Origin of the sequence: Anaerostipes amylophilus (assembly GCF_025567365.1) — a bacterium.
Classification (GTDB): Bacteria; Bacillota; Clostridia; order Lachnospirales; family Lachnospiraceae; genus Anaerostipes; species Anaerostipes amylophilus.
In genome coordinates, this window is sequence record NZ_JAOQJG010000002.1 from 345,401 (window position 1) to 403,071 (window position 57,671).

Genomic DNA, 57,671 nt, shown 5'->3' on the forward strand with positions numbered 1-57,671 from the left:
CAGAAAATGTCTCCATTGGTGAGATTATTATTGTAAAGCCTGGTGAAAAAATTCCATTAGACGGTGTGGTATTGGATGGAGATTCTATGCTGGATACAAGGGCCTTAACAGGAGAATCAGTTCCGAGAAGTGTTCATAAAGGAGACGAAGCACTTTCCGGTTGTATGAATCAGACGGGTGTCTTAATGATTAAGACAACAAAAGCATTTGGTGAATCTACGGCTTCAAAGATTATTGATCTTGTGGAAAATGCGTCAAGCCGAAAAGCACCAACAGAAAATTTTATTACTACATTTGCACGTTATTATACACCTGTGGTTGTAATCTTAGCAGCTTTTCTGGCGATTCTGCCACCGATCATTCTTGGCGGAGGCTGGACAGAGTGGATTCGCAGAGGATTTGTTTTCCTTGTGGTATCTTGTCCATGTGCATTGGTTATTTCAATCCCGCTGACTTTCTTCGGCGGCATTGGTGCAGCATCTAAACGAGGTGTTCTTGTAAAAGGAAGCAATTATTTAGAGGCACTTAATAATGTCAGCGTTATTGTGTTCGATAAAACCGGAACACTTACAAAAGGTGTTTTCAATGTGACGGATATTTTGCCTGCAAATGGATTTTCAAAAGAACAGGTTCTGGAGTATGCGGCAGAGGCAGAGAGTTTTTCTAACCATCCTATTGCAAAATCCATTCTTGCTGCTTATGAAAAAGAAATTGATCAGTCAGTGATTTCTGATTATAAGGAAATTTCAGGATATGGAATCAGTGTAATGGCAGGGGAAAAGAAAGTTTTTGCTGGCAATACGAAACTTATGGATACAGAATGTATAGAGTACACAACCTGTGAAAAAGCAGGTACAAAAGTTTATTTGGCTGTAGATGGTCAATATGCAGGATGTATTTTGATAACAGATGAAGTGAAGCCGGATAGTAAAAAAGCAATTTCTGACCTGAAACATATCGGCGTGGAAAAAACAGTCATGCTTACCGGTGATGATGAAAAAATAGGGAAGTCTGTTGCAGAAGAATTGCAGTTGGATGAATATTATGCACAGCTGCTTCCTGACCAAAAAGTGGAAAAGGTTGAGCTTTTAGATAGTAAAAAGAGACCGGGAAGCAAATTGGCTTTTGTTGGTGATGGTATCAATGACGCTCCTGTCCTTGCCCGTGCAGATGTTGGTATTGCAATGGGTGGGCTTGGTTCGGATGCGGCCATTGAAGCAGCAGATGTAGTTCTGATGACAGATGAACCGTCTAAGCTGGTGGACGCGATTGAAGTAGCAAAAGCGACAAAACAGATTGTCATGCAGAATATAGTGATTGCTCTTGGGATTAAGAGTGTGTTCCTGATTCTTGGCGCTCTTGGTATTGCGGGAATGTGGGAAGCTGTATTTGGTGATGTAGGCGTTACCATAATTGCTGTTTTGAACGCAATGAGAATTTTGAAAAAATAGGAAATGAGGTGGAAATGTGAAACGAAAACTGATACTGTTAGTTGTTACGATTGTTTTTCTTGTAGGTTTTGGTGTCATTTTACATTCACCGCCTTCTATGATTGATGCAGTCACAGGAGCAACACCGAAGTCAAAAAAGGCGGCTCAAGCCTCCGCACAGTTGGAAGGCTCTTATGTTCTCGGTATTAATATGATGTCAGATGGTCTCGACAACGAGAACACCCGGAATAAATTAAAAGAATTGGCACTGGACGATTCGGAAACAAATGAAACAGATCTCATGAAAACGGACATTAGTTTTCGGTTATATGTATCTGAGACGGATTATCCGCTTGTCAGTTATGCTAAGAAACTCTGTGACAGGTTGAAACAGGCCGGTTTTTCCGTAGATCTGAAAGAGTACAGTAACACAATGATGCTATCAAGAGTGGTAAGTGGAAAGTATGATGTATTCCTGGCATCGGATGATTTTATTGACGTTACAACGCTAACACAGATGGACTATATGATCATGGACAGCGAAGAAATGAGGTGAGCGGGAATTTATGAGAAAATGGAATACGATTTTGTCTGTTTTAATGCTTCTCATTTTTATGATTCATGGAATCATGGGCAGCTTTATGCTGAACGGAGTTGGAAGTAGTGCAGGGAAACTTCTTGCATGGATTGGTGTTGGTATTCTTGTTGTGCATACGGTGATGGGTGTCATCCTGACAGTTCAGAGTTTACAGACAGCGAAGCAATCAGGAAAAATGTATCTGAAACAAAACGTCATATTTTGGGCGAGACGAGCCAGTGGGCTGGCAATACTGATCCTGCTGTTCTTCCATATTGGCTTGTTTGGAAAGGTGCAGAATGGGACATATATTTTGTTCCCTTTTACAACTGTAAAGATGGTAACTCAGCTTTTGTTCGTAGCGGCAATCTTTGTTCATATTTTTATCAATATACGCCCATTGCTCGTATCACTGGGAATCATTAGTTATAAAGAACGAAGGAGCGATATTTATTTGATCCTTTCGGTGCTTCTTCTTTTTATAGCGGGAGCGGTTATTTTATATTATATTGGGTGGCAATATCTATGAGTAAGACAATTATTATTATAGGTGCTGGACTGGCAGGACTTTCAGCGGCTTTGCAGGCAGCGGAAAATGGATGCAATGTAAAACTGGTTTCCTCCCTTCCGTCAGAGCGGGCACAGTCTGTTATGGCGGAGGGCGGTATCAACGCAGCTTTGAATACAAAAGATGAAAACGACAGTCCCGAAGAACATTTTACAGATACAATAAAGGCAGCATGTGGTCTGGCAGATCCAAATGCAGTTTGGGGAATGACACAGGCAGCACCGGAGCTGGTGCACTGGCTGCTAAAACTTGGAGTTAAATTTAACATGAGTGGCTATGATGATGTGGATCTGCGGAATTTTGGCGGGCAGAAAAAGAAACGGACTGCTTTTGCACAGAGCGATACCGGGAAGCAGATCATGACAGCTATGATAGACGCTGTTCGCAGGAAAGAAGCATCTGGTATGGTAGAACGGTTCAGCCATCATTCTTTCCTAACACTTCGTCTGTGTGGCAATATTTGTTGTGGCTGCGTAATCAGGGATGAATATAGTCAGGAGACTGCGGAATTACCGGGGGATGCGGTTATTGTTGCCACCGGTGGTATGCACGGATTGTTTGGAAATACAACGGGTTCGCTGAGCAATACAGGAGAAGTCACCGCAGAATTGTTCCGGCTTGGTGTTCCTCTGGCAAATGGCGAGATGATCCAGTATCATCCGACAACTGTGAAATGTGGTGGAAAACGCATGCTCATCAGCGAGGCGGCCAGAGGGGAAGGTGGCAGGTTGTTTGCCATGAAAGATGGAAAACAATGGTATTTCATGGAGGAAAAATACCCGGAGCTTGGAAATCTGATGCCACGAGATATTACCGCCAGAGAGATATGGAAGGTCAGCCATGAATCAGAGGTATTTCTTGACATGACGGAAATATCGGAGGAGATTATTTCAAATAAGCTATCTGGTCTGGCAGACGATTGTATGACCTATCTGCATAAAGATATACGAAAGGAACCGGTGTCTGTTTTACCGGGAATTCACTATTTTATGGGAGGCATTCTGGTGGATGAGCAGCACAGAACGCCGATTCAGAATCTTTGCGCTGCCGGAGAATGCTGTGCCCAATATCATGGTGCCAACCGTCTTGGTGGAAATTCTCTGTTAGGAGCGTTATACGGAGGACGTGTTGCGGCAAAATCAGCATGCGAACAGGCAGATGTAGTAGATCTATCTTGTGCGACACAGATAGATTTTCCACCAGCGTCTCAAATTTCAGAAATAAAGCAATTAAACAAAGTGATGCAGGAGACTATGGGCGTTGTCAGAAATGAGAATACGTTGTTAAATGGGATTCAAACGGTACAAGCGCTGACAGGAAATCTTCCATTGCTTGGCATGGCAGTTCTAAAGAGTGCTCTTGCAAGAAAAGAAAGCCGTGGTGCACACTGGCGGGAGGATTATCCGAAGAGCAATGACGATGATTACCTTAAAACAACGGTAGCCAGATTTGATGGAAAGCAGATACAGATTTCCTTTGTACCTGTTCCAGAAAGGCGGTGATTCACTTGGTATATAAAATAAGAATCAGGCGGCAGGAGAGTCAGAAATCAGACAGTTATTGGCAGGAATTTGAGTTTGACGGAAGCAAAAACAGCTCTGTTGCCAATGTTCTAAAGGAATTGAACAGTAGAACCCCTTTGAAAGATAATTCAGGGAATATAGTTACTCCCATTAGCTGGGAATGTAGTTGTATGGTGCGAAAATGTGGGGCTTGCGCCATGCTGATTAACGAACGTCCGAGGCTGGCATGCTCTACATTTCTACATACGTTAAAAGGTTCTACAATCACCTTGGAACCTTTAAGCAAATTTCCGCTTGTAAGAGATTTGATCGTTGACCGGTCAATTCTGTTTGAAAATTTGAAAAAACTGAACCTTTGGCTTGAAAGTGAAGCTTATATGAATCCGTGGACACATGAACCGAGATACCAGTCGGCACGCTGTCTGATGTGTGGCTGCTGCCTTGAAGTGTGTCCTAACTTCTCTGCAAATGGGACTTTCGCAGGCGCTGTTGCTGCAGTCAACGCATTTCGGATTCTGAATGAAGAACAGGAAAGCACTCATTTGAATGAGATTTCTGCTGAATATAAGAAGAAATATTTTGAGGGATGCGGGAAGTCGTTATCTTGTCATGATATTTGTCCGATTGGTCTGCCTGTGGAAGAACTGCTTGTAAGGTCGAATGCAGCGGCTGTTTGGGGCAAATAAAATGGAGGATAAAAGCTATAATGAATGTATGAAGAGAATCAAAAACTTGATTCTCTTCATACATTGACAAATATCTATGTTATATTATATTGAACATAGACAATGATCAATGTGAGGTGTCAATATGAATGCAATGGATGTGGCTTTGATATGCAAGGCTTTGGGCGATGCGAACCGGCTGGAAATTGTACAGATGCTGTCGGATGGAGAAAAGTGCGGGTGTAAACTTTTGGAAAGATTTGAAATTACCCAGCCAACTTTATCCCATCATATGAAGATACTGGTAGGATGCGGCCTTGTGAATGATCGTAAGGAAGGAAAATGGCAGCACTATTCTTTGAATTGTGAGACATTGATGAATTACAAACACTTTATAGAATCCCTTACTTGCCTTGGATGCGGTGACGGGGATTGTTGTAAATAATTTAAGGAGAAGTTCAAGTATGAATAAGAAAAAAGTTGCTTTTATATGCGTTCATAATTCATGCAGAAGCCAGATTGCAGAAGCTTTGGGAAAACATCTGGCTTCGGATGTATTTGAAAGTTATTCGGCAGGGACAGAAACGAAACTACAGATTAATCAGGATGCAGTCCGGATTATGAAAGAATTGTATGGAATTGATATGGAAGCAGAAGGACAATATAGTAAGCTGATTGATGAGATACCAGTACCGGATATTGCAATTTCAATGGGTTGTAATGTGGGATGTCCGTTTATCGAAAGACCGTTTGATGATAATTGGGGACTTGAAGATCCAACCGGAAAGAGTGACGAAGAGTTTAAGAAGGTTATTGATGAGATAAGGATGCAAATTTTTATATTGAAACAACGATTGGATGAATTTGAAGAAAACTAAAGAAGTTGAGAAATTGCAGTTGATATTCCACTTATTTTAGGAAATTTAATAACTATTATATTTGATTATCAAATTCTTCGCAAACCCTTGAAAACACTAAGTTTGTAGCAAGTGTACTTTCCCTTACTCTTTCCCTTGTGTTACATTCTCCCATTAGCTTTCATGAACCTTAATATGGGAAAAATTAAGGGAAAGAAAATTTCATAACACAGTATAACATATAACAATAACAACATGGTGAACTGATTGAAATGTTTTCGATATTTAACTCTATAACTGATTATTAAAAAAATGGAGATAAGATACGATGAGAACAATATTTGCAGAATACAATCCACACAGAAACAGCATTGATGTTTATACCAATGCCGGTTATATGCTCCGCATTGACTGTTGGGAAGCTGAGAAGAACTTAAAAACCACTCCTGGATCAGAATGCGCATTAAATACACTTGCTATTGATGAGCCACTTGAATATGCACGATTATATCTTGATGGTAATATGCAAATGTGGGTAGATGCAGAAGATTCTTTGGAATTGTAAACCACAAGTAGCCTGTATGCTTTATTTTACATACAGGCTACTTAATCAAAATCACCATAATTGATCAAGCAAGTTTTTTTAATATACCTCGGAGTCATTTTCGTTCGATCTTTCATCGCTAATAAAATTTCTCTGAAGTGATAGCAGATAACAGATTGGCAGGTTTTTCTAAAAAATAATCTGCTTTTATGTGCTTATTATGACTGCCCCATACTGCTAAAGCAAAATCAATTCCCGCATTTTCCGCACATTTACTGTCATATTTGCTATCTCCGATATAAAGTACTTTCCTATGGTCTGTTTTTGATAATTCCACATATTTCAAAATCGGTGCGGCATTGGGTTTATGTTCCTGTGTATCGTCTGCACATATGATTGTTTTGAAATAATGACTGATACCAAACGGACAAAAATCATGTGTAAATTCTTCCCTTGTCTTTGATGTGACAATCCCCATTTCATAATCCAGACTTAGAAGATTTTTCAATAATTCAACGATTCCGTCAAATACTTTAATGTTATTTGTATAGTTACGCATATTTTTATCCCATAATTCTATCGCATAGGAAGTGTCTTTTATCGCAAGTTTTTTCAAAGCGTCTGTTCCTGTAATCCCTAACGCAAATCTTAGTTCAGAACATGGTATCTCTCTCCCGGACAATCCCTTTATAGTTTCCTGTAAAGAATGTAATACAGCATATTCCGTATCAATCAGAGTGCCGTCAATGTCAAAAACGATATGCTTATACTTCATGCTGCCACCTTTCCCTGTCTGTATCAAAATAACGTATCACCCTGCATGGATTTCCTACTGCAACACAATTAGGCGGGATAGGGCGGGTAACTACACTTCCAGCCCCTATCACGCTGTTTTTTCCTATAGTGACTCCGGGCAGAAGAATACAGCCGCCGCCAATCCAGATATTACTTTCTATTTCTATCGGACGTGCATAGGTTCTAAAAAATGTTGTCTGACGTTCCCTCCAATCCGGCACAAACCTTTTCTGTGGTAAGACAGGGTGTGAAGATGTATAAATCTGCACATTTGACGCAATCAATACCCTGTCGCCAATTCGGATAGTTTTGTTATCCACAAAGGTACAATTCATATTGACGATCACATCATTTCCCCAAAAAATATTTTTTCCATAGTCGCAATGAAAAGGCGTGTCGATTGCCACATTTTCCCCTATTCCGCCCAACAGCTCCCGAAGAATGGAAGTGCGTTTTTCTGTATCTCCATAATCAGAAAAATAATATTTTCGTGTTAATTCCCTTGTGCGGGCAATCTGCTTTAACGTATCGCTGTCCGCTGTTTCCAAAAAATCACTGGATTCGTAATACACAATATCCCCCCCTTAACGAAAACTGTTTTCCATAACGCCCGGAAGCAGGGCATAGATAGAACAGCCAATCTGATCCTCAAACCGTTCTTTAATCTCTAAAATCTTTTTCCATCTGTCTATTGTCGCTGGGTGAACGCCGTATCGCATTGTCACGTCTACAAATCTCTTTTCCAAAAGACAGAACCCCGAAGGCATAGCCAATGCGTCACATAACTGTACAAGACGGTCATAATCATCATATACCGCATTTGCAACAAATTCTTTCATAAACAGGTAATCCTCATCACTGACATCAAACTCTCCGATAGATGTGGCAATATCCTGTATCATAAATGCGTGGGATATACATATTTGTGCGGCTTTTCCCCACCCACGCTCCATACAGTAACGATAGCCGTCTATCAGATGCCTTTCCGAACTCACTCCGGCATAACGTCCAATATCGTGTAACAGCCCGAAAATATACGCCTGTTCAGAAGATAAATCTTTACAGTGTGACGCAATGTTTTTACAGGCTTCGGCTACATACCGGGAATGTTCTGCCCATGCTCCCGGATTGGATTCTGCCGCTTCCCTTAATGCCAGTTCTGCGGTCTGAATGTTCAACTCCATTTTTAACTCCTTTCAAAAGGGCGAGGCTGGAAGATAAACTGTCCAGCCCCTTTATGATGAAATATTTACAGATAAATCAGCAATCCCCGGCATAGTACGAAACAATGTTCATATAGTCCGTTGGATTCGGAACTTCTAAAACAAGCCGCAAACAGTTTTTGTTTTGGGAGTATTGCCGCCACAAACTGCCCTGTATCTTTTCTTCCCCATTGATGTTTTGTTTTTTACCATCCGGGCAGAGCATATTTACTTTGCCGGAACAGCTATTGACCGTATCTAAAAAATTTTTCATGTTCAGAATGTTCAGTTTTACCACTTTGCACTCACCTCCTGTAAATGACGGATTTACTTTACAGGTATCATTATAATGCAAAAGGAATAGAAAAATATTTCTTTTCTGCCCTTATCTATCACTATTCTGCCATTTTCTCCGATATTCTGTGGGTGAACAATGTGTGTATTCTCGAAAAACCTTTCCAAAATAACTGCTACTCCCCAAACCGCACTCATGGCTGATAACGGTAACTGCTTCCTGCCCCTTTGCTAGCATCTGACAGGCAGCTTGCAGACGGTAAGCCTTTATATACTCTACGGGTGTCATGTGCAGACAGTCATGGAACACTCTATAACACTCCCTTTCGCTTAGGTATGCTGCTGCCGCAAGTTCCGGGATAGAGATTTTCTCTCTGTAATGTTCGTGAATATATATCATCATCAGCTTTATTTTATCGTTGCTTTTATTATGTTCCCCCTTTTTTTCACGCATAGGACGGGATAGTTCAAAAAGCATGAGCCATATTTCTGTTAGGGTTTCCCGCAGTTTTATTTCATATCCAAATTCATCACTGGATAAACGAAATGAAGCGGCAAGCAGTTTCAAAATCCTTTCTTCTTCTGCATTGCCTGGAAAAAGCGGAATTACCTCAATCTGTGGGGCTGTTATGATAGGCGCAATATATTTTTGTTCAATCCTGCTTCCCTGTTCCCCGGCAAGTAGGGAAACATCGAAAATATGAAGTAGCTGTATATTCTTTTCTTTCTGCGATATTGCTTTTGTCATATGGAGTACATTGGAATTTACTATGCCGCCGCTTCCAGCCGGAAACAACAGTTTTCCTCCCGGCGTATCATATTCAATGCTACCACTTTCCATATAAAAAAGTTCCACTGTCTTGTGCCAGTGCCACGGTACATAATGTCCGATATACTTGTCAAGTTCTGCCCTTGAAGCGATATAGGGAAAATCTTTTTCAAAACCGGGAAGCAGTTCTTCCTTGCTTCCAGTATAAAATTCAATGCTATGGATATTTTTCATGTCTGTTCACCTGCACATCTGCGATTTTGTATCTGCTTTATGGATTAAATATACTAGAATAGCTCGGTAATTGTCAATCAATCAAAACAGATTCATTTGGAAGATTATAAAAAATAGTGTTAAAAATCAAAGAACAGTTTTCACAGACTCTAAAAATCTGGATAACTAAAAATAAGTATATTTGTTTTGTGAAAAACAGGCAGTTTTACCTGCCCATTTTACTTTAAAAATATCCTCGTTTTTCTCGCCAGTTTTTCACATAACATCGGATTCCGATATAAACCGCATGTACCAGAAGTAGCAACATAATGAGGTTTATCGGAATAATTGATTTTATCCATTTTCCGAAATAGATTATGATAGCTGTACTCATTATCACCACCATGATGCTGATAATATCCCAGCAATATTTCCGGTAGATTTTCCCCACCTGATAGCCAGTCCCGATTATCAGCAATCCCGTTATGATAAATAAAATTCCCATAACAATACTTACAATCAGCCAGTACACAATCCCTGAAATGATACTATTTGAGATTCCACTGCTTAACTGTCCGAAAGAATCTGCACCTGCAACAAATTTTTGAAACAGGCTTAAGATTCCTTTAGCAAACATACTGAAAAAGCTAATACAGTCACTAAAGAAAACTGGAGAAAGGATAGCAGTGAATAGTGTAATGGCTATACTGTACCATGCCAGCAGAAACAGGATACTTTCATAACCAGCCGTCATATTTTTATATTTTTTCTCTAACTGAATTTTACGGTTATCGCATTTTTCTTTTGCTTTTTGGTAAGCAGTGCGGTCACAGTTATCGCATTTCTCATAGGGCACTTTTTTCTCAACAGCTACCTCTGTTGTCTTTTGGTGTGTCTGTGCATAGCGTTTTGCCTGTTCCGCTTTTTCATACCTAAATTTCCATGCCACGACTTCTGCGTCGGCTCTTTTCCTGCTGTCTGTCTCGTTGGCTAATTGTTCTTCTATTTTCCTTAATCTTGTCCGCAATGCTTCGATATTCTCGACTCTGTTTTCGCTGTTCAATTTCTCGTTCAAGGTCAGCGATCTGTTTAGCTGCCTGTTCAGTTCCATAATCATCTGGTCTTTCTGATCCAGTTCGTCCTGCATCTGTTCTGTCATCTGTAGAAGTTCTTCCACTTGACCGACGTTCTCTAAGTTTACGCATTCTCGCATCTATATCCCTCACTTTCTCTATCTGCTGTTTAAGGTCAGTAATTCTCTGCTCTGTTTCAGCAATAAGCTGTTCTCGTTGTTCAGCTTCTGCGTTAATTCCTGCCATTGCTGATTCTCGGTTTCCAACTGTTCGATTCTGTTTTTCTGCTGTTCGATCTGGGAAAGCAGTTCTTCTGTATCTGGCAAAAGATTCAGCAGTCCGGATAACTCGCTGTTTAATATCTGCAAACTCTGGTTCTGCTCCTGAAAGGACAGAAGCTGTCTGTCTTTTTCCTGTAATTCCTGTACCATCTCTGCCATAAGGTTCTGCTGTTCCTCGATCTGGTTTATCATTGATTCCATCATGGGAATGACTTCCCGGCTTTCTTCTAATGTCATTTAACAAAAGTTAGCAAGAATTCTCCTTCCTCTACAGGTGGGAGATGAATTGCAGAAAAAGAAAAACAGAACACTTGTTCTATGATACGAAGTGTGGTATACTATAATCAGTCGAAAGAATAGAAAGGACTGATTATATGGACAAAATGGATCATAATGCACACTCAGTATATTTGATGTATTATCATCTGATCATGGTTGTAAAATACCGAAGAAACGTAATAGATGATCCGATTTCGGAACGTGCAAAAGAGATCTGGGAACGTATTGCACCTGATTATGGAATCACACTGGAAGAATGGAATCATGATGTTGATCATGTGCATGTTATGTTTCGGGCACAGCCAAAATCAGAACTCAGCAAATTTATCAATGCGTATAAAAGTGCAAGCAGCCGGTTGTTAAAAAAGGAATATCCACAGATCAGGGAAAGACTTTGGAAGGAAGCATTCTGGAGCCAGAGTTTCTGCCTGTTGACAGCGGGTGGGGCACCGATTGATGTTATCCGTAATTATATCGAGACGCAGGGAGAGAAAAAAAGATGAATATAGCTTACCGTTTTCGGATATATCCAAACAGAGAACAGGAAGTTCTGCTCGCAAAAACATTTGGCTGCTGTCGTTTTTTATATAATCAGATGTTGAATGATAAAATACGGGAATATGATGCATCGAAAAAAATGCTGCGAAATACACCGGCGATGTATAAAAAAGCATATCCATTTTTGAAAGAAGTGGATTCCCTGGCACTTGCAAATGTGCAGATGCATCTGGAAAAGGCATATAAGAGTTTTTTCAGGGATCCGAAGATTGGCTTTCCAAAATTCAAATCAAAGCACAGAAGCAGAAAGAGCTATACGACAAATGTGGTCAATGGAAATATTCAGGAAGAAGATCATCGGATAAAACTTCCAAAATTGAAATGGATCCGTATGAAAAAACATCGGGACATTCCGGCAGAATATTGCCTGAAATCCGTAACAATAAGTATGGAACCGTCCGGAAAGTATTATGCAAGCCTTTTATATGAAAAAACTGACTGTGAAAACCAAGCAGAAGAATTTGATTATGAAAATGCAAAGATACTTGGGATTGACTATGCAATGCATGGGATGGCTGTGTTTTCTGAAGATATACAGAAGGAAAATGAAGGATACTTCAGAAAAAGTGAGGAGCGGCTGGCAAGGGAACAGAGAAAGTTATCCCATTGCGTGAAAGGAAGCAATAATTATTACCGACAGAAAACCCCACTTCAAAATCTGTGATTTAAGTGGTGGGAGCATGTCACTTGAAAATAGCAAGGTGTAAAATAGAAAAACATACACCTTATTTTACACCTTTTGCTGACGATATTATGCAAAAATAAACCAGGTTATGCCAGAAAGCAAAAATTTACAAAGGCTTAAAAAGCCCGAAAAACCAAGAAAAACTAAGAAATGCGAGGTTATGCAACAATGATTAAAGTACTTTTCATCTGCCACGGCAATATCTGCCGAAGCACTATGGCCCAATTCGTTTTCCAAGATATGGTAAATGATCAAGGTCTAAAAGACAAATTTTACATCGACTCTGCCGCAACGAGCAGAGAAGAAATTGGCAATCCGCCACATCATGGAACAGTCAATAAACTAAGACAGGAAGGAATCCCAGTCCTAAAACACCGAGCCATCCAGATGACAAAACAAGATTATGAAGAATATGATTATATCATTGGCATGGATGCATGGAATCTAAGAAATATGAATCGTATCACAGGCGGTGACCCAGATGGAAAAATTCATCTATTATTAGATTATTCCAAACATCCAAGAGACATCGCAGATCCGTGGTATACAGGGAATTTTGATGATACATACAGAGATGTAGTGGAAGGATGCAAAGCATTCTTGGAATATCTAAAACAAGAAGAACTATAAAAAGGAGAAACAAAAATATGAAGGTCGTAATATTAAATGGAAGCCCAAGAAAAGGCGGAAATACAGAAATCATGGCAGAAACATTTGCCAAAGCAGCAGATAAACATGAAGTAGAAATCTTAAATATCGCACCAATGAACATCAAAGGATGTCTAGGGTGTAAATATTGCTATGCACATCAGGGAGAATGTGTGCAGAAAGATGATATGTCAAAAGTCTTAGAAATATTAAAAGATGCAGATATGGTAGTCTTTGCATCTCCAATCTACTGGTTTGACATCACAGCCCAGCTAAAAACTGTTATTGACCGATTATATGCATGTGGAAGTACAGGATTCCATTTCAATAAAACAGCATTATTATTAAACGCAGGAGCAGATCATGTTTTTGATGCAGCGATCGCTCAGTATAAGGCGATGACATCTTACTTAAAATGGGAAGACAAAGGAATCATCACAGCTCCGAACATGGTAGAGAAAGGTACGATGAAAGAATGTCCAGAGCTTGAGAAAGTGAAAGAATTAGCGAAAAATTTATAAGAGAAATTTGAAAATCACTGAAATTCCGTCATATGTTTCCGATACCACAAAGGCATCAGATTCCTCTGACACTGAGAATTTTCTCTTTCTTTAATTCTGATCGTATTGAAAAAGTCTTTCCATAGATCAATAAACGGATCGTCTGTTTTTACTGACAGGCGGTCCATTTCTTCATTTGAAAGTGTTGTCAGATAATAATCCTGATCAGCAGGATGAACAACTGCAATAAAACGTTGATCATCAATGATCATCCAATTCTCCGAAGGAAGACGGTCAGAAAAGTGAGGGGCCACTAAGGTTAATACATTACTCTTTGGTTCAATATGACTCACTAGCACATTTCCAGGCATATTTGCAAAACGGATAAATTCAATATGTGAATGAGCTTCATTTCCAACCTTGCGTTTCAATTCAAACATCCGCATAACCACAGGTTCCTGAAGAAAATCCACAACATGAGCACCATAATGGAATCCAGCAACCATAAAACGATAAATCGTATCTAATTTATCCTCGGCATCAGACATTGCAGCTTCATAGATCATAATATAAGCCTGATAAGAAATCTTACTCTTGATAGAACGAACGACACTGCCAGTTTTCTCCGGATCAGCATCCACATGCCGATAATCACAGAATAATTCCAGATTCCCAATCGGTTCTGTCTTCAATTTAATATTGGAATGACCAAGTCTTGATGCCCAGGCCTCATAAACACAAGTCATCATCGCATCAAAATTATCTTCACAGGTAAAAACAGTCATAATAGCCTCCAGAATACAAAAAATAACGAAAATTACATCTGCCCAAACAAGGTTTTCGAAGAATCTTCTATAGTAACTTCTGACTGGAAATTAAAATCATCAAACAAAGAAAGCTGACGGTAAGTCTGTGGATGATCGATCGCCCAGTTTTGTTTTGCATCCTCACCGATCAGCTGTCTGGTAATAAAATCTTCCTCAATCGGTATCCGATACATCATCTTTCCACTACAAGTAATAAAATATTTCGCACGTTTTAACACAACGCCCATCTTTTTCAAATGTTCAAAATTAAGAGTACCATGTCTACGAGCCTTTACAATACGGAACGCAGACTTTGTACCAATCCCAGGAACACGAAGTAACACATCATAAGAAGCGCGGTTGATCTCAACCGGATAAATATCCAGATGGCGAAGCGCCCAGTCACACTTCGGATCAAGCATCGTATTAAAATTCGGCCGGTCCACAGAAAGCAATTCATCTGCTTTGAATCCATAGAAACGAAGCAGCCAGTCAGCCTGATACAGACGATGTTCACGAAGAAGCGGCGGTGCAGTTCCAAGAGCTGGCAGATTAGAGTCTTCATTTAACGGAACATAAGCCGAATAAAACACACGCTTTAAATCATACTGCTGATATAACTTCTGTGTTGTCGATAAAAGCTGCAGATCACTTTCCCCAGTCGCACCAATGATCATCTGTGTACTCTGACCAGCAGGAACAAAAGGAGTTGGTTTCCCATTGTTTTGTAGACGCAAAGTACTCTTAAGGGAAGGATCTGCAAGCGTCAATGGGGAAGAACCAGTCTGAATCCGCTGATAAGGATTTTCATGAAAGATCGTATGTTTCAAGTATTTGTTACTTCTAGAGCGTTCCATGGAAGCATCTTTCCCGATCATTAAACGATGATCTACAATCCCGTTTTGAATTTGACGGATTGGAGCAACGAGTTTCTTTGGATTCTTATGAGGTGCCAGTTTCTTAAGTCCATCAATCGTAGGAAGTTCTAAATTCACACTCATACGATCGACAAGATATCCCATGTTTGTGATCAACTCATCTGAAGCTCCAGGAATCGCTTTCACATGGATATATCCATTAAAATGATACTTTGTACGGAGCAGATAAATCGCCTGATACATCAATTCCATTGTATACGTTGGACTCTTCACAATCCCAGAGCTTAAAAATAGGCCCTCAATATAATTTCTTCGATAAAATTCCACAACAAGCGTACAGATCTCTTCTGGAGTAAATGTTGTACGAACCCTGTCATTACTTACTCGGTTTAGACAATACTTACAATCATAAATACATTCATTGCTAAGTAAGATCTTAAGCAAAGACACACAGCGCCCATCCGAAGAAAAACTATGACAGATTCCAGCAGCCTCTGTATTCCCGAGCATTCCTTTCTTTCCACGGCGGGAAGAACCACTGGAAGTACAGGCGACATCGTATTTTGCTGCATCAGCTAAAATCTTCAGTTTTTTATTTAAAGATAAACCTTTTGATGAGATTTCCATATCAAACAGCTCCTTTCGAATGTATGTTCTAGTTTAACATAAATAAACGTAATTTACAAATTGTATTTTGATCTGATCATCATATATATTTGAAAAAAACCACCACATTAGTGACCATTAAGATCATAAATGTGATGGTTTTTTTCTAGCCAAGAATCTTCTTATTCGATACAGCTGCATCCTGATAAGAATATGACTTGGTTGTCAGAGATTCTAAAATCTGCTCAGGATGAACAATGGCATCTTCTAAAGATGTGACATAAAGCTTTTTATTACCGAAGCGGGAAGCTTCGTCGATCGCAACATCAGCAGCGATCACAATATAATCAGCTTCATCGATCTGTTCAGGGGAAAACTGATTTTGAATTCCCATAGCTCCCTGTGTTTCCACAGAAAGGTCAACGCCAAGTTTCTTACCTGCCTGTTCTAGTTTCTCTGCCGCAACATAGGTTTGAACCATTCCAGTCGGGCATTTTGTTACACACAAAATTTTCATGAAATCCTCCAATCGTATGTTACTCCTTCTTGATAGTCAGTATAGCATGAGATAGTAGAAAAGGAAAAGTAGAATGATAGAAAAAATAGTTTTTGTTAAAAGTGCATAGAAATAAAGTGAAAATATTGTTAATATTGACCATAAACAACAACTTGTAAAGAGGACCGTACAAGTTTTAAAATGAGAACCATAAGGAAGGAGGATGTCAAACATGGGAAAGAACAAAGGAGAAATGAAATATCACACATTAAAGGAATCACTGAAGAATGATATTTTATCTGGTGTCTATCAACCGGGAGATAAGATGCCGTCAGAGAATCAACTAGTACAGGAATATGATCTTAGCCGCCATACCGTACGTAAGGCGCTGTCAATTCTGGAAGAAGAAGGTTATATCATTGCAGTTCATGGAAAGGGAACGTTTTGTACAGAACGGGCACTTCATAAAAAGGAATCAAAGAACATTGCAGTGGTTACAACCTATATTTCTGATTATATATTCCCTAGATTGATCCAGGGAATCAACAGTGTCCTTTCCAAAGATGGATACAGCATTATTTTTAAGACAACAGAAAATAGCAGACGAGGAGAGACAGCATGTCTTGAAGATATTCTTACAAAAGATATTGATGGCTTGATCATTGAGCCAAGTAAAAGTGAGATTGTATGCAGACATCCAAAACTTTATGAGAATCTTGATAAATATGAAATTCCCTACATTTTTATTCACGGAGTCTATGAGGAGATGAAAGACAAACCCCACATTCTTATGGACGACTGTAAAGGAGGTTATCTGCTTACAAAATATCTGATCGATATGGGACATCAACATATCGTAGGAGTTTTTAAAGCAGATGATCATCAAGGAAGAGAACGACATAAAGGTTATGTGATGGCACTTCAGGAAGCAGGATATCAATATGATCCAGATATGGTTGTCTGGTTTCATACAGAAGATCGTCAGTTGAAACCAGTAACATCGGTTGTTCAGATGATAAAGGATCAAAGAAAGATGGATGCAGTTGTCTGTTACAATGACCAGATCGCATTTTCAATCATTGGAGGATTGCATCAGATCGGTGTTTCAATTCCAGAAGACTTGTCGATCACAGGATATGATAATTCAATGCTTGCACATCAGCATCCACTTTCTTTAACGACTATTGCTCATCCACAGGAAAAACTTGGCGAGATGGCAGGACAGTTGTTGCTAGAAAAGATACAAGGTGGATCAGACAAAGACATGAAAACAGAGTATTTGATCGAACCGAAATTGGTGATCGGAAACTCATGTAAAAATAGGAATCAAGAATAGATATAAAACTGGGAGGCAAAAAATGGAACTTAAAAAAAATTACAAATTTTGGTTTGCAACAGGATCACAGGATTTATATGGAGATGAATGTTTAAGCCATGTGGCAAAACATGCACAGATCATTGTGCAGAATTTCAATGAAAGTGGTATCTTACCATTTGAAGTTGTATGGAAACCAACATTAATTGATAGTACTTCGATCAGAAGAACATTTGAAGAAGCAAATGCAGATGAAGAATGTGCCGGTGTCATCACATGGATGCACACATTCTCCCCAGCAAAATCATGGATCGCAGGATTACAGGCATTTAAGAAACCATTATTACATCTTCACACACAGTTTAATGAAGAAATCCCATATGACACGATTGATATGGATTTTATGAATGAAAACCAGTCAGCACATGGTGACAGGGAATTTGGACATATCGTAACAAGAATGGGAATCCCAAGAGAAGTTGTTGTTGGATATTATGAATCAAAAGAAGTGAAAGAAAAAATCGCATCTTGGATGAGAAGTGCAGTCGGAATGGTAGAAAGCAAGAATATCCGCGTGGTAAGAATCGCAGATAATATGAGAAATGTTGCAGTTACAGAGGGTGACAAAGTTGAAGCACAGATCAAATTCGGATGGGAAATTGATGCATATCCAGTCAACGAAGTTGTAGATTATGTAAATGCAGTCAGCAAAGGTGATATTGATGCACTGACACAGTTATATTATGAAAAATACAATCTTTTATTAGAGGGCAGAGATCCAATCGAATTTAAGAAACATGTAGAGGTACAGGCAGGAATCGAGATCGGACTGGAAAAATTCTTAAAAGACCATGATTATCAGGCAGTTGTTACACACTTTGGCGATCTTGGTGGATTAAAACAGCTTCCAGGACTTGCGATTCAGAGATTAATGGAAAAAGGTTATGGATTTGGTGCAGAAGGTGACTGGAAGACAGCAGCAATGGTACGACTGATGAAAGTTATGACAGCAGGAAAGAAAGATGCAAAAGGAACATCCTTTATGGAAGATTATACATACAACTTTGTTCCTGGAAAAGAAGGTATCTTAGAGGCTCATATGTTAGAAGTATGCCCAACGATCGCAGATGGTCCTGTTTCTATCAAAGTAAATCCATTATCTATGGGAGATCGTGAAGATCCTGCAAGACTTGTATTTACAGCAAAAGAAGGAGAAGGAATAGCCACTTCTTTGATCGATCTTGGACATCGTTTCCGTCTGATCATTAATAAAGTGGATTGTAAAAAGACAGAAAAACCAATGCCAGAGCTTCCAGTAGCGACGGCATTCTGGACACCAAAACCAGATCTTTATAAAGGAGCAGAGGCATGGATCTTAGCTGGTGGAGCACATCATACAGCATTTTCTTATGATCTTAGTGTAGATCAGATGGTTGCATGGGCAGAGGCTATGGGAATTGAGAGTGTTGTCATTGATGAGAATACAGATATCAGAATATTAAAGAATGAATTAAGATGGAATGAAGTAGTTTATCGTTAGAAAATGGAGGTAGTACCATGGAAACAAAGCAAATGATCGCAGATGGAAAAACAGCATTGGGAATCGAATTTGGATCAACAAGGATTAAAGTTGTACTGATCGACAAAGATCATCATCCGATCGCATCCGGAAGCCATGACTGGGAAAATCGTCTGGAGAATAATATATGGACTTATACATTAGAAGACATCTGGAGTGGACTACAAGACAGTTACCAAAACTTGGTAAATGACGTGAAAGAAAAATATGATATTACACTAACTAAGGTTGGAAGTATCGGATTTAGTGCGATGATGCATGGATATATGGCATTTAATAAAGATGGAGAATTGTTAGTGCCATTCCGAACATGGAGAAATACAATGACAGAAGAAGCTTCTGAGAAATTAACGGAAGCATTTTCTTATCACATTCCTCAAAGATGGAGTATCGCACATCTGTATCAGGCAATTTTAAAAGAAGAAGAACATGTAAAAGATATTGATTATCTGACAACACTGGCAGGATATGTCCATTGGAAATTAACAGGTGAAAAGGTGCTCGGTGTTGGAGAAGCGTCTGGAATGTTCCCAATCGATATCGAAACAAAAGATTATAACCAGACGATGATCAAGACATTTGACAACCTGATCAAAGATAAAAAATTTGGATGGAAATTAGAAAATATCTTACCAAAAGTTTTAATAGCTGGAGATAAAGCGGGTATCTTAAGTGAAGAAGGAGCAAAATTATTAGATCCATCTGGTAATCTGGAAGCTGGAATTCCTTTATGTCCTCCAGAAGGAGATGCAGGAACTGGAATGGTTGCGACAAACAGCGTGACAAGAAAAACAGGAAATGTATCTGCAGGAACAAGTGTTTTTGCAATGATCGTTTTAGAGAAAGAATTAAAGAAAGTTTATGATGAGATTGATCTTGTCACAACGCCATCAGGTGATCTTGTGGGTATGGTACATTGTAATAACTGTACATCAGATCTGAATGCATGGGTCAACTTATTTAAAGAATTTGCACAGAACTTTGGTGTGGAAGATGTAGATATGGATCAGCTTTATGGAACTCTTTACAATAAAGCATTAGAAGGTGACAAGGATTGTGGTGGATTACTTGCATACAACTATTTTTCAGGAGAACATATCACAGGATTTGAAGAAGGAAGGCCATTATTTGTAAGAAAACCAGATAGTAATTTTAATCTTGCAAACTTTATGAGAGTTCATCTATACACAGCACTTGGAGCTTTGAAGACGGGGCTTGATATCTTGATGAAAGAAGAAGATGTCAAAGTTGATAAAATGCTGGGACATGGTGGATTATTCAAAACAGAAGGTGTTGGACAAAAGATCATGGCAGCAGCTGTGAATGCACCAGTATCAGTTATGAAAACAGCTGGAGAAGGTGGTGCATGGGGAATGGCGATCCTTGCAGCCTATATGCTGGATAAAGCAGAAGATGAGACGCTTGATACCTATCTTTCTGACAAAGTATTTGCAGGGGAAGAAGGTACAACGATCGCTCCAGATGAAAAAGATGTGGAAGGCTTTGATGAATTTATCAAACAATATCAAAAAGGTCTTGTACTTGAACGAGTTGCAATTGATGTCATGTAAAAAGGAGACGAAAGATGTTAGAGCAATTAAAAAAAGAAGTCTATGAAGCAAATATGGAACTTCCTAAAAGAGGTCTGATCACATATACATGGGGAAATGTCAGTGGAATTGATAGAGAAAGTGGTTTATTTGTTATTAAACCAAGTGGTGTGGATTATGATAAACTTTCTCCGGAAGATATGGTTGTCATGGATCTTGATGGAAACAGAGTGGAAGGAGATTTAAATCCATCTTCTGATACACCAACGCATATTGAATTATATAAAGCATTCAAAGATTTAGGAGGAATTGTACATACACATTCCCCATGGGCAACATCATGGGCACAGGCAGGGAGAAGCATTCCATGCTATGGAACAACACATGCAGATTACTTCTATGGAGAAATTCCATGTGCAAGAAGCCTCACAAAAGAAGAAATTGAAGAAGCCTATGAGAAGAATACAGGATTGGTGATCATTGAGACATTTAAAGATAAGAATCCAGTTTATGTTCCAGGAGTGCTTTGTACAAATCATGGACCATTTACATGGGGAGCTGATGCAGCCGAGGCAGTTCATAATGCCGTTGTCTTAGAAGAAGTCGCAAAGATGGCATACCGTTGCGAGCATTTAAATCCAGAAGCAAAGCCAGCACCACAATATCTGCAGGATAAACATTTCTTCAGAAAACATGGGGCAAATGCTTACTATGGCCAAGGCAAATAATGAAAATGGATCAATAAAGATATCAGATAAAATTTAAAAGAAAGTGTTGTAAAATGATGAAAGTAAAAATGATCGAAAAAAGACAAAATGGAGTCTGCTTATTTGAATTACAAAATGATGAGATAAAAGTGATCACGAGTAACCTTGGTTGTCATATTTTATCTGTGTTCACAAAAGACAGAGATGGAAATTATGGAGATGTCGTTCTTGGATATCAAGATGTGGAAGATTGTCATAAAGATGATAAATTTTTAGGATGCATCATCGGACGTGTTGCAAACAGAATTGCAAATGGAGAGTTTCAGTTGAATGGAAAGACCTATAAACTTGCAGTAAATTCCGGACCGAATACGCTTCATGGTGGTATAAATGGATTTAATCAGAAGATTTTTAACTATGAGATTTTAGAAGATGGAATCCGTTTTATCTATCTTTCTCCAGATATGGAAGAAGGATTTCCAGGAAGTCTTTATTTAAAGATAGTATATCGTCTATCTGGAAATGAATTAAAGATGGAATATGAAGCAATGTCAGATCAAGACACACTGATCAATATAGCCAATCATTCCTATTTTAATCTTTCAGCAAAAGACAGTAAGATCTATGATCATCAATTGATGATCAAATCAGATCAGATTGCATGTGCAGATGAGAATGGCCTTCCAACAGGTGAGTTTTTGGATGTAGAGAATACACCATTTGATTTTAAAAGTTTTCATGAGATTGGAGAACGGATTCATGATGATGATGAACAGTTGAAATTTGTTGGAGGCTATGATCATTGTTTTATGTTAAAGGATGAGAAAGATCAGGCAGTCTTATATGATAAAGAAAGTGGACGAAAATTAACGATCACAACAACACTTCCATGCATGCAGTTATATGCAGGAAACTTTCTGGCAGGAGGAAGTGATGGTAAATTTGGAAAACCATATGAGAACAGAGATGGTGTTGCATTAGAACCACAATTCTTGCCTAATTCTATGAATATAGAGAAAAAGCCAAGAGTTATCTTAAGAAAAGACGAAGAGTATGAAGCAGTGACAACATACCGATTTGAAACAGAATAATATAGATTGAAATTAAAAAATAAGAATCATATCCATACAATATCCCCTTCCCCTTTTTATTTGTATGGATATATTCTTGTTTATTTCTGGAATATAATTCTATAAGAGAGTATAATAATATTTTAGAAAAGAGGAAGGTAATATGATCAAAGTATTTTTAGTAGAAGATGAAAAGATCATTCGTAAGAGTATAAAGAATAACGTAAAATGGGAAGAAAATGGTTTTGAATTTGCGGGAGAAGCACCAGATGGTGAGATGGCTCTTCCAATGATCGAAAAACTACATCCAGATATCGTGATCACAGATATCAAGATGCCATTTATGGATGGACTTGAATTAAGTGATATCTTAAAGAAAAAAATGCCCAAAATACAGATCATCATACTTTCTGGATATGGGGAGTTTGACTATGCAAAAGAAGCGATCAAGATCGGTGTAACAGATTATCTGACCAAACCAGTAACTGGTGAGCAGTTATTAGAAGCACTAAATAAAGTAAAACAAAAGCTTGATAAGAAAAAAAGACAGGAAGAAGATATAAAAAAAATACAAAAAAATATAAAAACACAAATGAAAAATATGAGATATCAATTTTTCGGGAATCTGATTCGTGGAAAGATATCTGTATCTAAATTAATGGAACAAGGGAATGAACTTGGAATAGATCTTATGGCACCGGCATACAATTTTATGTTATTTAAAATATTTTCAAAGAATGAGAATGATACAGAGGCAGTATATGATCTTCGTACCAAAGAAGATGCGATCGTAGAAGAAGTAAGTAGCCAGTTTGAAAATATGATTGTTTTTCACCGTGTAACAGAGGGCTATATTTTAATGATCAAGGCACAGAATAAAGAGGAAACCATACAAGTGGCAAAAGATTATGTTGCATCATTGACAAAGCGTATGAAAAAAGAGAAAGAACTACAATGGTTTGCAGGGATTGGACATGCAGTGGAACGATTACATAACCTTTCGGAATCTTACGACAGTGCAAGCAAGGCTTTTGCATACCAGTATCAGTCTTCTGGGAATGAAGCGGTGTTTTTTGATAAATTAGATAATGAAAAGATAGAAAGAGCAGAAGATCTGCAACAAGTAGATTTTACCAAAGTAAATTCAGAATCGCTGGAAGAGTTTTTGAAAAATGGAAAAGAAGAAGCTGTACATTTATTTGTAGAGGATTATACTAAGACATTAGGAAAATCTAATATGGATTCCTTTATGTTTTGTCAGTATATGCTGATCAATATACAGGTAGGTGTTATGAAATTCGTTGAGAAAATGGGAGTTGAGAAAGCAAATATCGATCGCACGTTTAAGGATTACAAACAACAGATCGCTGCAGTTTCAACAGGAGAGAAAGCAGCGGAGTATATCGAAGAACTTATCAGACAAGCGATCAGAATGCGAAATGAAAGATTAGGGAAGAAACATTCTTCATTGATAACGGAGGCAAAAGAATTTATTGTGAAAAATTATCAAGAAGAAACATTATCGTTGAGTGATGTTGCAGATCAGGTTGGATTAAGCAGCAGTCATTTTAGTACAACGTTTAAACAAGAAACAGGGAAATCTTTTGTGGAATTTTTGACATCAGTCAGAATGGATAAAGCAAAAGAAATGCTTTGTTTTACAGATATGAAGGCATCACAGATCAGCTATGAAGTGGGATATAAGGACCCACATTACTTTAGCTACCTGTTTAAAAAAACGCAAGGATGTACTCCGAGTGAATATAGATCAAGGAGGATGTAATGAAAAAATATGTGAGAGAATCTATTGCTCGATTTCGGAAGTTCTCAATAGAAAAAAAACTAAAATGGTTAAGGATGGTCGTGATAATTCCTGCGTTAGTGGGGATTATCACGCTTCTTGTTATCATGATAAATTTTAATGAAAGCTATAATGAGGCGGTAAAAAATGTATCAGTAGCTAGCAAGTTTAATTTCTCATTTTCAGAAGATATGGATTATAAAATGTATCGTATTGTTATCGGTGCAGAGAGTTTTGATGCGATGAAACCATATGAGGAGATTAAGGAAGCGAAGGAGCTGGTAAAGGAACTGAATAAAAATGCTGTAACAGATGAAAGTAAATTAAGAACGAGACAGATAGGAAAACTGTTGGATAATCTGAAGATTTCCATTGAAGAAATTGAACATTCAGATCTAAAAAACGATTATATGGAAAATAATCAGAGATTAAGATTAAATGTGAATGTATTTACAGAGATCATTAAAGAAAAAGTATCCGAATACATTTACTATGAGATTGGGAATATGGAGAGTATGCGTGTAAAACTGGAAAAAGAAATCATGCATACGATCACGATCACATTGATCGCTGTATTGTTTTTGTCTCTGATAACATGGAAATTATCGAAATTGATTTCGCAAAGCATTAGTTATCCAGTCAGACAGTTATGTGAGATGACAAAGGAAGTGGCGCAGGGAAATTTTGATGTACATGGACCTCAAAATACAACAGAAGAGCTGCAGATCTTAACAAATAATTTCGAACATATGGCACAAAAGGTAGAGAGATTGATCGAAGATGTAAAAGTAGAACAACAAAATCTTCGAAAAAAAGAGCTGCAGTTACTACAAGAGCAGATTAATCCACATTTCCTTTATAATACATTGGATACGATCATGTGGCTTGCCATTGATCATCAGGATGACAAAGTGGTAGAAATGGTAGCTGCCTTGTCTGGCTTTTTCCGTACAAGTTTAAGTCACGGAGAAGATAAGATAACGATCAGGGAAGAATTAGAGCATGTTGAAAATTATTTAAAGATACAACAATTAAGATACGGGGATATTATGGAATATTCTATTGATGTCCCAGATGAGATCAAGAAAAATGATATTGTAAAGATCACTTTACAGCCATTAGTAGAAAATGCATTATATCATGGATTGAAAAAACAAAGAGAAAAAGGAATGATAAAGATTTCCAGTGTAGATGATGAAAATAATATATTCCTGATTGTTGAAGATAATGGAGTTGGTATGCAGCCTGAGCAGGTAGTTCAGATCAATAAAGAAATGTATGAAGATATATGGGTAAACAGGACAACAGGGTTTGGAATTGCAAATGTAAATCGGCGGATTAAATTATATTATGGAGAAGAATATGGGTTGATCCTTGAAAGTGAACCAGATATTGGAACTAAGGTGATCGTAGTTGTACCGAAGACTAGACAAGCAGAGAAAAAATAATCAAAAATCAAAAAAATTCAAACAATTATCAAAAAAAATCAAACTTTAAACAGACAAGATAAAAATTTCATAAAATAATCCACCGAATGCAAAAGAAATTGCATTGAAAGAAATACAATTTCAAGTAAAATATAACTTGTAATTAAGGAAAACGAAAAAATTAAAAAAGAAAAAGGAGGAAATCATAATGAGAAGAAGTATTAAGAAGGTGGCTGCAGGTTTACTTGCAACAATGATGATCGGAACAATGCTTACTGGTTGTGGTGGAGGAAACAAGAAAGACAGTGGTTCTTCAAAGAAGGAAACTTCAGAGATCAACATCGGATTTTCACAGGTTGGAGCTGAGAGTGATTGGCGTGTAGCGAATACAAAGTCTATGAAATCTGAATTAACAGCAAAGAACGGATTTAAATTATCATTTGCAGATGCTCAGCAGAAACAGGAAAATCAGACAAAAGCGGTCAGAGAATTTATCACACAGGGTGTTGATGTGATCGCAATCGCACCTGTAACAGAAACAGGTTGGGAAACAGTTTTAAAAGAAGCAAAGAAAGCTGACATTCCAGTTATCACAGTTGACCGTCAGATCAAAACTTCTGATGATTCACTGATCACAGCATGGGTTGGATCAGACTTCAAAAAAGAAGGTGTGAAAGCGGCTGAATGGTTAATTAAAGAAAAGGGAAAAGAAAAAGGTGACGTAAACATCGCTGTATTACAGGGAACGATTGGTTCTTCTGCAGAAATCGGACGTACAAAAGGATTTAAAGAAGGAATCAAAGATCAGAAAAACTTCAAGATCATTGCTTCTCAGACAGGAGAATTTACACAGGCAAAAGGTCAGGAAGTTATGGAATCTTTCTTAAAACAGAACAAAGACATTGATGTTGTAGTAGCACAGAATGATAACATGGCATTCGGAGCAATCGATGCATTAAAAGCAGCAGGAAAAACACCTGGTAAAGACGTAACGATCATTTCTTTCGATGCGATCAAAGCAGCATTAAAGAAAGTTCAGTCTGGAGAGATCAATGCTGAATTTGAATGTAACCCACTTCATGGACCTCGTGTAGCTGAATTAGCTAAGAAGATCATGAAAGGTGAAAAAGTAGATAAGATCCAGTATGTAGATGAGCAGGTATTTACAAAAGATAATACTACAAAAGAAGTTATTAACAAACGTGCATATTAATAAACATTGTTGAAAATCCCCTTAAGTACACACATGTAACTATTAACAATCATACTACAAATAAAGATTGCAGGCTCTGGGTCAGAACAATCTGACTTATCCTGTAATTTTTATACCAAAAATCAGGGCATTTTCATTAAAATCGGCTCAAAAATCATGAAAAGAAAGGAGAATTGTCATGAGTGATGAAAAGAAGACAGTTCTATCCATGCGACATATTAATAAAACATTCCCGGGAGTGAAAGCACTGTCCGATGCACAGCTTACATTGAGAGAAGGAGAGATTCATGCCTTAATGGGAGAAAATGGTGCAGGAAAATCTACACTGATCAAAGTTCTTACAGGAGTTGAGGAATTTGAGACAGGTGAGATCATCATGGATGGAAAAAGTATTATTAACACATCCCCTCAAGAAGCGGGAAACAATGGAATCAGCACCGTTTATCAGGAAGTAAACCTGTGTCCGAATCTAACGGTAGCAGAAAATATCTTTATCGGAAGAGAACCAATGAAAATGGGGAGGATCGACTGGAAGACGATGAATACACAGGCACAGAAGATCCTTGATAATCTGGAATTAGAAATTGATGCCACACAGGAATTGGAAAACTATTCCGTAGCGATTCAGCAGATGGTGGCGATCGCAAGAGCAGTTGACATTCAGTCAAAAGTATTGATCCTTGATGAACCAACATCAAGTCTTGATGAAGGAGAAGTTGAGAAATTATTTAAGGTTATGAATATGCTAAAGAAACGCGGAACAGCGATCGTATTCGTAACACACTTTTTGGAACAGGTCTATGCAGTCTGTGACAGGATCACAGTACTTAGGAATGGACATTTTGTAGGCGAATATAAGACAGAAGAGCTTCCAAGATTTAAATTAGTTGCAACAATGATGGGAAAAGAATTTGATGATCTGGCAGACATCAAAGGAAGTGGAACATCATCAAAGAAACAAAGCGACGAAGTTGTGATCGAAGCAAAAGGTCTTTATCATAAAGGAACGATCAAACCATTTGACATTAAGATCCATAAAGGAGAAGTTGTTGGATTATCTGGATTATTAGGATCTGGACGTTCTGAACTTGTAAGAGCGATTTATGGAGCAGATAAACCAGATGGAGGAGAATTATATGTCAAAGGAGAAAAATTAGATGTCAAAGCACCAATTGATGCAATGCATAAAGGAATGGCATATTGTCCGGAAGATCGTAAAGTAGAAGGAATCATTGCAGATCTTTCTGTAAGAGAAAACATGATTTTGGCACTTCAGGCAAAACGAGGAATGTTCAAACTGATGAGCAGAAAAGAACAGGAAGAGTTGACAGATAAGTATATTAAGATGCTGCAGGTTAAGACAGCAAGCAGAGAAACACCGATCAAATCATTAAGTGGTGGTAATCAGCAGAAAGTAATCCTCGGAAGATGGCTGATGACAGAACCAGATTTCCTGATCCTTGATGAACCAACCAGAGGTATTGATGTTGGAACAAAGACAGAGATTCAGAAATTAGTCGTAAAACTTGCAAATGAAGGAATGTCTGTTGTATTTATTTCATCCGAAGTAGAAGAAATGCTTCGTACCGTGACTCACATGGGAATCTTACGAGATGGTGAGAAAGTCGGAGAATTGGAAGAGAGTGAATTATCACAGGAAAATGTAATGAAAGCAATCGCAGGAGGTGACAAATAATTATGGATAAATTAAAAAAGATGACAACATATCGCCTCTTCTGGCCAATTGTATGTCTGGCACTTGTATTATTATTTAACCTTATAAAATCCCCATCATTTTTTGAAATCTCAATTAAAAATGGTGTGTTATATGGATATCTGGTCGATATTTTCAACCGATCCAGTGAATTGATCATCTTAGCAGTTGGTATGACACTTTGTGTAGCATCCAGTGCAGGAACTGATATCTCTGTCGGAGCGATCATGGCATTATCAGGAGCTGTATCTGTTTATCTTCTTGGAAGTGGAGAAACATATGCAATTCCTTGGATCGCAGCAATCCTGATCGGGCTTGTGGTATCTGTATTATGTGGTATGTGGAACGGATTCTTAGTTGCGAATATGAAGATCCAGCCAATGGTAGCAACCTTGATCTTATTTACCGCAGGACGAGGAATGGCACAGTTGATCACAGGTGGAAATAACTTATATGTCAAAGTGGACAGCTTTAAGTATTTAGGAGGATTTCTGCCACATATTCCAGTTCCAACACCGATTCTGGTAGCGATCATTGTAGTCATTTTAGCAACATTATTCTTAAATAAGACAGCAACAAAATTGTATATTGAAAGTGTAGGTATCAACCCAAGAGCCAGTCGTTTGTTTGGACTGAATTCTACAAAGATCATCTTTATCACATATGCAGCCTGCGGACTTTGTGCAGGAATCGCAGGAATGATCGCAACATCAAGAATCACATCCATTGATGCAAATAACGTAGGAAACTTGATGGAATTAGATGCGATCTTAGCAGTAGCACTTGGAGGAAACTCTCTTGCAGGTGGTAAATTCTCAGTCGCAGGAAGTGTTATTGGAGCGATCACGATCCAGGCATTATCTACAACATTATATGCAATGAAAGTAACTGGAGATCAGCTTCCACTTTATAAAGCAATCGTGGTTATCATAATCGTGACATTACAGTCTCCAGAATTTAAGAAATACTTAAATCGTATTAAAGCAAAACGTGCAGCAAAAACTGCTGGAGAGAAGGTGGCATAATGGCAATGGTAGAGAAAATTAAAAATAAACTTAGAGGAAATGGATTTTTGCTTGCAGTTACGATCGTATTATTCTTCGTACTCTATATTGCAGGTGCGATCCTTTACGGAGATCGAAACTTTACAAGCCCACAGGTGTTTTTAAACTTGTTCATTAGTAATGCTGGATTGATCATTGCAGCCGTTGGTATGACATTTGTACTGATCACAGGAGGAATCGATATTTCGATCGGTTCCGTCATCGGTGTTGTTTGTATGATGCTTGCATGGATGATGGAAGTGAAGCATATGAGCGCAGTCGTTGCAATTATTCTGGTATTAGCATTTGGTGTGATCTTCGGATTGGTTCAAGGATTTTTAGTAGCTTATTTAAAAATACAGCCATTCATCGTAACACTTGGAGGAATGTTCTTTGCCAGAGGTCTTACAGCATTGATCAGTTCCGATATGATCAGTATTGAAAATCCAACATTTTTAAGTCTTGCAAACTATCGAATTTATTTTGGATTTATTACATATTACAACAACCGAGGAGTTGCAATGCATCCTTATATCTACCTAAGTGTTGTCATTGCATTATTGGTTGTAGCGATTTCCTTTGTGATCCTTCGATACACAAAATTTGGACGTGCCGTATTTGCAGTAGGTGGAAATGAACAGTCTGCATTATTAATGGGATTAAATCCTAAAGTTACAAAATTAAAAGTTTATGTGTTAAATGGATTTTTAGCATCATTAGCTGGATTTGCTTTCTGCTTAAACTCTTGTGGTGGATTCGTAGAGCAGGCCAGAGGATTTGAGATGGATGCGATCGCAGCAGCAGTTATTGGTGGAACACTTTTAACAGGAGGTGTTGGAACTGTCGTAGGATCACTATTTGGATCACTGATCAAGGGTATCATTGAAACGATCATTACATTCCAGGGAACATTATCATCTTGGTGGACAAGAATCGTAATCGCATTACTTCTTTGCTTCTTCGTAATCTTACAGAGTGTATTTAAATCAATTCGTGAGAAGCGTCTTGCACAAGGTAATGAAAAGTAGATAGTTATATTTGGTTGATGTATTAAAGGAGGAAAACAGTATGAATAATATGCCAAAAACAAAGATCGGGATCGTAGCAGTCAGTCGTGACTGCTTCCCAGAAAGTTTATCAGTTACAAGAAGAGAAGCATTGATAAAAGCATATAAAGAAAAATATGATCCTGAGGACATTTATGAATGTCCAGTCTGTATCGTGGAGAGTGAGATTCACATGGTACAGGCATTAGAAGATATTAAAAAAGCAGGATGTGATGCATTAGTTGTTTATCTTGGAAACTTTGGACCAGAAATCTCAGAAACACTTCTTGCAAAACACTTTGATGGACCAAAGATGTTTGTGGCAGCAGCTGAGGAAAGTGGTGAGAACCTCTTAGATGGAAGAGGAGATGCATATTGTGGAATGTTAAATGCAAGTTATAATCTGAAATTAAGAAATATAAAAGCATATATTCCTGAATATCCAGTAGGAACAGCAGAAGAATGTGCAGATATGATCCATGAATTTTTGCCAATCGCAAGAACAGTAAAAGCATTAAGTGAATTGAAGATCATAAGTTTTGGACCAAGACCACTGAACTTCCTTGCATGTAATGCACCGATCAAACCATTATATGATCTTGGAATCGAAATTGAAGAAAACTCAGAATTAGATTTATTTGAAGCATTTAATCAGCATGAAGGGGATGAAAGAATTCCTGCGATCATAAAAGAAATGGAAGAAGAACTGGGTGCAGGAAATAAAAAACCAGAGATTCTTTCCAAGCTTGCACAGTATGAACTGACATTAAAAGACTGGATCAGGGATCATAAAGGTTACAGAAAATATGTAACAATTGCCGGAAAATGCTGGCCAGCATTCCAGACTCAGTTTGGATTTGTACCATGTTATGTAAACAGTCGTTTGGCAGCACAGGGAATTCCAGTATCCTGTGAAGTAGATATCTATGGTGCATTAAGCGAATTTATTGGAACGGTTGTAAGTCAGGATGCTGTGACATTATTAGATATCAACAACTCCGTACCAGCAGATATGTATAATGAAGAAATTAAAGATAACTATGACTATACACAAAAAGATACATTTATGGGATTCCATTGTGGAAACACAGCAAAATCTAAATTATCTTTCTGTGAGATGAAATATCAGAAGATCATGGCAAGAACATTACCGGAAGAAGTGACACAGGGAACATTAGAAGGTGATATCGCGCCAGGAGATATTACATTCTTCCGTTTACAAAGTACAGCAGATACAAAATTAAGAGCGTACGTTGCACAAGGAGAAATCCTTCCAGTAGCAACAAGATCTTTTGGATCTATTGGTGTATTTGCTATCCCAGAAATGGGAAGATTTTACCGCCATGTACTGATCGAAAAGAATTTCCCACACCATGGAGCTGTTGCTTTTGGTCATTTTGGAAAAACTTTATATGAAGTATTCAAATACATTGGTGTTGATGTCGATGAGATTGGATTTAATCAGCCAAAGAATATGCTTTATAAGACTGAGAATCCATTTTCATAAATAAATTTTACCTATTAACTTTTTACTCCTTCTTGGGAAAAACTGCATGCTGACCGCATGCAGTTTTTTCTATGCTTAGAAAAACAAGTAAAAATATTACTAAATATTATGACTGTTTGCGCGGAGCAGCACAAGAGTTACGAACAATAAGATTGCATGGAAGTGTCAGACGAATCGGAGTTTGCTGATTCAGAGAATCCTCTTTTGTCCGAAGTAAAATATAATGAGCAGCATATTCTCCCATAAATTCAGCCGGTGTATGAATCGTTGTCAGCGGAGGGTTTGAAAAACTTGCAACGCTGATATCATCAAAACCAATGATGGATATATCATCTGGAATTTTATAACCATTCTCATATAAAGCACGCATTGCACCGATTGCAAGAGGATCACTGGCAGAGAAAATAGCGGTTGGAAGGTCGCCATCAGCAATCATTTGTTTTGTCATGCTATATCCGGATTCAGCAGAATAATCTCCTTCATAAATAAAAGATTCATGGTCAATGGAATGTTCCTGGCAGAAGTTGATGAAGGTATCTTTACGTTCTTCAAAATATACACTGTTATCAGCGAGAACTTCCTTCCCGCCAAGATAAGCAATCTTTCGATGGCCAAGATCATACAAATAATCTAGTGCTTCAGTAACTGCCTGTTGGAAATCAAGATTGATCGTATCACAATAAATCTTTGGTGTTTTCATATCAACAAAAATAGTGTTGGAATTAAGTTTTTGAAAAGACTTAATCTGAGATTTATTAAATTTACCAATACAAATCAGACCTTGAAGATCCTTGAGTGTGTCAGGATAATTGCAATCGCTCTGGAAAGCACGGACAACGTGGATATTATGATCGGCACAATATTTTTCAATACCGACACGGATTGCCTGATAATAAGGATCTTCCAGTTCCTGAAAGACAGAATACCATTGAAAGATACCGATAGAAATCGATTTTTCAACGGTATTTTTTAGATGCTTTGTATAATTTAATTCCTGGGCAACCTTTAAAACGCGCTGTTTTGTTTCGTCGGTTACACTCAGGGTATCGTCTTGGTTTAAAATTCTTGATACAGTTGCAGCAGAAACAGATGCTTTCTGTGCAATGTCTTTGATTGTTGCCATGGAGATAAAATCCTTTCTCATAAATATTAATTTATCTCATTATAACAGAGAAAAGCACAAAAGTAAATTTAGTAAAATAAAAGTAAAAAATTTAGTAAAAACATATTGACAATTTTACTAAAAAGTTTTACTATACAAGTATCAAAGACAGCCACTAAAAACAGGAGGAAAGAAAAATGAAAACAACTAATGGAAAGGTTCCAGGCAGAGTAAAATATACTTTTGCATTTGGAGCATTGGGAAAAGATTTAATTTATGGAATGATGGCGACATTCGCTATGATCTACTTTACGGATGTGTTGAAAGTATCACCGGGTTTTGTAGGAATCGTTTTCTTCGTAGCAAAACTTTGGGATGCATTTAACGATCTGTTTATGGGAATGATCGTAGATAACACAAGATCACGCTTTGGAAAATTCGTACCATGGCTAGTGATCGGAACTTTAGTCAATTCCGTTGTGTTTGTCGTATTATTTACTGACTTTAAATTAACAGGAACTTCACTTTGCATCTTCGTTGCAGTGATCTATGTATTATGGGGAATGACTTATACGATCATGGATATTCCATACTGGTCCGTAATTCCAAACCTTACATCAGATCCACACGAACGAGAAGTTGTTTCCGTTTTACCTAGAATTTTCGCAAGTATTGGACAGTCATTAGTCATCGCAGGATTCGGTGTTCAGATTATTGCAGCCTTAGGTGGAGGATATATCGGATATCATCGTTTTGCTATGATCATTGCAGGAACATTTATTCTTACGATCGGAGTTGCAGTCTGCAACTTAAAAGTAAAAGAAAACAATGCACCAAGTGAGAAGATTTCTTTTAAAGATGTATTCTCAATCATTAAGAGAAATGACCAGTTACAGTCAGCAGTAGGACTGATCCTTCTATATAATGTAGGAATTCAGTTTATCATGGGTGTTGCAGTTTACTACTTTACATATGTATGTGGAAATGCCAACATGTTATCAGCTTTTATGATTAGTGCATCTATCGCAGAAGTTGTTGGATTGATCATCTTCCCAGAAGTAGCAAAGAAATTATCAAGACATACATCATTTTTACTGGCATGTATTTTACCATTTATTGGTTTAGCATTATTATTAGTTGTTGGATTTGTATGCCCACAGAACATTGTATTAACAGCAATTTCAGGAGTGATTGTAAAGACAGGAACAGGATTAGAACTTGGATGTGCGACAGTATTCTTATCTGATGTTGTTGACTATGGTGAGTACAAACTGGGAACAAGAAATGAATCCGTTGTATTCTCTTTACAGACATTGATCGTAAAATTTACAGCGGCTTTAACATCACTTTTCATTGGATTTGCACTGGAACGTACAGGATATATTCCAAATCCAAACGCTGTACAGTCAGCACTGACATTGAATTCTATCAGATTTTTAATGTGTGCGATTCCAGCGGTGTCCATGCTTGTAGCCTATGTAGTTTATAAAAAAGCATATCATCTGGATGACAGTTTTATGAAGAAAGTTATTCAGACGATCGAAGAAAGGAGAGCAAACCGCAATGCCGAACAGTATTAAAAAATTAGAAGAAGCTTTTAAAGAAGGAAAATATGATCAGTTATTAAAAGATATCTATGTAGATGAAGCAGTGATTGAATATCAGCAGGAACGCTACATCAAAGCATTAGAATCCTTTGAAAAGATTTATGGAGAAAAAGAAGTAGAAATCTATAGTGCTCCAGGAAGAAGTGAAGTTGGAGGAAACCATACAGACCATCAGTTTGGAAAAGTACTGGCAACTTCCATTAACTTAGATGCGATCGCAATCGTTGCAAAAAGAGATGACGATGTGATCGATCTGAAATCAGAAGGATATGAAAGAATCATAGTAAGTCTTAGTTCTTTTGACCCAGCCAAAGCAGAAAAAGGAACATCACAGGCACTGATTCAGGGAGTTGCTTCTAAATTAAAAGAAGAAGGATATAAAATCGGTGGATTTGAAGCTTATGTAACAAGTGATGTATTAAATGGGGCTGGAATGTCATCTTCTGCTGCATTTGAAGTATTGATCGGAAATATTTTATCTGGGTTATATAACGATATGAAGATCGATCCTGTATTTTTGGCACAGGCCGGACAGTATGCAGAGAATGTATACTTTGGAAAACCTTGTGGATTGATGGATCAGATGGCTTCTTCTATTGGAGGCCTGATCAATATTGATTTTGAAGATCCAAAGAAGCCAAAAATTAAAAAAGTAGACGTTGATTTTGAAGAATATGGACACAGCTTATGCATTGTGGATACAAAAGGATCTCATGCAGATTTAACAGATGATTATGCAGCAATTCCATACGAAATGAAGAAAGTTGCCAATTACTTTAATCAGGAAGCATTAAGAGAAGTTGATAAAGATGATTTTTACTTAAATCTACCAAAGATCAGAGAAATCTTAGGAGATAGAGCAGTTCTTCGTGCAATGCATTTATTTGAGGAAAATAAACGTGTAGATCAGCAGGTAAAAGCTTTAGAAGAAGGAGATTTTGATACATTTAAGAAATTGATCAAAGAATCTGGGGATTCATCCTTTAAATATTTACAAAATGTATATTCAAGCCACGACCTGACAAATCAGAGTGTATCAATCGGATTGGCGATCAGTGATATTTCTTTAGGAGATAAAGGAGTCAGCCGAGTTCATGGAGGAGGATTTGCAGGAACGATTCAGGCATTTGTACCAAATGATATTGTTAGTATGTACAAAAAGAACATGGAACATGTATTTGGTGAAGGAGCATGTCATGTCTTAAAAGTACGCCCATACGGAGGAATGAAGGTATTATAAGATGATGAAAGTAAGAATGATAGAACAAAGAGATAACGGAGTCTGCTTATTTGAATTAAAAAACGATGAGATCAGAGTGATCACAAGTAATCTTGGATGTCATATATTATCTGTATTTACAAAGGATCGAGAAGGAAACTTTGGGGATGTTGTTCTTGGATTTGAGAATGTGGAAGATTGCTGGCATGGAGATGGAAGTTACATGGGAGCGATCGCTGGACGTGTTGCAAATCGTATCGGAGATGCAAAGTTTGAATTAAATGGAAAGACATACGAATTGGCAGCAAACAATGGAAAGAATTCTCTCCATGGAGGAATCAAAGGATTTAATCAAAAGATATTTAAATATGAATTGTTGGAAGATGGAATCCGTTTTATCTATCTCTCACCAGATATGGAAGAAGGATATCCGGGAAGTCTTTATCTGAAAGTTGTGTATCGTTTATGCGATAATACATTAAAAATGGAATATGAAGCAGTATCCGATCAGGATACACTGATCAATATCACAAATCATTCTTACTTTAATTTATCTGCTGGAAAAGATAAAATTTATCATCATCAGTTAAAGGTAAAAGCGGATGAGATTGCATGTGTTGATGAAAACTGTCTTGCCAATGGAACATTTTTAAAGATAGAAAACACACCATTTGACTTTAAAGAAATTCATGAGATCGGAGAGCGGATCAACGATGATCATGAACAGTTAAAACTTGCCGGAGGTTATGATCATTCTTTCATGGTAAAAGATGAAGATGACCAGTTAGTTCTATATGACAAAGAAACTGGAAGAAAAATGACGATGACAACAACACTTCCATGCATTCAGGTATACACAGGAAACTTCCTGTCTGGTGGATGTAATGGAAAAGGTGGGAAACCATACGAAAACAGAGATGGTGTTGCCTTAGAAGCCCAGTTCTTACCAAACTCCATACATATAGAAAAAGAACCAAAGGTAATTTTAAGAAAAGGCGAAGAATACGAAGCAGTAACAACATATCGATTTGAGGTGGAATAAGATGGATTTACAAAAAGATATCAAAAAACTTGTAACATATGGACTTGATAAAAAACTGATCATGCCAGAAGATGAAATCTATACGATCAATCAATATCTGGAAGTGTTTCGATTAGATGAATATGAAGATCCTGATATTGAAGGAGAAGAAATCATCCTGCCAGAGATTTTAGATCGTCTGACAGATACAGCTTATGATCGCTATATCATCAAAAGTGATGATATCGTGACAAGAGATTTATTTGACACAAAATTAATGGGAATCCTGACACCAAAACCAAGCCAGGTTATCAAAGAATTCCGTACCTATTACGAAGAGAGTCCAAAGAAAGCAACAGAGTTTTTCTATGAATTCAGCCAGGATACCAACTATATCCGAAGAGACCGCGTCAAAAAAGATATGAAATGGAAAGTAAACAGTCCATACGGAGATATCGACATCACGATCAACCTGTCCAAACCAGAGAAAGATCCAAAAGCAATTGCAGCAGCAAAAAATGCAAAACAAAGTTCTTATCCAAAGTGCCAGCTTTGCATGGAAAATGAAGGATATGCAGGAAGAATGAATCATCCAGCAAGACAGAACCACAGAATTATGCCGCTTGTGATCAATGACAGCAAATGGGGATTCCAGTACTCTCCATATGTATACTACAATGAACACTGTATCGTATTTAACGGACAGCACGTACCAATGAAGATTGATAAGGCAGCATTTACAAAACTATTTGACTTTGTAAAACAGTTTCCACACTATTTCCTAGGATCTAATGCCGATCTTCCAATCGTTGGAGGTTCTATCTTAACACATGATCATTTCCAAGGTGGACATTATGAATTTGCCATGGAACGTGCAGCGATCGAGAAAGAATTTGTCATTCCAGGATACGAAGATGTGAAAGCAGGAATCGTTCATTGGCCATTATCAGTAATCCGTATTCAGTGCAAAGATGAAAAACGACTCATTGAACTTGCAGACTATATTTTGAAAAATTGGCGTGGATATACCGATGAAGAGGCATATATTTTTGCTGAGACAGATGGAGAACCACACAATACGATCACACCGATCGCACGTAAAAAAGGTGATATGTATGAACTGGATCTGACACTTCGTAACAACATCACAACGAAAGAATGTCCATTAGGACTTTATCATCCACATAATGAGTATCATCATATCAAGAAAGAAAATATCGGACTGATCGAGGTTATGGGACTTGCAGTACTTCCATCCAGATTAAAAGCAGAGATGGAACATTTAAGTGAATGTCTTGTGAAGGGTGAAGATGTCAGCCAGTATGAAGATCTTAAGAAACATGCACCATGGGTTGATGAGATCAAAGAAAAATATGAAGATATCAATGAAGAAAATGTAGAAGATATCTTAAAAGAAGAGATCGGACAAGTATTCGTTAAAGTTTTAGAAGATGCCGGAGTTTATAAATGCACGGAAGAAGGAAGAAAAGCATTTGACCGATTTATTGCAACTTTGTAATTGAGTTCAGAAAGGAAATGACAGATGAAAATATTAGTATTAGGTGGAGCTGGTTATATTGGTTCTCATACAGTTTATGAACTGATCGATGCAGGGGAAGAAGTCGTGATCATCGACAATCTGGAAACAGGACATATTGAGGCTGTTCATCCAAAAGCAAAGTTTTACAAAGGAGACTTAAGAGATAAAGCATTTGTAGACAGTGTCCTAGATCAGGAAAAAGATATCGATGCAGTGATCCATTTCGCAGCGAACTCCTTAGTTGGAGAAAGTATGGTAAATCCATTAAAATATTATGATAATAACCTTTGTGGAACAAAGACAATGGTACAGTCCTTAGTAGAACATGGCATCGATAAGATCGTATTCTCCTCAACAGCAGCAACTTATGGAGAACCAGAGAAAGTACCGATCGTAGAGACAGACCGCACAGAGCCAACAAACACTTATGGAGAGACAAAACTTTCCATGGAAAAGATGTTTAAGTGGGTTGGTCGTGCACATGGACTTCGTTATGTATCTTTAAGATACTTTAATGCCTGCGGAGCACATGTAAGTGGACAGATCGGAGAAGATCATAATCCAGAAACACATCTGATTCCATTGATCTTACAGGTGCCAAATGGCAAAAGAGAAGCAATCAGTATCTTTGGAACGGATTATGATACAAAAGATGGAACTTGTGTAAGAGACTATATTCATGTAACAGACCTTGCACAGGCACATATTCTGGCAGTGAAATACTTAATGGAAGGTAATGAAAGCAACATCTTCAATCTTGGAAATGGTGTTGGATTTACTGTAAAAGAAGTCATCGAAACAGCCAGAAAAGTGACAGGAAAGCCGATCAAGGCTGTGGAAGAAGGAAGAAGAGCTGGAGATCCGGCTGTCTTGATCGCTTCCAGTGAAAAAGCGAAGAATATCCTTGGATGGAAGCCAGAACATGCAGATCTTGAAGAAATCATTGCATCCGCATGGAAATGGCACAGCAGCCACCCACAAGGATATTGTTCTGTTCAAAAGGAAGACAAATAACTCTTTTTGAACCATAAATCATCCCCGTACCGTTTAGAGCATGTTACCTGGCTCTAAGCGGTACTTTTTTGTTTTCGTAAAATATCTGGGACTATGTTCAAATAAAAAATAAAATGGTGTATACTAAAGAAAATAGTAAGATAAAAGAAGGAGTACGAATCGATGAAACGGTTACTAGGATATTTAAAGGAGCATCTTTGTGTTACGATCCTTGCACCATTATTTAAGATGCTGGAAGCTAGTTTTGAACTATTTGTACCATTGGTCGTTGCCAGCATGATCGATGTAGGAATCGGACATCACGATATTGGATATTTGTGGAAGATGGGAGGATTATTGATCTTACTTGGAATCATTGGATTTTCATTTTCTATCACAGCACAGTATTTTGCGGCAAGATCGGCTGTGTATACAGGAAAGTCGATGAGAAGTGATTTGTTTGCACATATAAATCAATTTTCTTATCAGGAGATCGATCAGGTTGGGACATCAACGCTGATCAACCGTATGAGTAATGATATCAATCAGGTGCAAAATGGAGTTAACATGTTCCTGCGTTTGTTTTTAAGGTCACCATTTGTTGTATTTGGTGCGATGTTCATGGCATTTACGGTGGATCATAAGGCAGCGGTTTCCTTTGTATTTACGATCACAGCATTGGCAGTGGTTGTTGGACTGATCTTATGGATCACGATGCCAATGTATAAGAAAGTACAAAAACAGGTCGATGGAGTATTAAAAAGTACAAGGGAAAATCTTCTTGGAATTCGTGTGATCCGTGCATTTAACAGACAAAGAAGTGAGGAAGAAAATTTCAGATTACAAAGTGGACAGCTTTATAACAAACAGATCCACGTTGGAAAGATTTCAGCGTTACTAAATCCTCTGACTTACATGATCATTAATTTGGGGATCATTGCAATCCTATGGTCTGGTGGAAAACAGGTTGATCTGGGTTATTTAACACAAGGACAGATCATTGCCCTGATCAATTATATGTCACAGATCCTTGTAGAACTTGTAAAACTTGCGAATCTTTTGATCATCTTATCTAGAGCGTTTGCAAGTCTTGACCGTGTGGATCAGATTTTTGCATTAGAGCCATCCATGAAGGAAACTGGAAAAACAGATATAGAAGAGAAGAAAGATACACCTATTCTTGAGTTTAAAGATACATCGTTTGTCTATCATGGTGCAAGAAAAGAGACGATCCATCCATTTGATTTTGCGGTGAAAGAAGGCGAAACGATCGGGGTGATCGGAGGTACAGGGTCAGGAAAGAGTACTTTTGTATCTTTGATCGCAAGATTATATGATGTGACATCAGGAAGAATTCTATACCGTGGAGTTGATGAGAAAGAATTAAAACCAGAATTTATCCGAGGAAAGATCGGATTTGTTCCGCAGAAAGCATCTTTGTTTGAAGGAAGCCTAAGAGATAATATGAAATGGGGTAAAGAAGATGCCACAGATGAAGAAATCTATCAGGCATTGGATATCGCACAGGCAAGAGAATTTGTTGATCAGAAGGAACAGAGATTAGACTTTAGAATTGAACAAAATGGAGGAAACTTATCTGGCGGACAAAAACAGAGGCTAACGATCGCAAGAGCATTAGTACGTAAACCTGAGATCTTAATTCTTGACGATAGTGCATCCGCACTTGACTTTGCAACAGATGCAAGACTTCGAAAAGCGATCAAAGAAAATACAGATAATATGACAGTATTTCTTGTATCCCAGAGAGTATCAACGATTCGTAATGCTGACCATATCTTAGTGTTGGATGATGGAAAGATTGCAGGAATCGGGACTCATCTACAGCTATTAAAAGAGAATCAGGTATATAAAGAAATCTGCGCATCACAGATGGCAGGAGAGGAGGCATAAGATCATGAAGAAAGACAAAAAACAAAAGACATTACAAAGGATCATGGAATATATGAAGCCTTATCGATTTTTGATCTTTGCGTCTTTAGTGTTGGCGGTGATCAGTGTGGCACTGACACTTTATGTTCCAATTCTGACAGGACAAGGTGTGGATTGCATTATATCAAAAGGAAATGTTGATTTTGCAAGATTAATAAGTATTATAAAAACGATCGTGATCTGTATCGTATTGACGGCAGCAGCGCAGTGGCTGATGAATCATGTTAATAACCAAATTACATATAAGATTGGAAAAGATTTAAGGATTCAGGCATTTGAGCATTTGCAGAAACTGCCATTATCTTATGTAGATGCACACTCCTCAGGAGACTTGCTCAGCCGGATCGTAACGGATATTGATCAGTTTACGGATGGATTGCTGCTTGGATTTACACAGTTATTTACTGGTGTGATCACGATCATTGGAACCATTTGTTTTATGTTAGGAATCAATCCATGGATCACATTGGTCGTTGTTATTTTAAGTCCGTTTTCGTTTTTTATCGCAAGTTTTATCTCAAAGCGAAGTTTTAATATGTTCCGGAAACAATCACAGACTAGAGGAAATATGACAGGATTTGTCAATGAAATGCTTGGAAATATTAAAGTAGTCAAAGTGTTTGATCATGGAGAAAAAGCACAGGAAGAGTTTGATCAGATCAATGATGATCTTGCATATTACTCCTTAAGAGCGACATTTTTCTCATCTATCACAAATCCGGCAACCAGATTTATGTATTCAGGAATCTATGCAGGGGTTGCGATCGCAGGATGTATGAGTGTTATTCGCGGAAATATCAGTGTTGGTCAGTTATCAAGTTTTTTAAGTTATACAAACCAGTATACAAAGCCGTTTAATGAGATCACAGGGGTTATCACAGAATTTCAGAATTCGTTAGCTTCTGCGGCAAGAGTTTTTGAATTGTTAGATGAGGAGCCGATGATTCCTGATGCCAAAGATGCGAAGGCGTTACAGGATGTGAAAGGAAATGTAGAATTAGAGCATGTGGACTTTTCTTATGTAAAAGAAGTACCTTTGATCCAGGATTTTAATCTGAAAGTGGAACCAGGACAGCGGATTGCAATCGTTGGACCGACAGGATGTGGGAAAACAACGTTGATCAATCTGTTAATGCGTTTTTATGATGTGAATGTAGGAATGATCAAGGTGGAAGGAAATGATATCCGGGATGTCACGAGAGAAAGTTTACGATCCAGTTATGGAATGGTACTTCAGGAGACATGGTTAAAAGCAGGAACGATTCGTGAAAATATCTGCTATGGAAAACCAGATGCAACTGAGGAAGAGATGATCATGGCAGCAAAAGAAGCCAATGCACATGGATTTATCGAGCGAATGCCAGATGGTTATGATACGATCATTACAGAAGGTGGCGGAAATCTCTCTCAAGGACAGAAACAGCTCCTTTGTATTGCAAGGATCATGTTAAGTCTTCCTCCAATGCTGATCTTAGATGAAGCGACATCATCAATTGATACGATGACAGAGCTCCGAATTCAGAAAGCATTTGAAACGATGATGAAAGGAAGAACAAGTTTTATCGTAGCCCACCGACTTTCAACGATTCAGAATGCGGATGTGATACTTGTTATGGAAAATGGACATATTTTGGAGCAGGGAACACATGAAGAACTTTTAGCGAAAAATGGTGCGTATGCCAGATTATATAACAGCCAGTTTGCACCAGTATAAATGGTAAGATTTTTGACTGGAGATGTCATATGGAAGAAAAAGGAATGAAAAAAAAGAAAAAATTATTGAGGTTGTTTATAGAAACATTTTATTTAAGTGCATTTACCTTTGGTGGCGGCTATATGATCGTATCTTTGATGAAGAAGAAGTTTGTGAATGAATATCATTGGATCGAAGAAGACGAGATGCTTGATCTGGTGGCGATCGCACAATCAGCCCCAGGAGCAATCGCAGTGAATGGAGCAATCGTTGTTGGCTATAAATTAGCAGGTATCAGTGGTGTGATCGTAAGTGTATTCGGAGCTGTTCTACCGCCATTTTTGATTATATCTGTAGTCTCTGTTTTTTATGAAATATTTCGGGATAACGGGATTGTTGCAGCGATGCTTTCTGGTATGCAGACGGGTGTTGGCGCGGTGATCATCAGTGTTGTGTACGAGATGGCAAAAGGGCAAAGTAAGAAGGAAAACAGAATAGAACTTGCGATCATTATGGTTGTGGCATTTATGGCAAGTTATGTCTTTGATATTAGTGTGATCTACATTATTCTTGCATGTATTGGAGTTGGAATCGTACAATATGGTATTTCAAGAAAGAAGACAGGAGGCAGAAAATGATCTATCTGCAATTATTTTTAAGTTTCTTAAAGATTGGAGCATTTAGTTTCGGAGGCGGATATGCAGCAATGCCAATGATACAGCAGCAGATGGTAGACGTATATCACTGGTTGTCTGTCTCTGAATTTGGAGATCTCGTAACGATTTCGCAGATGACACCGGGACCGATCACAATTAATGCGGCGACTTTCGTGGGCATAAGAGTCGCAGGGTGGCAAGGAGCATTATGTGCAACGATGGGATGTGTATTCCCTGCGTGTGTGATCGTGACAGCAATTGCTTATTTTTATGTAAAATATCGTCATATGGAAGGAATACAAATGGTGTTAAATACTTTACGTCCTGCGGTGATCGCACTGATCTTGACTTCTGGAATTACGATCCTTGCACAGGCATTTTTTCAGGGAAGTCATATAGATCTTCAACAGATCAACTGGATACAGGGTGGTATTTTTATCGTTTGTATCTATCTTTTATTGAGAAAGAAAAAAGACCCGATCATTGTCATGCTGTTTGCGGGTGTGCTAAATGTGATTGGAAGCTTTTTCATTTCATAGGAAATTTCAATGAAATCCCCTATGAAATAAAAAAGCCCTCCGGATGGGAATATAAACGATGAGAGTGGTAAAAGTATAAATAAAACAATAGGAAGTGATAGATTTGAGTAAGATACAAGAAGCGAAGAAACTATTAAAACAATACTTTGGATATGATGAATTCCGCCAAGGTCAGGAACAATTGATCGAGGCAGCATTAAATGGACAGGATGTCTTAGGGATCATGCCGACAGGAGCAGGAAAGTCTCTTTGTTTTCAGATTCCAGCATTGATGATGGATGGAATTACACTTGTGATCTCTCCACTGATCTCGCTGATGAAAGATCAGGTTGGGACACTGAATCAAGCCGGAATTCATGCGGCATTTTTAAATAGTTCTCTGACACAGGGACAGTATCATACCGCATTAAAATATGCGATGCAGGGAAGATATAAGATCATTTATGTGGCACCAGAACGCTTGGAAACAGAAGGTTTTATCAATTTTGCGCTAAATAGGGGAGTGAAGATATCAATGTTGGCAGTTGATGAGGCACATTGTGTGTCACAGTGGGGGCAGGATTTTCGGCCAAGTTATCTAAAGATTTTGGAATTTTTAAAGAAACTTCCGTATCGGCCTGTACTGACTGCATATACAGCAACAGCGACAGCAGAAGTCAGGGATGATATTATGGATATTTTGAACCTGAGAGATCCATTTGTATTAACGACAGGGTTTGATCGGGAGAATCTTTACTATGCAGTAAAACGTCCAAGGGATAAGTATAGAGAATTACTAAGTTATTTAAAAGAAAAAGAAGAAAAGATGCCAGGAAGCAGCGGGATCATTTACTGTCTGTCTAGGAAAAATGTTGAGGAAGTCTGCTATCAGTTAAGAGAAGATGGATTCTCCGTGACAAGATACCATGCAGGATTATCGGATGAAGAACGAAAGGAAAATCAGGAAGATTTTATCTATGACAGAAAGCAGATCATGGTAGCGACAAATGCCTTTGGAATGGGAATCGACAAGCCGGATGTCCGTTTTGTTGTTCATTATAATATGCCGAAGAACATGGAAAGTTATTATCAGGAAGCAGGAAGAGCAGGACGTGATGGAGAACCTGCGGAATGTATCTTATATTATGCGCCGATTGATAACCGAACCAATCGTTTTCTGATCGAAAATGGAGAGGAGAATGAGGAATTAGATGCGATCACAAAGCAGATCGTGATGGAAAGAGACTGGGAAAGACTTCGTCAGATGACATTTTACTGCTATACGAAGGAATGTTTACGTCATTATATTTTAAATTATTTTGGAGAACAGACAAGCGGATACTGTGGAAACTGCTTAAACTGTCTGACCGAGTTTGAAACGGTTGATGCAACAATGGAAGCGAAAGCTATCATCCAATGTATTAGAGATTGTTATCGAGATTTCGGACTATCCACGATCGTTGATATTTTAAAAGGTTCAAAGAGCCAGAAAGTATTAAGCCGTCATTTAGATGAGAATTCACAATATGGAGCATTGGCATCAGAAAGCATTGCAAGGATACGACAGATCATCAATGAAATGTTAGTCTATGGATATCTGGAAATGACAGCTGATGAATATCCGGTTTTAAGCGTTGCAGATATTACTAAGATTGATGATAACTGGAACTTTGAGATCAAGATTCCAAAAGAAGTCGAAAAAGAGAAAGAAGAACGCAAGATTCAGACGAAGAAACGTAAGAAAGCAGGGGCTGTGGCAGCACTTGCTGAGGAAGATACAGAATTGTTCGAAGCATTACGTGTACTTCGAAGAATGATCGCATCCGAACAGAAAATCCCGCCATATATGGTATTTTCCGATAAGACACTGGTACATATGAGTACGATGAAACCTTCTAATGATGAGGAAATGTTAGAAGTCAATGGAGTCGGAGAACATAAGCTTCAGAAATATGGCGAACGTTTTTTAAATGAAATTCAGAAATATAAATAAAATACATAGATAATAGGAAAAGGAAATCCGTATGAACTATTTTGAAACAAATTTAGAAGAAATATCAAGATCCATACAGTTGCTTGTGCAGATATTTGAATATCAAGTGTTTGAACTTCAAGTCGAAGAAAAAGATGGAAATCAAACAGGATATGTTCCATATATGATGAACGATGCAATTGAGTGTTATCTAAGTTTTCATGGACTTCGTATCTCTGGAAAATATGACAAAGACTATGAAGGAGAGATGTGGGCACAACTGGAAGAACGAGAAGGTCGTTATGGGTTGATTGTTCATCAGGGAGAAGAAAGTGTTTTTACAATGTGGTTTGATGAGATCATGGAACATACGAACTGTTACCGGTATCATGAGATCGGACATTTCTGGAGAGATGGAGCTGAGCAGTGGCGCCAGCTAGTCTATATGATTGGAACGATCCGTGAGAAATATTGCTTTTTAGGGGAAGAAGTGTGTAATGATCAAGAGATGGAGATCATGTCATTGATCGAATTTGCACCATTTTATTACTATTTTCCGATCAATGAAGATCCAGAAGAATGGTATGACAAAACCGAAGAAGGATTAGAATGTATGAGAAATCTTGCTATGCAGGCAGGTGATAAAGATTATTTAAAATGGATCGATAAATATGAGAAGCACCCAACCAAACGAATGGAGATGACGCTTGCAAAGAAACTGCAAGATCCAAAGAGACAAGATTTATATGAATTGATCTGCGAGAAAGTCTGCAATGCTTCTGATCCATATCCAGCAAGGAACTATGGAGAAAGAATCGATCAGAAGATTCAACGATACAGAGAACAGGTTGATAAAAAACTGAAAGAACAAGGATTTACAGGAACGTATCCACAATATGAGAGCGAACATTTATCGGTTTGTGTAACAGAAGAACATCCATTTACGATCTTGGAATCTGAAGATTTTAAATTTAAGATTCAGTTGATGATCTCAGAATGCAGAGAAAAACATCCGAGAAAAAATGCTGGATTTTTTAAAGGATATCAAAGAAAAGGCAAAATAAAAAGACTCGATTTTTAATTATGAAAATCGAGTCTTTTCTTTCACTGATTTATTTATTCTTCAGCCGCTTCTTCGTCTTCATCCTCAGGTGCAGCTTCTGGTTCTGCGATGTTAACAACCAAAGTATCTTCTGGTGTAACAAGAGAGATCTTGCTGTTAGCAGCTAATGGCAAGTCTTTGACATGGATCATATCACCAACATTGTACTGTGTTAAATCAATCTCAACCTTTTCAACGATATCAGTTGGGAATGCTTTGTATTCGATTTCAGATAAGGACTGTTCAACGATACCATTCTGTACAGCATCTTCGTTTAATAATTCGATCGCAGCAGTTGTGTGGATCTTTTCGTCAGCAACTAATGCCTGGAAGTTAATAAACATTGTTTCGTTTTTCATGGCATTGTAGTCGATTTCTTTTACGATGGCGTCTACATTTTCTCCGTCAACAAGTAAAGTAATATGAGCTCCTTTTTTGTTATCCTTTAAGAATTTAGCGGCTTCACGGGAATCAACTTTCAATGGAATGGAATTTTCGATATCTCTGCCAAACAGATTTCCGATAACATAACCTTCTTTTCTTAATTTTTTAGCCTTTGTTTTCAAATCTCTTTTTTCTGCAGTTAATGTGTTCATAAAAAGTTCCTCCTTGAAAAAACATTAAGATATTATGCATGTTATGGTATAACACCGAAAGTACTTTGTGTATAAAATATATAAATACACAAAAAGAGCTCCCAGTGTAGTGGAAGCTCTTGCTGTATTGTAGGTGTTTCTATGCACTTGAGTTTATTATATCACTACTTTTTAATTTTTAAAGGGGTAAAATTGATGTATTTTTAAAAGAACAAAATGAATAAAAATCACATATATTAAATAGAAGAAAAAAGAAAGGAAAAAAGACTGTGATTTATGATTTTGCCGTTATCGGCGGTGATATGAGACAGGTATATTTAGCCAACTATCTAAAAAATCAAAGATATCAGGTTATCACATATGCAACCAAAAAAGAAGGCTCAGAATGCAAGGAAGGTAAATCTTTTGAAAATGTCATAAGAGAAGCGAAGTGCATGATTGGACCCGTCGTTTTTTCAAAAAACGGGGAAATCACAGGAAGTTCTAGCAACAAAAAAATGTCAGTAGAAACACTGCTTCAAGAAATGACGAAAGAACAGATTTTATTTGGGGGATGTATCAATGAAGAAATTCGACATGAATGTGAACAAAAAGGAATCAAAGCATTTGACTTCATGAAAATGGATGATGTCGCTATCTACAATGCGATCGCAACTGCAGAAGGTGCGATCATGGAAGCGATCAAGATGCAGCCGATCAATCTTCACAAAAGTCGTTGTCTGGTCCTTGGCTATGGAAGATGTGCAAAAGTTCTTGCAGCGAAACTAAAAGGAATGGATGCTCAGGTAACAGTCTGTGCCAGAAATAAAACAGCAAGAAGTCTTGCAAAATCTTTTGGACTTGAGGTTATGGATTTTACGGAACTAAAACGGCGGATCTGTCAGTATGATCATATTTTTAATACCGTTCCAAAACAGATCCTAAAAGAAGATATCCTCAGGAAGATCTCCAAAGAATCCTGCATCATAGATATTGCTTCCTATCCTGGTGGAACAAACCATCAAATGGCGGAAAAACTAGGAATCTGTGCAAAACTATGCCCAAGTCTTCCAGGCATTTATTCCCCGAAATCTTCTGGGATCATGCTTGCAAAAAAAGTTTTAGAAATCAGTGGAGAGATCAAACATGGTATTGAAAAATAAAAGAATCGGAGTAGCAATGACAGGTTCCTTTTGCACTTATACAAAAGCCTTTGAACAGATCGATCGCTTACTAGAAGAAGGTGCGATCCTGCAGACGATCTTTTCTGACATATCCCAGCATATCAAATGCAGGTTTGGAAAAGGTGAGGAATTTGTAAAAAGAGCACACAATATGACAGGAAATGAACCGATGAAAACGATTGAAGAAGCAGAAATCATCGGTCCGACAGGGTGTCTGGATATCCTGATTCTAATGCCATGTACAGGAAATACCATGGCGAAACTTGCCAATGGAATTACAGATACCCCGGTTTTAATGGCAGCTAAAGCGCAGCTGCGGAATGAAAAACCAGTCGTTATCTCTATGGCGAGCAATGATGCCTTAGGTATGAATCTTAAGAATATCGGGAATCTTTTAAATCATAAGCATATTTATTTTGTACCATTCGGACAGGATGATCCGGTAAAGAAGCCAAACTCCATGATCGCGGATACAAGACTGCTCATTCCGACAATTTTGCAGGCATTAAAAGGCAGACAATACCAGCCGGTTCTCATTGATCATAAAAAATAAAAAGAGGTAGCGTGTATGTGTGGAATTGCAGGATTTCTAAATCCTAGAAACAATGATAAAAAAACAGAGAAAGAAATATATCAGATCTTAAGGAAAATGAATGAAGTTCAAAGACATCGAGGTCCAGATGATGAAGGGATATTTTTGGAAAATGGCTGTGCATTAGGGCATGTACGATTGTCAATCCTTGACCTTTACAGGGGACATCAGCCAATGTGTAAAAAGAAAGAAGGAAATACCTACGCAATCATCTTAAATGGCGAGATTTATAACATGAAAACGTTAAAAGAACAACTGATCAAAGAAGGAGAAATGTTTTCGACAACGAGTGACACGGAAGTTGTATTAACCGGGTATATCAGGTATGGAATTTCTTATATTGAAGAGTTGAATGGAATTTTTTCTATTGCTCTGTGGGATGGGAAACGGAAGAAATTATATTTGATCAGAGATCGTGTTGGTGTGAAGCCGTTATTTTATACAAAACGAGGAGATACATTAATCTTTGCATCTGAGATCAAAGGCTTGTTTGCCTATCCAGGAGTCAAACCAGTGATCAACAGAGAAGGACTTTGTGAAATCTTTGGGTTAGGACCTGCAAAGTCATATGGAAAAGGAGTGTTCAAAGATATTTATGAAGTTCTTCCAGGGCATTTCCTGGAATACGATCGTGAAGGGCTGAAAGATCGTGCATATTGGGAATTGAAAGCGAAAGAACACACAGACAGCGAAAAAGATACGATCGAGCATACAAGGTGGCTAGTAAAAGATGCCGTGGAAATGCAGATGTTATCCGATATTCCAATCAGTACATTTTTATCCGGTGGAGTTGACAGTAGTCTTGTCACAGCAATCTGTGCGAAAAAGCTTCAAAAAGAAGGAAAAAATTTAAACACATTTTCCTTTGATTTTGTAAATAATCATAAATATTTTAAATCAAACGCCTTCCAGCCAAGCGAAGACCGTCCATGGGTTGATAAGATGGTTGATCATGCAAAGACAGATCACAGATATTTGGAATGCGACAATGAAAATATGATCGAAAATTTATACAAAGCAGTTGATGCCAGAGATCTTCCATGTATGGCAGATGTGGAGTCTTCGATGCTATATTTTTGTTCGAAAGTTGTAAAATATAACAAAGTAACATTAACAGGGGAGTGTGCAGATGAAATTTTTGGTGGTTATCCATGGTTTCATAAAGAGGAATGCTTCAAGGCAGAGATCTTCCCATGGTCTATGGATATGCAACCAAGAAAAATGCTGTTAAATGATGATATCATACAGAAAGTGGATTTAGAATCTTATGCAAGAACAGCTTATCAAAAGACGATCAATGAGACGCCAAAACTTTATGGAGAAGATCGGATAGAAGCTAGAAGAAGGCAGATTTCTTATCTGAATCTAAGATGGTTTATGGTAACCTTAATGGATCGCATGGATCGCACGAGCATGCATTGTGGGTTAGAAGCACGAGTGCCGTTTGCTGATCACAGGATCGTGGAATATCTTTATAATGTTCCGTGGGAGTTAAAATGTTTAAATGGTGTGGTAAAAGGATTGCTAAGAGCAGCAGGGAAAGGAATCCTGCCAGATGAGGTATTGTATCGAAGAAAAAGTCCATATCCAAAGACTTATGATCCAAACTATGAAAAAATCTTATCCAAAGAACTTCTGAAAGTTATGGCAAAAAAAGGAGCACCGATCAAAGAACTGATCGATGCATATAAACTAAGCAGATTCTTAGACAGTCCGAAAGACTATGGTAAACCATGGTATGGACAGCTGATGGCAGGTCCTCAGATGATCGCTTACCTTCTGCAAGTCAATTACTGGCTGGAAAAATACCAGATCACATTGGATCTGAGTTAGCTAGATTAACATAAAATGTCTTAAAATATATAGCCATCCTGTAACTGTAAATGCACTAAACATCGTTGTTAACATGACAACACTGGAAGAAAGAGTTCCCTCATGTCCCATATTCTTCGCCATAACAAAACTACTTACTGTTGTTGCGGAACCAAGCATGATAAGGATGGCAACCAACTTATCGGTACGGAATCCAAGTTTCACTGCAATTGGCAGGAAAATGGCACAAAGACCAATAAGTTTCATAAAAGCAGCAATGGCAGATGGTTTGATCTTTCCAAAAGCTTTTTTGATATCGAAGGTAGCGCCCATCGCCATGAGTCCCATTGGAGTGGCGACATTTCCAATGCTTGAAATAACCTTTTTAGGGATTGCAGGCATTGGAATTTTTAATGCAGACCAGACAAGTCCAGCAACAATTCCGATAAGGATTGGGTTTGTCACGATTCCTTTGACTGTTTTTTTCACAACAGTATGGTCAAGCCCACTCTGTCCAGGTTTAAATACAGATAAGACAACAACAGCCATCATATTATATAATGGTACACTTCCAATGATCATCAAAGGAGCCATTCCGGCATTTCCATAAATGTTTTGGATAAATGCGATTCCAAGGAGAGCAGCACTGCTTCGGTAAGCCGCCTGAATAAATTCACCACGGATCGTTTTATCATTGAGCAGACAAGAAATCAGAAAAGAAATCGTAATACTGATCATGGTAACGATAAAACAAAACAGGACAAACTTAACATCCCAGACTTTTGAAAAATCAACCGTTGCAAGATCCTCAAATACCAAGACAGGCAAAGGAACCATAAAAACAAACTTATTCATTTTCGAAGCAAAAATATCATCAATCCATCCAATCTTTTTAAAGACAAGTCCTAAGATCATCATCAAAAAGACGGGAACTGTAGCGTTTAAGCTAAAGATTAAATTTTCCATAATTACTCACTTTCTGTAGTATAAGCTGAACTTTTCTTTGGTGTGATCAGGTAGTGGTAGATAAAATGTTTCACTGCAACAAAATGTTTTCTCGTCCACACAAGACAAAAACCACTGAAAACAGGCAGAAAACATACGAGAGAACCAGTATGTCCAAAGTTTTTGCAAGATAGATAAGAAACGATAACACCAAAATGGAAACAAAGCAAAACAGAAGCGAAAAATTTCCATTTTCTTAAGGCGTCGGGATCTTTACTGCAAAGATATTCTGTCATAGATGTCGTAAACTGACGCAGGTTATTCGTAGAAAAAATTGTAGAGCAGGTAAATCCATCCCCACCCTTAAAGGAACACCACTGAATTGCCATTGCAAAATACAACGGATAGAGGGCAATGAAATCATTCAGATCCGATGGAAGAAAAGCAACGATCAAGGCTGCCATTGCATCTATAAAAAGACTGACATAAGGAAGATGCAGCCTTGTAAACTTCGGTAAGATCACCGTCAGTGATAATGCAAACATATAAATAAAAACACCAAGAAGTCGCACAAAGAAATTCGCATCTGGGTGTCCAGCAAGATCTGCAAATACAGAGATCAGATTCGAAGTCTGCGCAGAACCAAAGAGTTCATGATGATTAAGAATCGAAAAACCACCAAGAAATCCCCCAACGATTGCCATATTAAAATGGATCCAACGATCCATATCCCTACTACACATGAAAAAACCAGCTTTCTTAAAAATATTTCCAAAATATTATATAACCATCCAGAAGAATTGTAAAGTTATGATTTGTACGTAAGTTTGTATTCACTAACTGAAGGCGGTAGTGGTTTCGATTACGTAAATTATTTGAATATTATAAAAAGGGTTATCTGTCTGAGTCGAGCGAGAGCGCGTCGCAGACAGATAACCCTTTTTATAACATTCCACCAATAATTTTCGTCATCAAACTAGCAAATTAAAATTTCGTGATCATTTCCATGATCTCATTACTTCTCTGAACAAATTTTGTCATTTCTTCAGGAGCTAATGTTGTATGACTTAACATGGCAAGATCATACAGCTGTTCGCAAATAATCTTTGCATTTTGGGCATCTCCATGCTCAAACAGATATTTCACAAGTGTATTATTTGCATTTAGAGTCAGAACCTGTGCAGGAGCACCAAACATATTAGGGTCCATACCAGGCATTACATACATCTTCATCATATCCTGCATACGTCTGCTTTCTTCAGATAAAGTGATGATAGAAGAAATCTTTGCATCTTTTAATTTTTCAACGTGAACTTCAAGATTTTCTTTGTTTAAAGTCTTTCTAAACAGGTCAGTTAAAGAAGTCTTGATTTTATCTAATTCTTTTTCATCTACATCTTCTTTAAGGGCATCTTCGACATCCGCATCGATACGTTTAAATTTGATATGCTGATTCTGCTGTTCAATCTGTGTGATAAATGCAGAATCAATGTTATGATTTAAAATGACAGCATCCATATCCTGTTCTTTGAACATATTGATATACTGGCTTTGCTGAACTTCATCTGTGATATAGTATAAAGTTGTCACATCATCATCGTTTGCAGGAGCTGGAACAAGGTCACTTAATGTTACATATTTATGTTCCATATTCTTAAATAAGATGTAATCTTTGATCTTATCTGCAAATTTCTGGTCACGGATGAATCCAAATTTGATAAATGGACTGATATCATCCCAGTATTTTTCATAAGATTCACGGTCTGTCTTGCACATACCAGTTAACTTATCAGCAACTTTCTTTGTGATGTAATCAGAAATTTTCTTCACGAATCCATCGTTCTGAAGAGCACTTCTTGATACGTTCAGTGGAAGGTCAGGACAATCGATCACACCTTTTAATAACATTAAGAATTCAGGAATGACTTCTTTGATGTTATCGGCGATAAATACCTGATTGTTATATAATTTAATTGTTCCTTCGATAGAATCATATTCTGTATTGATCTGAGGAAAGTAAAGGATACCTTTTAAGTTAAATGGGTAATCCATGTTTAGATGGATCCAGAATAATGGTTCTTTAAAGTCATGGAAGACTTTGTGGTAGAATTCTTTGTATTCTTCGTCTGTACATTCATTTGGACGTTTATTCCAAAGTGGATGTGTATCACTTAAAGAAACAGGACGTTTGTTGATCTTTACAAGATCTTTTGCTGGAGATACTTCAACTGTTTCTTTTGTACCATCTTCGTTTTCTTTTTCTTCTGTTTTTGCATCTTCATGAATATGTTCTACAACAACATCATCATCTTTTACCTGATCTTCTGGGATTGTTTCAAATTCCTGTTCAGCACCTTCTACAGATAAGAAGATCTCAGTTGGCATGAAAGAGCAGTATTTCTCGATGATCTCTCTTGCACGGTATTCATTTGTGAATTCTGTACTTTCTTCATTTAAGAATAAAGTGATCTCCGTACCAACAGACTCTTTTGTACCAGTTGTCATTGTATACTCTGTACCACCATCACAAGTCCAGTGAACAGGTTCAGCTCCTTCTTTATAAGAAAGAGTATCAATCGTAACTTCATCAGCTACCATAAATGCAGAATAGAAACCAAGACCGAAATGTCCGATGATCTGGTCACCTTCTGTTTTATCTTTGTACTGCTCTAAGAACTGAGTCGCTCCAGAAAATGCGATCTGCGTGATGTATTTCTCAACTTCGTCCGCTGTCATACCAAGACCAGTATCGATGAATTTTAAAGTTTTCTTCTCAGGGTCAAGGATAACGTCAACTTTATTTTTATGTCCTTCTGGGAAATTGTATTCTCCCATCATGTCTAATTTCTTTAATTTTGTGATGGCATCGCATCCGTTAGAGATTAATTCACGGAAGAAAATATCGTGATCGGAATAAAGCCATTTCTTAATAATTGGAAAAATATTATCGCTGTTAATGGAAAGAGTTCCTTTTTTTTCTGCCATAATGTTACACTCCTTTATTTAAAAATATTTTAGTCTTATTTTAAGTGTTCTATGTCAAATAGAACTTTTATAAATGTTATTGTAGAACCAAAGTTGATAAAAGTCAAGTAAAAATTAGCACTCAATAAAAAAGAGTGCTAATAATACATATACTTGTTAATTCTACAGCTACCTGTATAAAATAAAGGAGGAAAAACAAATGGATGAGATGTATAAAGATATTTACAAAAAGCTAATGACTCTTCAATGGCTTTTAAGGCGTTATCAGATGATGAATTGTAAGGAACACAATATTTATGAAAATAGAAATGAAGGACAGGGAAGAGTTCTTGCATTACTTAAGATTCAGCCAGAGATTGCGACGAAAGATATGGCATATCTCTTAGGAATTAAACAGCAGTCATTAAATGAGTTGTTAAAGAAACTTGAAAAAAGTGGATATGTTAAAAGAAAACCATCAAAAGAAGACAAACGAGTTATGATCGTATGTCTGACAGAAGAAGGCAAAAAGGTTAAGCAGAAAGAAGAAGAATATAAAGAAATCTTTGATTGTCTGACCAATGAAGAATTAGAGCAATTTTCTTCCTACATTGATCGAATTCTTTCCTCGCTGGAAGAAATGGTTGGGAACCCATTAGATCAGGAAGCATATGACAATTCCAATGATGCTTGGGATGTCTGTTAATATGATCTATAATCTTACGGATACATTTTTTATAGGAAAATTAAATGATACACATGAACTAGCAGCAATTTCATTATTACTGCCATTTGCAACATTCTTGATGGTTTGTTGATCATTTCGAGTCTTATGTTTAATTATTATGCAATGAAATATGGAGACTATGTTCTTGCAGGATTTGGTATTTCTCAAAAAGACAGTCATATATCAGACAGAATTGATCACAGGATTGGTTGTCGTACTGTTTATATTTCGAAGATTCGTTGTGGTTTCTGAAGCAATTTCATGCATGACGGGATGTGTGATGTATTATTTGATCCGAAGTAAATGATTTATGGTTTTTTAAAAAAAAGTGTGGTATAGTATGTTTAATTAAAGAAAGTAAAAGTTTTACGGAAAGGAAATGGCTGCAGTTGATGCAGTTCTTTACGGCAATCCTTCTTTTTAATGATGCACTTGCGTATATATTTCGTGGATGTGTAGGAAGTCTTGGACATTATATGGTGCGTATCAGCAATTTTATGGTATTTATATTGAGTGATGTGATCATGTTCTTTTTTCATGTCTATGTGTGCAGTTATTTATTTGAAGATGGAGAATGGAAAAACACTACAAAATACTTATGAATATGCCAGTGATGGAGTTGTGCCACAGATCGATAATTTACAGGCAGTTCCAATCGATGTTATATCTGTATGGATGGAGTCTTTTGAGAAAGACGAAGTTTATTTTATATCAAATATAGAACAGGAGAATGGATTTGAGTCTTATGGTATGCTGCAGGAACAAGATGTAGACAGACTTCTTGCGGTACCACTTAAAAGAGAAAAATAAGACCAGAAAGAGATAATTAATGAACAAAATAAATTACCAAAAGCAATTAGATAAAGTAATCGAAAATTTAGGAGAAACGAAACCAACATTGCTACTCCACAGTTGCTGCGCCCCATGCAGCAGCTACGTCCTGGAGTATCTCTCCCAATATTTCGATATCACCATCGACTACTACAACCCCAACATCGACTCCAAAGAAGAGTACGAAAAAAGAGTTCATGAGCAGCAGCGATTGGTCAATGAAATGAATCTTCCTATTAAAGTGATCGATGCCGGATATGATCCACAGACGTTCTTTGATATGGCAAAGGGGTATGAGCAGGAACCAGAAGGCGGCAAGAGATGTTACCGCTGCTACAAGCTAAGACTGGATCAGGCAGCCAAGCTTGCCAAAGAAGGCGGATATGACTATTTCACAACAACTCTCACGATCAGTCCGTTAAAAAACGCATCATGGCTGAATGAATTAG

Annotated in this window: 59 protein-coding genes (2 of these 59 running past the window's edge); 44 read left to right on the forward strand and 15 right to left on the reverse strand. The window is 37.7% G+C overall.

Annotation, left to right across the window (positions count from 1 at the left end; all coding sequences use genetic code 11):
- The 8 genes from OCV53_RS04160 to OCV53_RS04195 all read left to right on the forward strand — a co-directional run.
- Window positions 1-1,451, forward strand: partial view of a heavy metal translocating P-type ATPase gene (locus OCV53_RS04160; RefSeq protein ID WP_055196669.1) — the 3' portion only. It extends 904 nt beyond the left edge of the window; the window shows 1,451 of its 2,355 coding nt (coding positions 905-2,355); the start codon falls outside the window, past its left edge; it ends in the stop codon at window positions 1,449-1,451.
- Window positions 1,452-1,467: 16 nt separating this feature from the next.
- A complete protein-coding gene (locus OCV53_RS04165) occupies window positions 1,468-1,986 on the forward strand; it encodes a DUF6921 family protein (RefSeq protein WP_008703789.1) in 519 nt (172 codons plus the stop codon).
- A 10-nt stretch (window positions 1,987-1,996) separates the two neighbouring features.
- Complete coding sequence (locus tag OCV53_RS04170; RefSeq protein WP_055196670.1) at window positions 1,997-2,536, forward strand: hypothetical protein; 540 nt, start codon at window positions 1,997-1,999, stop codon at window positions 2,534-2,536.
- Window positions 2,533-4,077 (forward strand): FAD-binding protein, encoded by a 1,545-nt coding sequence (locus OCV53_RS04175; RefSeq protein ID WP_055196671.1) that lies wholly within the window; start codon window positions 2,533-2,535, stop codon window positions 4,075-4,077. The genes OCV53_RS04170 and OCV53_RS04175 overlap by 4 nt, the downstream gene beginning before the upstream one ends.
- The gene (locus tag OCV53_RS04180; RefSeq protein WP_009203877.1) at window positions 4,074-4,784 is read left to right on the forward strand and encodes a succinate dehydrogenase/fumarate reductase iron-sulfur subunit; all 711 of its coding nucleotides are present in this window, start codon (window positions 4,074-4,076) and stop codon (window positions 4,782-4,784) included. The genes OCV53_RS04175 and OCV53_RS04180 overlap by 4 nt, the downstream gene beginning before the upstream one ends.
- Before the next feature lie 124 nt (window positions 4,785-4,908).
- Window positions 4,909-5,208 carry an ArsR/SmtB family transcription factor gene (locus OCV53_RS04185; protein ID WP_055196672.1) on the forward strand — a complete coding sequence of 100 codons (300 nt, stop codon included), beginning with the start codon at window positions 4,909-4,911 and terminating at the stop codon, window positions 5,206-5,208.
- Between the two features lie 19 nt (window positions 5,209-5,227).
- Complete coding sequence (locus tag OCV53_RS04190; RefSeq protein ID WP_005330974.1) at window positions 5,228-5,641, forward strand: arsenate reductase ArsC; 414 nt, start codon at window positions 5,228-5,230, stop codon at window positions 5,639-5,641.
- A gap of 307 nt (window positions 5,642-5,948) precedes the next feature.
- A complete protein-coding gene (locus OCV53_RS04195; RefSeq protein ID WP_055196673.1) occupies window positions 5,949-6,185 on the forward strand; it encodes a DUF6061 family protein in 237 nt (78 codons plus the stop codon).
- A gap of 118 nt (window positions 6,186-6,303) precedes the next feature.
- Here the strand turns inward: OCV53_RS04195 and OCV53_RS04200 are convergent, their stop codons facing one another.
- The 7 genes from OCV53_RS04200 to OCV53_RS04230 all read right to left on the reverse strand — a co-directional run bounded on the left by OCV53_RS04200 (window position 6,304) and on the right by OCV53_RS04230 (window position 11,035).
- Window positions 6,304-6,939 carry an HAD family hydrolase gene (locus tag OCV53_RS04200; protein WP_016304801.1) on the reverse strand — a complete coding sequence of 212 codons (636 nt, stop codon included), beginning with the start codon at window positions 6,937-6,939 and terminating at the stop codon, window positions 6,304-6,306.
- Window positions 6,929-7,531, reverse strand: coding sequence for a sugar O-acetyltransferase (locus OCV53_RS04205; protein ID WP_055196674.1), 603 nt, complete (start codon window positions 7,529-7,531; stop codon window positions 6,929-6,931). Before OCV53_RS04205 ends, OCV53_RS04200 begins: the two co-directional genes overlap by 11 nt.
- A 12-nt stretch (window positions 7,532-7,543) precedes the next feature.
- The gene (locus tag OCV53_RS04210) at window positions 7,544-8,143 is read right to left on the reverse strand and encodes an HDOD domain-containing protein (RefSeq protein ID WP_019162948.1); all 600 of its coding nucleotides are present in this window, start codon (window positions 8,141-8,143) and stop codon (window positions 7,544-7,546) included.
- Between the two features lie 76 nt (window positions 8,144-8,219).
- A complete protein-coding gene (locus OCV53_RS04215; protein WP_016304805.1) occupies window positions 8,220-8,459 on the reverse strand; it encodes a hypothetical protein in 240 nt (79 codons plus the stop codon).
- Window positions 8,460-8,546: 87 nt separating this feature from the next.
- Complete coding sequence (locus OCV53_RS04220) at window positions 8,547-9,458, reverse strand: AraC family transcriptional regulator (RefSeq protein WP_016304806.1); 912 nt, start codon at window positions 9,456-9,458, stop codon at window positions 8,547-8,549.
- A 223-nt stretch (window positions 9,459-9,681) separates the two neighbouring features.
- On the reverse strand, window positions 9,682-10,386 hold the full coding sequence (locus tag OCV53_RS04225) for a DUF6040 family protein (protein ID WP_055196675.1): 705 nt from the start codon (window positions 10,384-10,386) through the stop codon (window positions 9,682-9,684).
- On the reverse strand, window positions 10,370-11,035 hold the full coding sequence (locus tag OCV53_RS04230) for a hypothetical protein (protein WP_242852110.1): 666 nt from the start codon (window positions 11,033-11,035) through the stop codon (window positions 10,370-10,372). Before OCV53_RS04230 ends, OCV53_RS04225 begins: the two co-directional genes overlap by 17 nt.
- A gap of 130 nt (window positions 11,036-11,165) precedes the next feature.
- Between OCV53_RS04230 and tnpA the strand changes: the two genes are divergently transcribed.
- The 4 genes from tnpA to OCV53_RS04250 all read left to right on the forward strand — a co-directional run bounded on the left by tnpA (window position 11,166) and on the right by OCV53_RS04250 (window position 13,482).
- Window positions 11,166-11,573, forward strand: a complete 408-nt coding sequence (gene tnpA, locus OCV53_RS04235; RefSeq protein ID WP_055196676.1) for an IS200/IS605 family transposase — start codon at window positions 11,166-11,168, stop codon at window positions 11,571-11,573.
- Complete coding sequence (locus OCV53_RS04240) at window positions 11,570-12,292, forward strand: RNA-guided endonuclease TnpB family protein (protein WP_055196677.1); 723 nt, start codon at window positions 11,570-11,572, stop codon at window positions 12,290-12,292. Before tnpA ends, OCV53_RS04240 begins: the two co-directional genes overlap by 4 nt.
- A 189-nt stretch (window positions 12,293-12,481) precedes the next feature.
- Entirely contained in the window at window positions 12,482-12,943 is a 462-nt protein-coding gene (locus tag OCV53_RS04245) for a low molecular weight protein-tyrosine-phosphatase (protein WP_081019984.1), read from the forward strand.
- 17 nt (window positions 12,944-12,960) lie between these two features.
- Entirely contained in the window at window positions 12,961-13,482 is a 522-nt protein-coding gene (locus tag OCV53_RS04250) for a flavodoxin family protein (RefSeq protein WP_055196678.1), read from the forward strand.
- Between the two features lie 14 nt (window positions 13,483-13,496).
- Here OCV53_RS04250 and OCV53_RS04255 read toward each other — a convergent pair whose 3' ends face one another.
- The 3 genes from OCV53_RS04255 to OCV53_RS04265 all read right to left on the reverse strand — a co-directional run bounded on the left by OCV53_RS04255 (window position 13,497) and on the right by OCV53_RS04265 (window position 16,268).
- Entirely contained in the window at window positions 13,497-14,246 is a 750-nt protein-coding gene (locus tag OCV53_RS04255) for a TIGR03915 family putative DNA repair protein (protein WP_055196679.1), read from the reverse strand.
- A 32-nt stretch (window positions 14,247-14,278) separates the two neighbouring features.
- Window positions 14,279-15,772, reverse strand: a complete 1,494-nt coding sequence (locus OCV53_RS04260) for a putative DNA modification/repair radical SAM protein (RefSeq protein ID WP_055196680.1) — start codon at window positions 15,770-15,772, stop codon at window positions 14,279-14,281.
- Window positions 15,773-15,917: 145 nt separating this feature from the next.
- Window positions 15,918-16,268: a PTS fructose transporter subunit IIB gene (locus tag OCV53_RS04265; RefSeq protein ID WP_008391950.1), complete on the reverse strand. Its 351-nt coding sequence runs from the start codon at window positions 16,266-16,268 to the stop codon at window positions 15,918-15,920.
- Window positions 16,269-16,479: 211 nt separating this feature from the next.
- On the opposite strand from OCV53_RS04265, the gene OCV53_RS04270 reads away from it, so the two are divergent.
- The 12 genes from OCV53_RS04270 to OCV53_RS04325 all read left to right on the forward strand — a co-directional run bounded on the left by OCV53_RS04270 (window position 16,480) and on the right by OCV53_RS04325 (window position 32,219).
- Window positions 16,480-17,583 carry a GntR family transcriptional regulator gene (locus OCV53_RS04270; protein WP_055196681.1) on the forward strand — a complete coding sequence of 368 codons (1,104 nt, stop codon included), beginning with the start codon at window positions 16,480-16,482 and terminating at the stop codon, window positions 17,581-17,583.
- A gap of 22 nt (window positions 17,584-17,605) precedes the next feature.
- Window positions 17,606-19,102 carry an L-arabinose isomerase gene (gene araA, locus OCV53_RS04275; protein ID WP_055196682.1) on the forward strand — a complete coding sequence of 499 codons (1,497 nt, stop codon included), beginning with the start codon at window positions 17,606-17,608 and terminating at the stop codon, window positions 19,100-19,102.
- A gap of 17 nt (window positions 19,103-19,119) precedes the next feature.
- Window positions 19,120-20,712 (forward strand): xylulokinase, encoded by a 1,593-nt coding sequence (locus tag OCV53_RS04280; protein ID WP_055196683.1) that lies wholly within the window; start codon window positions 19,120-19,122, stop codon window positions 20,710-20,712.
- A gap of 14 nt (window positions 20,713-20,726) precedes the next feature.
- Window positions 20,727-21,419: an L-ribulose-5-phosphate 4-epimerase gene (locus OCV53_RS04285; protein WP_022091293.1), complete on the forward strand. Its 693-nt coding sequence runs from the start codon at window positions 20,727-20,729 to the stop codon at window positions 21,417-21,419.
- Window positions 21,420-21,472: 53 nt separating this feature from the next.
- A complete protein-coding gene (locus OCV53_RS04290) occupies window positions 21,473-22,489 on the forward strand; it encodes an aldose epimerase family protein (protein ID WP_055196684.1) in 1,017 nt (338 codons plus the stop codon).
- Between the two features lie 142 nt (window positions 22,490-22,631).
- Complete coding sequence (locus tag OCV53_RS04295; protein WP_055196685.1) at window positions 22,632-24,251, forward strand: response regulator; 1,620 nt, start codon at window positions 22,632-22,634, stop codon at window positions 24,249-24,251.
- On the forward strand, window positions 24,251-25,717 hold the full coding sequence (locus tag OCV53_RS04300) for a sensor histidine kinase (RefSeq protein WP_055196686.1): 1,467 nt from the start codon (window positions 24,251-24,253) through the stop codon (window positions 25,715-25,717). The genes OCV53_RS04295 and OCV53_RS04300 overlap by 1 nt, the downstream gene beginning before the upstream one ends.
- A gap of 187 nt (window positions 25,718-25,904) precedes the next feature.
- The gene (locus OCV53_RS04305; RefSeq protein ID WP_009204423.1) at window positions 25,905-26,909 is read left to right on the forward strand and encodes an ABC transporter substrate-binding protein; all 1,005 of its coding nucleotides are present in this window, start codon (window positions 25,905-25,907) and stop codon (window positions 26,907-26,909) included.
- A 178-nt stretch (window positions 26,910-27,087) separates the two neighbouring features.
- Window positions 27,088-28,605 carry a sugar ABC transporter ATP-binding protein gene (locus tag OCV53_RS04310; protein ID WP_009204424.1) on the forward strand — a complete coding sequence of 506 codons (1,518 nt, stop codon included), beginning with the start codon at window positions 27,088-27,090 and terminating at the stop codon, window positions 28,603-28,605.
- Between the two features lie 2 nt (window positions 28,606-28,607).
- Window positions 28,608-29,648, forward strand: coding sequence for an ABC transporter permease (locus OCV53_RS04315; RefSeq protein WP_055196687.1), 1,041 nt, complete (start codon window positions 28,608-28,610; stop codon window positions 29,646-29,648).
- Entirely contained in the window at window positions 29,648-30,694 is a 1,047-nt protein-coding gene (locus OCV53_RS04320) for an ABC transporter permease subunit (protein ID WP_008391963.1), read from the forward strand. Before OCV53_RS04315 ends, OCV53_RS04320 begins: the two co-directional genes overlap by 1 nt.
- Window positions 30,695-30,734: 40 nt before the next feature.
- Window positions 30,735-32,219 (forward strand): L-fucose/L-arabinose isomerase family protein, encoded by a 1,485-nt coding sequence (locus OCV53_RS04325; RefSeq protein WP_055196688.1) that lies wholly within the window; start codon window positions 30,735-30,737, stop codon window positions 32,217-32,219.
- Window positions 32,220-32,325: 106 nt separating this feature from the next.
- On the opposite strand, the gene OCV53_RS04330 is transcribed toward OCV53_RS04325, so the two are convergent.
- A complete protein-coding gene (locus OCV53_RS04330; protein ID WP_055196747.1) occupies window positions 32,326-33,342 on the reverse strand; it encodes a LacI family DNA-binding transcriptional regulator in 1,017 nt (338 codons plus the stop codon).
- Window positions 33,343-33,518: 176 nt separating this feature from the next.
- On the opposite strand from OCV53_RS04330, the gene melB reads away from it, so the two are divergent.
- The 11 genes from melB (at window position 33,519) to OCV53_RS04385 (ending at window position 47,571) form a co-directional block, all read left to right on the forward strand.
- The gene (gene melB, locus OCV53_RS04335) at window positions 33,519-34,901 is read left to right on the forward strand and encodes a melibiose:sodium transporter MelB (RefSeq protein ID WP_055196689.1); all 1,383 of its coding nucleotides are present in this window, start codon (window positions 33,519-33,521) and stop codon (window positions 34,899-34,901) included.
- Window positions 34,885-36,168 (forward strand): galactokinase, encoded by a 1,284-nt coding sequence (locus OCV53_RS04340; RefSeq protein ID WP_055196690.1) that lies wholly within the window; start codon window positions 34,885-34,887, stop codon window positions 36,166-36,168. The genes melB and OCV53_RS04340 overlap by 17 nt, the downstream gene beginning before the upstream one ends.
- 1 nt (window position 36,169) lies before the next feature.
- Window positions 36,170-37,189: an aldose epimerase family protein gene (locus OCV53_RS04345; RefSeq protein WP_055196691.1), complete on the forward strand. Its 1,020-nt coding sequence runs from the start codon at window positions 36,170-36,172 to the stop codon at window positions 37,187-37,189.
- A 1-nt stretch (window position 37,190) separates the two neighbouring features.
- Window positions 37,191-38,687 carry a UDP-glucose--hexose-1-phosphate uridylyltransferase gene (gene galT, locus OCV53_RS04350; protein ID WP_055196692.1) on the forward strand — a complete coding sequence of 499 codons (1,497 nt, stop codon included), beginning with the start codon at window positions 37,191-37,193 and terminating at the stop codon, window positions 38,685-38,687.
- Between the two features lie 24 nt (window positions 38,688-38,711).
- On the forward strand, window positions 38,712-39,722 hold the full coding sequence (galE, locus tag OCV53_RS04355) for a UDP-glucose 4-epimerase GalE (protein WP_055196693.1): 1,011 nt from the start codon (window positions 38,712-38,714) through the stop codon (window positions 39,720-39,722).
- A gap of 162 nt (window positions 39,723-39,884) precedes the next feature.
- Window positions 39,885-41,612: an ABC transporter ATP-binding protein gene (locus OCV53_RS04360; RefSeq protein ID WP_055196694.1), complete on the forward strand. Its 1,728-nt coding sequence runs from the start codon at window positions 39,885-39,887 to the stop codon at window positions 41,610-41,612.
- 4 nt (window positions 41,613-41,616) lie between these two features.
- Window positions 41,617-43,365, forward strand: a complete 1,749-nt coding sequence (locus tag OCV53_RS04365) for an ABC transporter ATP-binding protein (RefSeq protein ID WP_055196695.1) — start codon at window positions 41,617-41,619, stop codon at window positions 43,363-43,365.
- A 29-nt stretch (window positions 43,366-43,394) separates the two neighbouring features.
- Window positions 43,395-43,982 carry a chromate transporter gene (locus tag OCV53_RS04370; protein ID WP_081019955.1) on the forward strand — a complete coding sequence of 196 codons (588 nt, stop codon included), beginning with the start codon at window positions 43,395-43,397 and terminating at the stop codon, window positions 43,980-43,982.
- The gene (locus OCV53_RS04375) at window positions 43,979-44,539 is read left to right on the forward strand and encodes a chromate transporter (RefSeq protein ID WP_055196696.1); all 561 of its coding nucleotides are present in this window, start codon (window positions 43,979-43,981) and stop codon (window positions 44,537-44,539) included. The genes OCV53_RS04370 and OCV53_RS04375 overlap by 4 nt, the downstream gene beginning before the upstream one ends.
- 94 nt (window positions 44,540-44,633) lie before the next feature.
- Window positions 44,634-46,511, forward strand: a complete 1,878-nt coding sequence (gene recQ, locus OCV53_RS04380) for a DNA helicase RecQ (protein WP_081019958.1) — start codon at window positions 44,634-44,636, stop codon at window positions 46,509-46,511.
- Window positions 46,512-46,542: 31 nt separating this feature from the next.
- Complete coding sequence (locus OCV53_RS04385) at window positions 46,543-47,571, forward strand: DUF3878 family protein (protein WP_055196697.1); 1,029 nt, start codon at window positions 46,543-46,545, stop codon at window positions 47,569-47,571.
- Window positions 47,572-47,606: 35 nt separating this feature from the next.
- Here the strand turns inward: OCV53_RS04385 and OCV53_RS04390 are convergent, their stop codons facing one another.
- Complete coding sequence (locus OCV53_RS04390; RefSeq protein ID WP_055196698.1) at window positions 47,607-48,188, reverse strand: 50S ribosomal protein L25; 582 nt, start codon at window positions 48,186-48,188, stop codon at window positions 47,607-47,609.
- 269 nt (window positions 48,189-48,457) lie between these two features.
- Here OCV53_RS04390 and dpsA point away from each other — a divergent pair, with 269 nt between their 5' ends.
- From dpsA to asnB, 3 genes are read left to right on the forward strand one after another with little or no spacing between them, the layout of a single operon-like run.
- Complete coding sequence (dpsA, locus tag OCV53_RS04395; RefSeq protein WP_055196699.1) at window positions 48,458-49,330, forward strand: dipicolinate synthase subunit DpsA; 873 nt, start codon at window positions 48,458-48,460, stop codon at window positions 49,328-49,330.
- Complete coding sequence (locus tag OCV53_RS04400) at window positions 49,314-49,904, forward strand: dipicolinate synthase subunit B (protein WP_055196752.1); 591 nt, start codon at window positions 49,314-49,316, stop codon at window positions 49,902-49,904. Before dpsA ends, OCV53_RS04400 begins: the two co-directional genes overlap by 17 nt.
- 15 nt (window positions 49,905-49,919) lie before the next feature.
- Entirely contained in the window at window positions 49,920-51,776 is a 1,857-nt protein-coding gene (gene asnB, locus OCV53_RS04405) for an asparagine synthase (glutamine-hydrolyzing) (protein ID WP_055196700.1), read from the forward strand.
- Here asnB and OCV53_RS04410 read toward each other — a convergent pair whose 3' ends face one another.
- The 3 genes from OCV53_RS04410 to htpG form a co-directional block, all read right to left on the reverse strand.
- Window positions 51,777-52,721: an AEC family transporter gene (locus OCV53_RS04410; RefSeq protein WP_055196701.1), complete on the reverse strand. Its 945-nt coding sequence runs from the start codon at window positions 52,719-52,721 to the stop codon at window positions 51,777-51,779. It abuts the gene before it with no gap.
- A 2-nt stretch (window positions 52,722-52,723) separates the two neighbouring features.
- Window positions 52,724-53,428, reverse strand: coding sequence for a YoaK family protein (locus OCV53_RS04415; RefSeq protein ID WP_242852111.1), 705 nt, complete (start codon window positions 53,426-53,428; stop codon window positions 52,724-52,726).
- A gap of 256 nt (window positions 53,429-53,684) precedes the next feature.
- Window positions 53,685-55,685 (reverse strand): molecular chaperone HtpG, encoded by a 2,001-nt coding sequence (htpG, locus tag OCV53_RS04420; RefSeq protein WP_055196703.1) that lies wholly within the window; start codon window positions 55,683-55,685, stop codon window positions 53,685-53,687.
- Between the two features lie 199 nt (window positions 55,686-55,884).
- Here htpG and OCV53_RS04425 point away from each other — a divergent pair, with 199 nt between their 5' ends.
- The 6 genes from OCV53_RS04425 to OCV53_RS04450 all read left to right on the forward strand — a co-directional run.
- Complete coding sequence (locus tag OCV53_RS04425; RefSeq protein WP_022375095.1) at window positions 55,885-56,370, forward strand: MarR family winged helix-turn-helix transcriptional regulator; 486 nt, start codon at window positions 55,885-55,887, stop codon at window positions 56,368-56,370.
- Window position 56,371: 1 nt separating this feature from the next.
- Window positions 56,372-56,482 (forward strand): hypothetical protein, encoded by a 111-nt coding sequence (locus OCV53_RS04430; protein ID WP_242852112.1) that lies wholly within the window; start codon window positions 56,372-56,374, stop codon window positions 56,480-56,482.
- Between the two features lie 54 nt (window positions 56,483-56,536).
- A complete protein-coding gene (locus OCV53_RS04435) occupies window positions 56,537-56,698 on the forward strand; it encodes a hypothetical protein (protein ID WP_155492457.1) in 162 nt (53 codons plus the stop codon).
- Window positions 56,699-56,780: 82 nt separating this feature from the next.
- Complete coding sequence (locus tag OCV53_RS04440) at window positions 56,781-56,993, forward strand: hypothetical protein (RefSeq protein ID WP_148368908.1); 213 nt, start codon at window positions 56,781-56,783, stop codon at window positions 56,991-56,993.
- Complete coding sequence (locus OCV53_RS04445; RefSeq protein WP_148368910.1) at window positions 56,953-57,201, forward strand: hypothetical protein; 249 nt, start codon at window positions 56,953-56,955, stop codon at window positions 57,199-57,201. The genes OCV53_RS04440 and OCV53_RS04445 overlap by 41 nt, the downstream gene beginning before the upstream one ends.
- 19 nt (window positions 57,202-57,220) lie before the next feature.
- Window positions 57,221-57,671, forward strand: partial view of an epoxyqueuosine reductase QueH gene (locus tag OCV53_RS04450; protein WP_055196705.1) — the 5' portion only. 191 nt of this gene lie beyond the right edge of the window; the window shows 451 of its 642 coding nt (coding positions 1-451); it begins with the start codon at window positions 57,221-57,223; its stop codon lies beyond the right edge, outside the window.

Bases quoted from the DNA above. Each gene is read 5' to 3' on its own strand.
- OCV53_RS04170 (WP_055196670.1), top strand. From the start codon at position 1,997: ATGAGAAAATGGAATACGATTTTGTCTGTTTTAATGCTTCTCATTTTT.
- OCV53_RS04175 (WP_055196671.1), top strand. From the start codon at position 2,533: ATGAGTAAGACAATTATTATTATAGGTGCTGGACTGGCAGGACTTTCA.
- OCV53_RS04185 (WP_055196672.1), top strand. From the start codon at position 4,909: ATGAATGCAATGGATGTGGCTTTGATATGCAAGGCTTTGGGCGATGCG.
- OCV53_RS04190 (WP_005330974.1), top strand. From the start codon at position 5,228: ATGAATAAGAAAAAAGTTGCTTTTATATGCGTTCATAATTCATGCAGA.
- OCV53_RS04195 (WP_055196673.1), top strand. From the start codon at position 5,949: ATGAGAACAATATTTGCAGAATACAATCCACACAGAAACAGCATTGAT.
- OCV53_RS04200 (WP_016304801.1), bottom strand. From the start codon at position 6,939: ATGAAGTATAAGCATATCGTTTTTGACATTGACGGCACTCTGATTGAT.
- OCV53_RS04210 (WP_019162948.1), bottom strand. From the start codon at position 8,143: ATGGAGTTGAACATTCAGACCGCAGAACTGGCATTAAGGGAAGCGGCA.
- OCV53_RS04220 (WP_016304806.1), bottom strand. From the start codon at position 9,458: ATGAAAAATATCCATAGCATTGAATTTTATACTGGAAGCAAGGAAGAA.
- tnpA (WP_055196676.1), top strand. From the start codon at position 11,166: ATGGACAAAATGGATCATAATGCACACTCAGTATATTTGATGTATTAT.
- OCV53_RS04240 (WP_055196677.1), top strand. From the start codon at position 11,570: ATGAATATAGCTTACCGTTTTCGGATATATCCAAACAGAGAACAGGAA.
- OCV53_RS04245 (WP_081019984.1), top strand. From the start codon at position 12,482: ATGATTAAAGTACTTTTCATCTGCCACGGCAATATCTGCCGAAGCACT.
- OCV53_RS04250 (WP_055196678.1), top strand. From the start codon at position 12,961: ATGAAGGTCGTAATATTAAATGGAAGCCCAAGAAAAGGCGGAAATACA.
- OCV53_RS04255 (WP_055196679.1), bottom strand. From the start codon at position 14,246: ATGACTGTTTTTACCTGTGAAGATAATTTTGATGCGATGATGACTTGT.
- OCV53_RS04260 (WP_055196680.1), bottom strand. From the start codon at position 15,772: ATGGAAATCTCATCAAAAGGTTTATCTTTAAATAAAAAACTGAAGATT.
- OCV53_RS04265 (WP_008391950.1), bottom strand. From the start codon at position 16,268: ATGAAAATTTTGTGTGTAACAAAATGCCCGACTGGAATGGTTCAAACC.
- OCV53_RS04270 (WP_055196681.1), top strand. From the start codon at position 16,480: ATGGGAAAGAACAAAGGAGAAATGAAATATCACACATTAAAGGAATCA.
- araA (WP_055196682.1), top strand. From the start codon at position 17,606: ATGGAACTTAAAAAAAATTACAAATTTTGGTTTGCAACAGGATCACAG.
- OCV53_RS04280 (WP_055196683.1), top strand. From the start codon at position 19,120: ATGGAAACAAAGCAAATGATCGCAGATGGAAAAACAGCATTGGGAATC.
- OCV53_RS04285 (WP_022091293.1), top strand. From the start codon at position 20,727: ATGTTAGAGCAATTAAAAAAAGAAGTCTATGAAGCAAATATGGAACTT.
- OCV53_RS04290 (WP_055196684.1), top strand. From the start codon at position 21,473: ATGATGAAAGTAAAAATGATCGAAAAAAGACAAAATGGAGTCTGCTTA.
- OCV53_RS04295 (WP_055196685.1), top strand. From the start codon at position 22,632: ATGATCAAAGTATTTTTAGTAGAAGATGAAAAGATCATTCGTAAGAGT.
- OCV53_RS04300 (WP_055196686.1), top strand. From the start codon at position 24,251: ATGAAAAAATATGTGAGAGAATCTATTGCTCGATTTCGGAAGTTCTCA.
- OCV53_RS04305 (WP_009204423.1), top strand. From the start codon at position 25,905: ATGAGAAGAAGTATTAAGAAGGTGGCTGCAGGTTTACTTGCAACAATG.
- OCV53_RS04310 (WP_009204424.1), top strand. From the start codon at position 27,088: ATGAGTGATGAAAAGAAGACAGTTCTATCCATGCGACATATTAATAAA.
- OCV53_RS04315 (WP_055196687.1), top strand. From the start codon at position 28,608: ATGGATAAATTAAAAAAGATGACAACATATCGCCTCTTCTGGCCAATT.
- OCV53_RS04320 (WP_008391963.1), top strand. From the start codon at position 29,648: ATGGCAATGGTAGAGAAAATTAAAAATAAACTTAGAGGAAATGGATTT.
- OCV53_RS04325 (WP_055196688.1), top strand. From the start codon at position 30,735: ATGAATAATATGCCAAAAACAAAGATCGGGATCGTAGCAGTCAGTCGT.
- OCV53_RS04330 (WP_055196747.1), bottom strand. From the start codon at position 33,342: ATGGCAACAATCAAAGACATTGCACAGAAAGCATCTGTTTCTGCTGCA.
- melB (WP_055196689.1), top strand. From the start codon at position 33,519: ATGAAAACAACTAATGGAAAGGTTCCAGGCAGAGTAAAATATACTTTT.
- OCV53_RS04340 (WP_055196690.1), top strand. From the start codon at position 34,885: ATGCCGAACAGTATTAAAAAATTAGAAGAAGCTTTTAAAGAAGGAAAA.
- OCV53_RS04345 (WP_055196691.1), top strand. From the start codon at position 36,170: ATGATGAAAGTAAGAATGATAGAACAAAGAGATAACGGAGTCTGCTTA.
- galT (WP_055196692.1), top strand. From the start codon at position 37,191: ATGGATTTACAAAAAGATATCAAAAAACTTGTAACATATGGACTTGAT.
- galE (WP_055196693.1), top strand. From the start codon at position 38,712: ATGAAAATATTAGTATTAGGTGGAGCTGGTTATATTGGTTCTCATACA.
- OCV53_RS04360 (WP_055196694.1), top strand. From the start codon at position 39,885: ATGAAACGGTTACTAGGATATTTAAAGGAGCATCTTTGTGTTACGATC.
- OCV53_RS04365 (WP_055196695.1), top strand. From the start codon at position 41,617: ATGAAGAAAGACAAAAAACAAAAGACATTACAAAGGATCATGGAATAT.
- OCV53_RS04370 (WP_081019955.1), top strand. From the start codon at position 43,395: ATGGAAGAAAAAGGAATGAAAAAAAAGAAAAAATTATTGAGGTTGTTT.
- OCV53_RS04375 (WP_055196696.1), top strand. From the start codon at position 43,979: ATGATCTATCTGCAATTATTTTTAAGTTTCTTAAAGATTGGAGCATTT.
- OCV53_RS04385 (WP_055196697.1), top strand. From the start codon at position 46,543: ATGAACTATTTTGAAACAAATTTAGAAGAAATATCAAGATCCATACAG.
- OCV53_RS04390 (WP_055196698.1), bottom strand. From the start codon at position 48,188: ATGAACACATTAACTGCAGAAAAAAGAGATTTGAAAACAAAGGCTAAA.
- OCV53_RS04400 (WP_055196752.1), top strand. From the start codon at position 49,314: ATGGTATTGAAAAATAAAAGAATCGGAGTAGCAATGACAGGTTCCTTT.
- asnB (WP_055196700.1), top strand. From the start codon at position 49,920: ATGTGTGGAATTGCAGGATTTCTAAATCCTAGAAACAATGATAAAAAA.
- OCV53_RS04410 (WP_055196701.1), bottom strand. From the start codon at position 52,721: ATGGAAAATTTAATCTTTAGCTTAAACGCTACAGTTCCCGTCTTTTTG.
- OCV53_RS04415 (WP_242852111.1), bottom strand. From the start codon at position 53,428: ATGGATCGTTGGATCCATTTTAATATGGCAATCGTTGGGGGATTTCTT.
- htpG (WP_055196703.1), bottom strand. From the start codon at position 55,685: ATGGCAGAAAAAAAAGGAACTCTTTCCATTAACAGCGATAATATTTTT.
- OCV53_RS04425 (WP_022375095.1), top strand. From the start codon at position 55,885: ATGGATGAGATGTATAAAGATATTTACAAAAAGCTAATGACTCTTCAA.
- OCV53_RS04430 (WP_242852112.1), top strand. From the start codon at position 56,372: ATGATCTATAATCTTACGGATACATTTTTTATAGGAAAATTAAATGAT.